Consider the following 57,671-nt stretch of genomic DNA (forward strand, 5'->3'; position numbering starts at 1 on the left):
GGAGTTTCTTGCGGAGATTTCTCCTTCGTCGAAAGGACAAATGGGGCGTGTTACTTTAAATAAAGGGGGTTTCCGTAAACTATTTTGCAACTTTTGATCTGAATTTCACCAATTGGCACGAATTATTTTTTTGCCACTGATTAAAATGATTTACACAGATTTTGTAAATCATTTTAATCCTTTAATCTGTGGCTTTCTTTGCTCATAGGTTTGTAAAGTTAGCGACTCTTTGTCAAAGTCGTAAGCCTACTTTCTTGAAATCTGCGGCAAAAAAAACGCACACAGATTAAATAGATTAAAAGAATTTGATTTCAGATTCGTGATTTAGTTGTATTTTATTTCCAGTTAACTTGTAAGGCAAAACAGATTTTATCTTTTTTGGTAATGCTAAAGGTAGAATCGGTTTCTGTTTCGCTTTCATGAATAACAACAGCATCATTTAGCGATAACTCTTTCATGAAATTCATTTCAAAACTGGCGATTTCCTGCTTTAAAATTTTGTTTGGATCAACGTGGTCTAAACACCATTCCAGATATTTTACATTGTTGGCGTGATTTACAATATCTAAATCGGATAAGTAAACGGTTTTTTCAAATACAGACTCTTTTTCCGGATTGACATTTATTTTAGAGAAACCTTCTACAGTTGCTCTGTTTTCAGGGAATAATTCAAAATGTTGGTAGGGTAACGCTAAGGCTTCGGGACGACGGGCTTTGGTATTGAATACAGCCCAGAATGTTTCACTTCCAACAATCTTTTTTCCGTTAACATACATTTCCAGAGCACGAACAGAACGTGAATTCTCAAGACTGTTTATCCATGTTTTTACCGTTACGGTATCCTGCCATTTTGGTAAAGCGGTTACTTCAACACGCATTCGACTTAATACCCAGGCTTGATCAAATTCCTGCATATCAGCGAAACTAATGCCTCCAACTTCTGAGTGTGCCGCAGCGGTTAGTTGCAGAAGGTTGCACAAATCAGTATATTTTAAATAACCGTTTGGGGTACATTGTGTAAAATTAATTTCCCATTCTTTGCTTAAAACGGAAGTGAAATTTGGAGATATAGGCATTTTTTAATTTTAGATTTATGACTTTAGATTTTAGATTGAATGTACTTGATGATTTCGCTTTTTGGAGTAGCATAATCAAACCATTTCGTACTTTCATTTCGTTTGAACCAGGTCAATTGACGTTTGGAAAAACGACGCGTGTTTTTCTTGATTTCTTCAATCGCAAAGGCAAGCGTGAATTCTTTGTCAAAATAACTAAATAATTCTCTGTAACCGACCGTTTGAAGCGCATTTAACGCTTTATTAGGATAAAGTCTTTCGGCTTCTGTAAGTAAACCTTCCTGTATCATTATATTGACACGTTGATTGATACGATCGTAAATAACAGTTCTGTCGGCTTCTAAACCAATTAAGATCGGAGTGAAGTTTCGGTTGCCTTTTTTCTGATTCAGGAAAGAAGAATAGGGTTTTCCGGTTCCTAGGCAAACCTCTGTAAAACGCATCATTCGCTGTGGGTTTTGTAGTGTTTGCGGGTTTTCGAGGTTTATTTTTTGATAATAATCAGGGTCTAACTTTTTTAGCTGTTCTTGAAGGTAGTTAATTCCGAGTTTTTCATAATTTGAATTTACTTCGGATCTGATTTCGGGATCAATTTCCGGAAATTCATCAAAACCTTTTAAAACGGCATCGACATATAAACCTGAACCACCAATTAAAATGGCGAAATCATTTTCCTGAAACAACTGCTCCAGTTTAATCAGTGCTTCTTTTTCGTAGTCACCAACTGTGTAATTTTCGAAAATTGATTTATTTTGAATGAAATGGTGTGTTGCAGCTTGTAGTTCTTCTTCGTTCGGTACCGCAGTACCAATAGTCATTTCTTTAAAAAACTGACGACTGTCGCAAGATAGAATCTCACATTTGAAATGTTGCGCCAAAGCAATGCTTAAGGCAGTTTTGCCTATAGCAGTTGGTCCGACGATGGTAATTAAATATTTCATATTTTTTGGTCCGGTGGAGAATCAAAATCCGGAGTTATAATTTATTTAGTATAAAAGAACAGCAGTTGAGATCTTTTTTTTCTTCGGCAAAGATACTAATAGAGTCGTTAACTGTTGTGTTGGAATAGTGGTATTGATTAAGTCTTTTGTAATTCGGTTCCGCATTCATGACAATATTTTGCGCTGTCAAAGTGTACTTGTGCATTGCATTTTTTACAGGTGTTTTTTGTACTGACAGCGTTGCCTCTCAGGCTGCTTTTTGCAAATTCAGCCGTAACAATTCCAGTGGGAACAGCAATAATTCCGTAACCCATAATCATAACCAGAGACGCTAAAAACTGTCCTAAAGGTGTTGCCGGTGATATGTCGCCATATCCAACCGTAGTCAAAGTTACTATTGCCCAATAGATACCTACAGGGATGCTTGTAAAGCCGCTTTCACGTCCTTCTACGACATACATTAAAGCACCGATAATTACAGCGCTAATGATGACAAAATAGATAAAAACAAGGATTTTTTCTTTACTCGCCTGCAAAGCTTCTTTTAACTGAAAAGACTGATGTGAAATTTGGGGTATATGCAGAATTTTGAATAATCTGAGAAACCTCAATATTCTTACGATCGTCAGTATATTGGTAGCAGGAAAAAAAATCGACATGTACATGGGTAAAATAGCGAGTAAGTCGATTATGCCATAAAAACTAAAAACATATCGTAATGGTTTTTGAATGGCTATGATGCGTAAAATGTATTCAATGGAAAAGAATACAGTAATAATCCATTCGCAGATAAGCAGTTGTGAGTGGTATTTACTGTTGATTCCTTCTACGGTATCCAACATAACCAAAATAACACTTAGAAGAATCAAACCGAGCAGTACCAGATCAAACATGCGTCCCCAAAAGGTGTTTGTTCCGTAGAGAATGATTTTTGTTTGCTCTCTAAAAACCTCGTATTTTGATTTAGGTGTTGTCATTTCTACGAAGATACGTAAAGTTTGTAAGTATTAGAAATATAGGATTTTTAACGTTTTGCTTCTACGAATGTCGTTTTGAATTATATTCTTCACATCACGGTTATTTTGCATCGGAATAAGAATATTCTTCAGGATTTCGATGTTTGTAATTTGATAATTCAGATCATAATAGGCATATCCCTTGTAAATTCCGTTTTCGATCAGGACAGCGCTTCGTTCGTTTACGTTTCGGCCTTTGTCAATCAAGATCATGCTTTTGTTTTCGAAGCTGTTTTCAGATATAAATTGTTGCACTCTGGCATTGTATACTTCGGGAGTTACTTCACCAAGGCAAGCGCCATCACATTCTTTTATTTTGTATTGAAAACACTCTTTTTTACTTTGATACAATCCGGTCAGTTTTTGACATAAATGGTATTTTGTCGTAAATCTGAAAAGAGCATTTTTACCTTCTTGCAAAGAGGCAAAGGAGGTGATTTCTTTTTTGCGGCCGTCCGCTTTTTCAAGTCTGAGATTGATATAACCGTTTGCATCTTTTTCGGCATATAAAGCGTACTGAAAAAGCGTTTTTCGTTGCGAGCGGTTGTATCTTGGACGGTTTATTTTTATTTCTTCGCTTTCTTTTAAAAGTGCGATTAATTCGCTTCCGGTCTCGTCGTAAGTTATGGTAAAAGCTTCCGCTTGTATTTTTTTACTTTTGGTCGTAATTCCGGTAAAATGCTGGTTGATTCGTTTTTTTATATTTTGACTTTTACCAATATAAATCAGGGTACCACTTTCGTTATGAATGTAATACACGCCGGTTTTGCTTGGCATTTGTCTTAGAAGATCCAATAATTTTGGCGCAATTCCTTTTTCGACTTCGAGTTTTATGAAATCTTTGACAATTGTTTTTTCTAAATCTTTTTCCAAGAGCATTTTGAACAATTTTACAGTTGCCATGGCATCTCCGCTGGCGCGATGTCTGTCTGCCATTGGTATTCCAAGTGCCCGAACTAACTTTCCTAGACTATAAGAAGTTTGTTCCGGTATTAGTTTTTTGGAAAGCTCAACGGTACAAAGTGTTCTGGCTTCGAAATCATATCCTAAGCGACGGAATTCTGTTCGCAGTATTCGGTAATCAAAAGAAGCGTTGTGGGCTACAATGATACAGTCAGAAGTGATTTCGATGATTCTTTTGGCAATTTCAAAAAATTTGGGAGCTGAACGCAGCATAGCATTGTTAATTCCGGTTAATTTAACCACAAAAGGCTGAATCGGAATTTCAGGATTAACGAGGCTAATGAATTGGTCAATTACCTCATGGCCATCAAATTTATAAATGGCGATTTCGGTAATTCCTTCTTCGTTAAACTGGCCTCCAGTTGTTTCTATGTCTAGTATTGCGTACAAATTTTAGTTTTCAGTGTCAGTATTCAGTTTCAAATCGGGTTATTAACGCCCTCCAAAAATGCTGCTGCCAATACGGACCATTGTACTGCCGCATTCGATAGCAAGTTGATAATCGCCCGACATTCCCATTGAAATGGTTGAAATGGAGGTAGAGATGCACCGCTGTGCATCTCTACTATGTGCATCTCTACCTCCATGTTGCTGTGCATCTCTATTGCGTAACGAATCAAAAATATATTTTAAATATATAAATTCTTTTCTTATTTGGTTTTGATTTTCTGTAAAAGTTGCCATTCCCATTAATCCAAGAATTCTAATGTGCTGCATCTCTTTGAATTCGGTTGAAGAGAGGAGTGCATTTAATTCGTTTTCATCAAGACCAAATTTGGTTTCCTCTTCGGCAATATGCATTTGTAACAGGCAATCAATGACTCTGTTGTTCTTTGCTGCCTGTTTGTTGATTTCCTGTAATAATTTTAAACTGTCAACTCCATGAATCAAACTTACAAACGGCGCCATAAATTTAACTTTATTCGTCTGCACATGTCCGATCATATGCCATTGGATGTCTTTTGGCATTTGTTCCCATTTGTCTGCCATTTCCTGGATTTTGTTTTCTCCAAAAATGCGCTGACCGGCTTCGTAAGCTTTCATTAAGTCTGAAACGGGCTTAGTTTTAGAAACAGCAACCAGCGTTACGTTTTCGGGCAATGTAGCTTTTATCGAATTTAAGTTTGATGCTATTGACATTTATTAGTTTAATTTTTTAGAAGATTGAATTTTACAAAAATTGCTTCGAAATTTTCTCCGCTTTTTTGCTTTCACTATAATCATAAAAACCTTCACCGGATTTCACACCTAATTTTCCGGCACGTACCATATTTACTAATAGCGGACAAGGAGCGTATTTTGGATTTTTGAAACCTTCGTACATTACATTTAAAATGGCAAGACAAACATCAAGACCAATAAAATCAGCTAGTTGAAGAGGTCCCATTGGGTGTCCCATTCCTAATTTCATTACCGTGTCAATTTCATAAACTCCTGCAACTTTGTTGTATAAGGTTTCGATGGCTTCGTTTAACATAGGCATTAAAATTCTATTCGCCACAAAACCCGGATAATCGTTTACTTCAACAGGCGTTTTACCTAATTTCTCAGACAAATCCATGATGGTTTTTGTTACTTCATCGCTGGTATTGTATCCGCGAATGATTTCTACCAACTTCATGATGGGCACCGGATTCATAAAGTGCATTCCGATAACACGTTCCGGATGTGCTACCACGGCTCCGATTTGTGTAATTGAAATAGACGAAGTATTGGTGGCTAAGATGGTGTTGTGTGAACAGGCTTCGTTTAATTGTTTGAAAATATTCAATTTTAATTCAACATTTTCGGTAGCCGCTTCCACTACTAAATCAACGCCGACAACACCGTCTTTGATGTCTGTATAGGTAATAATATTGGTAATCGTTTTGGCAACCTCTTCAGGAGTAATAGTCCCTTTTGCTTGCATTCTATCAAGATTGGCAGCAATAGTTGCCATTCCTTTGTCTAATGATTTTTCTGAAACATCAATTAGTTTTACAACAAAACCACTTTGTGCAAAAGTATGAGCAATTCCGTTGCCCATTGTTCCTGCACCAATTACAGCTATAGTTTTCATTTAATTTCGTATTTAAATTTTAAAAAGTTAAGGTTTAAAGCGGCTTTATTTCCAACTTTAAACCTTAAATGATTAGGTTAGTTATATTTTGTACTATTTGTCAAAGCATTCAATAATCTGATAGGCTACACGTAATGCATCGGTAGCTTGTTCCAGTGTTACTACGGGCGTGGTATCTGTACTGATCGCATTGGCGAAAGATTCCAGTTCGTCTAAAATGGCGTTGTTTTGCTCGACATCAGGATTGGTGAAATAAATTTGCTTTTTTACACCTTCGGCATTTTGCAGAATCATATCAAAATCTCCCGGAACTTCTGGAGCGTCTTTCATGCGGACTACTTCACATTTTTTCTCCAAGAAATCAACTGAAATGTAGGCATCTCTTTGAAAAAAACGTGTTTTACGCATGTTTTTCATTGAAATTCGGCTTGCTGTTAAGTTAGCAACACAGCCATTTTCAAATTCAATTCGCGCATTGGCAATATCCGGAGTTTCACTAATTACAGAAACGCCACTTGCATTGATGTTTTTTACTTTTGAATTTACAACGCTTAAAATAGCATCAATATCGTGAATCATCAAATCCAGAACCACCGGAACATCTGTACCACGCGGATTAAATTCAGCTAAACGATGTGTTTCTATAAACATCGGATTTTCGATCATATTTTTGGTTGCAATAAACGCCGGATTAAAGCGTTCCACATGACCTACTTGCCCTTTTACATTGTATTCTTTTGCTAAAGCGATAATTTCTTCCGCTTCTTCAACTGTATTGGCAATAGGTTTTTCTATAAAGATATGTTTTCCTGATTTGATAGCGACTTTGGCACATTTGTAATGCGATAATGTTGGTGTTACAATATCGATTACATCAACAGCATGGATTAATTTTGCAATAGTACTGAAGTTAGTGTAGCCAAATTCTTTTGAAATTCGTTCGGCATTCTCTTGATTTTCGTCGTAAAATCCAACTAATTCGTACTTGTCAGATTGTTGTAATAAACGTAAATGTATTTTACCCAGATGACCAGCACCTAAAACTCCCACTTTTAACATGATAATGTATTTTAAACAAAAATATAATTTATTTCGTTAAAAGTAAAAGTTAATGTATTAAAGATTTAGCGATTTATTCATTAAATGTACATTTTAGTTTTTTCTATACTTTTATAAGTTTTAAATGGTTAACAGTAAAGTCTTTAGTGTTCGCTAAAGAAATAGATTACTAAAACGAGTAAGAAGGCAGTTCCTAAAAATTGTAAGTAACGTTTTTCTACTTTAGGATTTCTTTTTTTATTGAGGATACAGGTGGCTGAATAGGTATCATGCAGATTTTTCCCGACTAAGAAAGAAAGACTTTTAAGAGGAATTAATCGATATAAACTTCGTTTTAAAAGCATCGGGAAAGTAGGGGAGTTTCCTTCGTTGTCAGTTACATAACAATCGATTAAGAATTTTGCCGGTGTAGCTTTGAAGATGGATTCAAATTCGAAAAATAATAAACAACAGCGCCTGTTAGAAAGGAGAGGTAAAAAAATAAATTGACAAGCCCAAGAGAGATGGTACTGTATTCTGGCTTTCCTGCAATTTGGTATCTGGGAATGTAAATACTCAATCCCGAGAATGTGTAGGGACGAATAGAAAAGAGCAGTAGGTCCATAATTGCAGAAAGGCTTTCAAAATCAAGAAACACAAAAATAATGGAACCAATTATACCTAATACAGACAAAAACAAAGAAAGAGCGAGTATATTTTTTTTTATAAAATATTAGTATTCATAAGGATTAGGTCTTTAATCAAAAATAGAGATTAATTGGTTGAAAAGTAGTTGATAATTGATGATTTGTTTTCTTATTTTTGCCAAAAATAAACAGACCCATTTTGAAAGACACTGCCAAACATCAAGGACTTCGTAATCAGTTAGTAAGCACTTTAGAACAGAAAGGAATAACCGATAAAGCAGTTTTGGAAGCGATTAAAAAAATTCCAAGACACCTTTTTCTTAATTCCAGTTTTGAAGATTATGCTTATCAGGACAAAGCATTTCCTATAGGGGCAGGGCAAACTATTTCACAGCCTTATACTGTTGCTTTTCAATCACAGTTATTAGAAGTTAAAAAGGAACATAAAATTCTGGAAATCGGTACAGGATCAGGATATCAAACCGCTGTTTTGTGTATGTTGGGAGCCAAAGTTTTTAGTGTAGAAAGACAAAATGAGTTGTTTAAAACGACTTCAAATTTATTTCCAAAATTGAACATTCGCCCTAAACATTTATCTTTTGGAGATGGTTATAAAGGATTGCCAAATTTTGCTCCGTTTGATAGCATTATTGTAACGGCCGGTGCTCCGTTTATTCCACAACCGCTTATGGCACAGTTGAAAATAGGAGGGAGATTGGTTATTCCGTTGGGGGAAGATGTTCAGATTATGACTTTATTGATTCGTAAAAATGAAACACAATTTGAAAAACATGAGTTTGGAGAATTTAGATTTGTACCTTTATTAGAAGATAAAAATTAAAAGAGAAGCCCGTTTAAGCGGGCTTTTATTTTGAAATCAATTCAATAGCGAGAACGAGGTTTTCTTTTTCAATTCGGAGGATATAATTAGTGAAAATTGAAGTGTCTTTTGTCTGTTGACTTTGCTCTAAAACGGACACATATTCAGTAATACTTTCTTCATTACTATCAGTACCGGCATAAACGTAATTGTGCTGCAATAAGATCCAATTGAGTGTTAAACTGGCCATTTGCAGGTTTCCGTGTTCAAAAGGACTGATACTTGCTATTTTTAAATGCATTTCAGCAGCCAGAACTAGTGGATGTAGCGTGTTTTTATGAGTATCAAGCCAACTAAAAAGTAAATTTATTTCACGTGCAGTAATTGCATCGTTTTTATATTTTCCGGAATTTTCGGGTTTGATTCCTTTGAAGAGTAGGCTGTGTATCGCAAGAAATTCCTTTTCGTTTAAAGGTGTTTTTTTCTGAATTAAAGCTTTAATGTAGGATATGGTTTCCTGGAAATTAATAGCTTCGAGTTGTTCCTGCATACTTTTACCGGCAATTGTCAATCCTTCGTTAATGATAGACTTTGTTTCTTCTAATGTTAGTGAGTTTCCGTTGAAACGGATGCTTTTAAAAATAAAATCCAATTCCAGGGTCCTTGAAATTTGTCGTGTTTCGAAAGGATTAAAGGATTGAATTTGATTTTTCAGGATTTCAATTTCATCTAAAGAGACTTGAAGGGAAGATAAAATAACAGAGTTAATTTCTTTTCTGTTATTCTGAATTTCCTGCTCGGCAAGTAATAAAGCTTTTAGAGCGAATTCTTCGTTCTCAATTTCGTAAAGTATTTTTTCTTTTAACCACGCCACCATTATGGTTTGGTAATCAATCTCCAGTAGCTCGGATAGTTTAGAAACCTGTTCTTTGGTTGGTCTTCGTGTTCCACTTTCAAATTTGCTTATCAAAGCCTGATCAATGCTCAGAATTTGAGCTACTTCACGTGTTTTTAGTCCTTTTTGTTCTCGGGCATTTTTAAGAAGTGTTTTCATTAGCAAGGTTGGTAAGTGTCTTGACAAATTTAGTCATTCGTTTAAAAGCAAAAAAGGCAATATCAGAAATATTGCCTTTTTAAGTATTGTTTTGTGTCTTTTATTTTGGAGGCAGAGAGCCGTCTTTTCTCATTTCTTTTACAGCAGCCTGCATGATTGCGTCTACAGTTTGTCCTAAGTCGGTAACATACTCCGATTTTGTAGTTCCGGTCCAGATCAGTTTGTTGTCTTTTAGGGAGAAAATATTGGTTTCAACCATATAAGAAGTAGTTTCCTGATAGTAACCCGGATCGTAGAAATTTGGAGAGTACATGCCGTACCAGTTTCCAAAACCGTACCCGTACATGCCGGTGTACATACCGTCAAAACCTCCGTAATACATTCCGGTATAAGTTCCCGGAACATAACTGGTTTCTTTTTCTTTGCTTACTAAACGCATTGTTATCACACCATCAAAATTTTCGTCTTGTAAAATTTTTAGTTGCTGTTCTTTGGTTAAATGTAAGTTGGTACCATTCATGTATTGGTACGAAGTTTTAAAGACGGGATTGCTGGCTGCAATTCTGTTTTCCGTAGTTCTTCTCGAAGCCTCATCTTTTACTAAAGCAACAACCAGAACTTTTTTAAAGTGCTCCTGAGCAACGGTAATTTTTGGGTCTCTCCAGCTGCTCACAATTACAGTATTACTGCTGCAACTTGCAAGAAATAAAATAACTAATAAAGATAAGTATTTTCTCATATTTTATAATTAAAGTTAGTGTTATCGTAAATCTAAGTATAAAATATTAAAAAACAATTCTTTATGAAGAAGTTATTTTTAGTTGTAAGCTTTTTTAATTCGGTCCAGATCGCGTTTCGTGTCTTGTTCTTTAAGAGACTCTCGCTTGTCGTAGTTTTTCTTTCCTTTACAAAGACCGATTTGTAGTTTGGCAAGTCCTTTTTCGTTAGTGAATAATTTTAAAGGAACAATCGTCAGACCTTTTGCCTGCACATTTTTATGAAGTGTTTTTAACTCTTTTTTATTTAAAAGTAATTTTCTCTCGCTTCTAGATTTATGATTGAATTGATTTCCAAACGTATATTCTTCAATGTAAGTATTAATCGCAAAAAGCTCTATACCACTGAATTCGCAAAAACTTTCGGTAATATTGGCCTTTCCTAAACGAATAGATTTGATCTCAGTGCCCGATAAAACAATTCCGGCAGTGTAAGTGTCGATTATTTCGTAATCAAACCGAGCTCTTTTATTAAGTATATTGACTGATTTTAACATAGGTTGCAAATGTAAATAAAAATGAAATACTTTAATAAAATTAAAGATAATTAATGTGTTTTTTTGATTGGTGATTTTGGTATTTTTTAAAGAGAAATTCTGTTATAAGCTTAAATTCTGAAAAAAAAGGCAGCATTGTCTGGTATTGTGCTGATTGGTTCGACAATAAAAGCTGATCGAGTGCAAGAGTTGGGATTAAGTAAAGGTGTATTTAAACCATATAAGTGATGTAAGTTCATTTTAGGGCTGCTTTGCGTTACTTGCCGAAATAAGGATCAAGTTCAAAAAGTTGTGGGTAATAAAAATTTCTCTAAATCCTTGTTTAAATTTTCTTAGAAAGAATTTTAAATCCTTTTAAATCGGTGTCTTCGTGATAATGAATCTGTTTTATCCGTGTATGAAATTAGGTGGTAACATCTTTATATTATGCAGAAATGGACGCGGATTATGCGGATTTGTAATGGTAAAAACGCTGATAAAAACGGATTTTTTATATTGAAAAGTATTATGGATCGATTAAGGGGGAGTGCTTTTATTTTTTGTATTTTTTTTCTAATCCCTAACTTTTGTAGCTGATTCATGAAAGCTTATGTATCGAATCTGGTATTGAAAAAATGGTTTGCAGAATCAGAGACAGATTTTCTGGAAACTAAAATAAAAGTAAAAACCGTTACAAAACATATTGTAACGGTTTTTAATTATTTATTTTTGTCGAAATAATCGAATATTGATTATTGAGAAAATTATTCTTTTAAAACTACCAAATGCAAAATCAATCTAAAGATCCTTTACACGGAATTACACTTAAAGCAATAGTCGAAAAATTGGTTGACTATTATGGTTTTGATACTTTAGGAGAGTTGATTCCCATTAAAAGTTTTACTTCCAATCCCAGTATAAAATCTAGCCTTACTTTTTTGAGAAAAACAGATTGGGCCCGAAAAAAAGTAGAAGAGTTGTATGTTAAATCACTCTCTAAATTTCCTGGGAATTAATTTAGTTTATAAGAAAGCATAACGCCTCCACGATACGGAAGCCATTCTCCACTTTTGTTCCAGTTTTTAGCTTTTTCGTATCTGCCAGGTCTTCCGTCATTGTAATAACCGTGATAAAATCCTTGGTGCCAACCAGCTCCGGCAAAAACATCCAGCAAGAATTTGTCGTTTATTTTGATATTGTATCCTACGGTAACCCCCATGCGATAGCCAAATCCTTTTTCGTATTTATTGGTATCCCAATAATTCCATTTTTGAATTTCGTACATATCCGGTCCGATATGGCCACCTACATAGAAACCATTGTATTTTTCTTTAAAATGATAACGAACTTCCGGTGTTAGAGTTACAAATTTCATCGGATGGTGTCCGTTGAAAGATTCCCAAAAAGAAGCCATAACGTCGACACTAAAAGTGACTTTTTCGCCTATGCTGGTCTCTATTCCAACGTTTGGAACCCCAATAAGTGCTGTTGCACCGTTAAATTTTAGATAAGTCTGACTTTGTAATTGTACAGAAAAGAAAAGAACAAAGAGAATTAAAATGTTTTTCATAAAATAGTTTTTCGCGGTATAAAATAAGCTCCAATTACTTATTTTGAATGCAAATATAACGCAACATTACGCCTGGTGTTGTGTGAAAAATACTTTTAACAAGTTTTATTTTGTATTATAAAACGGGATAAAAATTTAATTATCTAGTAGTGAGTAGATTACTTTGTCTAAAAAACGACCATCATAAAACTCGGCTTCTTTTAAATGAGCCTCTTTAACAAAACCACATTTGTGCAATACTTTTTCTGAAGCAAAATTTTCAGGATCAATAATCGCTTCGATCGAATGTAGCTTTAAATCATCAAAACCATATCTAATGAGTCTGTTTACTGCTTCGGGAATAATCCCTTTTCCATGATATTCCGGAGCCAGCATATAACCGATTTCAGCACGGTAGTTCTCAGGTTGTAATCTGTAGTAACCAATTATGCCAAGCAATTTTGAACTATCTTTTAAGGTAATCCCCCAGTTTATGCCAACATTCGTTACGATTTTGTCTTCCATCATAGCGATATGTTCAAGCGCATCTTCGGTATCTTTTACCAGTGGTCTTGGAATAAACTTCATTGTTTCGGGATTCGATCGTAGTTCAAAAACTTCGTTCGCATCATCATTATTGATTCTTCTTAAAAGCAAACGTTCCGTTTCTATGACCGGGAACGGTGTAAAATTAAATTCTAACATAGTGTTGTTGTTATAATATTTGAATACTAAATTTCGACTGGAATGTTTGGTGGGCATTTAAGATTAAAATGCCTTCTTTTTCGAATAAGTCTCCGGAGTTTTCTGTGGTGTCAGAGTAACCAAACCAAGGTTCAATGCAAATAAACGGAGCTTTTTCTTTTGTCCAGATACCTAAACTAGGGAAATCTTCGAAATTAACTTTGACATAAGGCTTAGAATTTTCAAGAATGGTCAGAGAATTTGATTCGAGGGTTTTAAAAACCAAAGCATCGTTTTCGAATAGTTTGTAACTTAAAGGAACTAAATTAGAAGTAGTTTCCAATGTTTTGGTTGTATTCGAAATCAAATCATTTTCAAGTAAATTGTATTTTAAAACCTCTTCTTTTTCAAATTCAAAAGAATATGTTTCAAAATCATTCGGTAATGCAATGGCCGGATGGGCGCCTATTGAAAAAGGAATTCGGGTAGCTCCGGTATTAATTACTTTATAGGATAGTGTTAGTTCTTTTTCTTGTAGGGTATAAATAAGTTGTAATTCGAAATTAAAAGGAAACTTTTGCAACGTTTCTGCATTTGAACTTAATGAAAAAGTAGCACTGTCTTCTGTGTGATCAACTAACTGAAATTCCATATCACGAGCAAAACCATGTCTCGGTAAGTGATATTTTTTTCCATCAATCGTGTAAGTGTTGTTCTTTAAAGTTCCTACAATAGGAAAAAGAACCGGTGAGTGTTTGCCCCAAAACGAAGGATTAGCTTCCCAGATATATTCTTTATTTTGATGGTCTTGGATAGAGAATAATTCAGCTCCGGCATGTTTGATAGAAGCTTTTAAGTAGGAATTTGAGATTGTTGTAGTCAAAATCTAATAATTGAAATAAGTTAGTTTTAATAGAATGTAAATATATTTTATAAATTTTATTTTTTCGGATTATAGACTTAAAATATTTTTTTGCTAAAATTTTGCTAAAAATGAATCATAGCCTTATTTTTTCTCTTTAAATAGCTTTTTTTTTCATTAATTTGCTAGATAAACAGCTAAAAAATATGAAAAAGCATTCCTCAAAAGCCTTGTTAACCGCGGCTTTGTTTGTTGGGATTTCTTCTGCTTGGGCGCAAACAACGCCACCTGCAACGGCAGCAAATCCAGTTAATAATTATAACTACCATGATGCGTTTGCACCGCATTTCTACACTAAAAATGGTACACCAACCCGCTCTGCAAGCGGTCAGCCAGGGGTTGAATACTGGCAAAACAGGGCAGATTATCAGTTAACGGTAAAATTAAACGGAACAACAAATGAACTTGTTGGGACAGATGAAATTACATATACGAATAATAGTCCGGATAAATTGTCATTTGTTTGGTTGAACCTGGATCAGAATTTATTCAACGAAAGTTCAAGAGGAAATGCCGTAGTGCCTTTAACAGGAAGCCGTAATGGTGCTCAGGGACAGGTTTTTGATGGCGGAAATAAAATTAAATCAGTAAAAATTATTTCAGGAGGAAAGAATAAAACGGAAACTGTTGCAAAATATATTGTAACAGACACCAGAATGCAAATTTTTCTTCCGGAAGCATTGGCTTCAAAGGGAGGTTCTATAAAGATTAAAATTGACTTCTCGTTTATTGCTCCTTTTGAAGGATCTGACAGAATGGGGGTTTTAGAAACTAAAAACGGTAAAATTTTTACCATCGCGCAATGGTACCCACGTATGTGTGTATATGATGACGTAAGAGGTTGGAATACGGCGCCTTATTTAGGAGCTTCAGAGTTTTATTTAGAGTATGGTAATTTTGATGTGAAAATTACAGCTCCTGCCAACCATTATGTTGTTGGTTCGGGTGAGTTGTTAAATGGTGCTGAAGTACTTCCTGCAGCGCAATTTAAACGTTATAAAGAGGCTTCTCAAAGTGATAAAACGGTTATGATTCGTTCAGCAGAAGAAGTGGCTGCAACAGCAAACACAAATGCAACAGGAGAAAAAACCTGGCATTATCAAATCAAAAATTCACGTGATTTTTCATGGGCATCTTCAGCGGCTTTTATCTTAGACGGAGCAAAAATAAACTTGCCAAGTGGTAAAAAATCATTGGCACTATCTGCTTATCCGGTTGAAAGTAACGGTAATGATGCTTGGGGACGTTCAACTGAATACGTAAAAGCATCGATAGAAAATTATTCTAAAAGATGGTTTGAATATCCTTACCCGGCAGCAACAAATGTTGCAGGAAATGAGGGCGGAATGGAATATCCCGGAATTGTTTTCTGCGGATGGAAATCTAAAGGAGATGATTTATGGGGAGTTACAGATCACGAATTCGGACACATTTGGTTTCCTATGATTGTAGGTTCTAATGAGCGTTTATTTGCCTGGATGGATGAAGGTTTTAATACTTTTATAAACTCAGTTAGTTCTTTTGATTTTAATAACGGAGAATACAAGCAAAAAGCGATTGACATGCACGAAGGTGCAGAAGATTTAACCAGCCCTGATTTAGAAACTATTATGAGTTCTCCTGACAATATGAAGGAGGGTAATATTGGGACATTATGTTACTTTAAACCAGCTGCAGGTCTGTCAATTTTGAGAGAGCAAGTTTTAGGTGAAGAGCGTTTTGACAAAGCATTGCGTACTTATGTAGAGCGTTGGGCTTTTAAACACCCAACTCCGGATGACTTTTTCAGAACAATTGAAAATGTTGCAGGAGAAGATTTAAGTTGGTTCTGGAGAAGCTGGTTCGTAAATAACTGGCGTTTTGACCAAGGTATTAACAGTATTAAATATGTGAAGAACGATCCTGCAAAAGGAGTGATTATTTCAGTAGAGAATTTTGATAAAATGCCGATGCCAATTGTTTTAGATGTGAAAACAAAAAGCGGGAAAGTAACAAGAGTTAAATTGCCGGTTGAAATTTGGCAACGTAATAAGGATTGGTCATTCAAACACAATTCTACTGAAGAAATTGAAAGCATTACATTAGATCCGGATCACGTTTTTCCTGATCATACAGTAAGTAATAATGTTTGGACAGCCGGAAAAGGTGTAATAGAGAAAGACATTGTGTTAGACGGATATTTAGGAACTTATACCACTAAAAATGCTCCGTTAACAATTGATTTTACAGAGAAAAACGGTACTTTAAGCGCCGAAATTACAAACTTTCCTAAGTTTTCTGTTAAAGCTGTAGCTGATGAAAAAGATACATTTGAATCAAAAAGAGCAGGATTAAAATTCAAATTTAACGAAGCTAAAACCGGATTAGATATGACTGTTTTAGGAAATGGACAAGTAATACCGTTTACTAAAAAATAGAATAGAAAACAGTAAAATGTTTATTACCCGATAGTTATTAAATGCTATCGGGTTTTTTTATGTCCAAAAATAACAAAGCATTAAAAAAATGTTAGAATTTAAATTTTTTGTTTTGTGAATAAAAAAATAGTGTACTTTTGCATCGATGAATAAAATAAGTTTAAATACAACTTCTTTGTCACGGACAAACTCACCTAGTACTTCTCCCGAAGTGCGGACACTATCTGTATAGTAGCCACTGAGTTTTTCGTCGCGTATTTATTTCTATTCATTTTTCATTTTGAAATCACATACTTTGTCCATTGGACAAACCTATCCTAAAAGCACCTATTGTTTAAAATTGCCTCATAATCAACTTTTTGATTTAGAAGGGGTTATCTTTATTTTGCTTACTTTTATTGGATTGATTTCTGGATTTCAAACTAAACAATACGTTTTAATTTTTAACTCTAACTTCAATTATTGAAATGAAGATCTCTATTGTTGTAACTCAGGAAGAACATTTTAAGTATGCGCAGGAAATTTGCGATACGATAGAATCATCAGCCTTGTTAAGAGGTACAGGGATTGCTAAAAGAACTCCTGAGTACATTCAGAAAAAAATGTCAAATGCAGATGCAATGATTGCTCTGGCGGATGGAAAGTTTGCAGGTTTTTGTTATATCGAAAGCTGGCAACACGGGAAATTCGTGGCACATTCCGGTTTAATTGTGCACCCCGATTACAGAAGTTTAGGTTTAGCCAAAAAGATAAAATCAAAGGTTTTTGATTACTCATTGGAAAGATACCCTGATGCTAAAATTTTCGGTATTACCACAGGATTGGCTGTAATGAAAATCAACTCAGATTTGGGTTATAAACCGGTTCCTTTCTCGGAACTTACAACAGATCCAAGTTTTTGGGCGGGTTGTAAAACCTGTACGAATTACGAAATTTTACAGAGTAAAGAAAACAAAATGTGTCTTTGTACCGGTATGTTGTACGATCCAAAAGAGAAACAAAAAACACCACCAAGACACCCTTTTAACGAAAAAGTTCTTAATAGACTGAGAACCATTAAACAAGCCTTATTTTTAAAAAAGTAACATTATGAAAAAAGTTGTATTAGCTTATAGCGGAGGATTAGATACCTCGTATTGTTTGAAATATTTAAAAAACGAAAAAGGATACGAAGTTCATACCGTGCTTGTAGATACAGGAGGATTTGATGCAGAAGAATTGTCAGCTATTGAAAAAAGAGCCTACGAATTAGGAAGTGCGCAACACGCCAACCTGACCATTGTAGATAAATATTATGATAAAGCTATAAAATATTTGATTTTCGGAAACGTATTAAAAAACAATACCTATCCATTATCAGTCAGTGCAGAGCGTGTTTTTCAGGCTATTGAAGCTATAAAATATGCTAAAAAAGTAGGAGCAAGTGCTATTGCACATGGAAGTACAGGCGCAGGAAATGATCAAATTCGTTTTGATTTGATTTTCCAGACCATCGCTCCGGAAATTGAAATTATAACTCCAATTAGAGATTTAAAACTTTCGAGACAAGAAGAAGTCGATTATTTGTCCAAAAATGGAGTTCATTATTCTTGGGAAAAAGCCCAATATTCGATCAATAAAGGACTTTGGGGAACAAGTGTTGGAGGAAAAGAAACACTAACTTCAAGTCAGCCATTGCCTGGTGATGCTTATCCTTCGCAATTGCAAAAAGAAGGTGAAGAAAAAGTAACGTTACATTTTGAACAAGGCGAATTAGTAGCGGTTAATGGTAAAACAGACAAACCGTCAAATAATATTGTTGCGCTGGAAAAACTGGCAAATGCCTATGCCATCGGAAGAGACATTCACGTAGGTGATACCATTATCGGAATTAAAGGAAGAGTTGGTTTTGAAGCAGCAGCACCGTTAATTATTATCAAAGCACACCATTTATTAGAGAAACATACGCTTGGGAAATGGCAGCAATACTGGAAAGAACAATTAGGAAACTGGTACGGAATGTTGTTTCACGAAGGCCAATTTCTGGATCCCGTGATGAGAAATATCGAAACTTTTTTGCAAGACACCCAAAAGACGGTCAACGGAGTAGTAACTGTTTCTTTAAAACCATATCATTTTTCGCTTGACGGAATTGAGTCTGAGAATGATTTAATGAACACCGGTTTTGGCCAGTATGGCGAAATGAATAATGCCTGGACGTCTGATGATGCAAAAGGATTTATTAAGATTTTAGGAAACGCTCAAAACATATTTTCATCTGTAAACCATCTAGATCATGATTAATGTTGGAATAATTGGTGGTTCGGGCTACACGGCCGGCGAACTCATTAGAATAGCAATGTATCACCCCAATGTAAACTTAGATTTTGTTTACAGTACAACCAATGCTGGGAAACCGCTTTCTGTGGCACACCACGATTTGATGGGCGATATCGAAATGAATTTTACAGATCAAATTAATCCGGATGTAAACGTTGTTTTTTTATGCCTTGGACATGGGAAATCTATTTCGTTTCTAAAAGAAAATAAATTCGCAAGTCACACTAAAATCATCGATTTAGGAAATGATTTTAGATTAACCAAAGAGGCTGATTTTGAAGGAAAACAATTCGTGTACGGATTGCCTGAATTGAATAAAGCAGCCATAAAAAAAGCAAATTATATTGCAAACCCAGGTTGTTTTGCAACTGCTATTCAGTTAGCCTTATTGCCTTTAGCGAAAAATAATTTATTAAAAGAAGACGTTCATATTAATGCCACAACCGGAAGTACTGGTGCCGGAGTTGGATTAGCAGATACTTCGCATTTTAGTTGGAGAAACAATAATATGTCACATTATAAAGTTTTTGAACATCAGCATTTGGGAGAAATCAATCAAAGTGTAATGCAGTTGCAATCTGATTTTTCAGACGAGTTGATTTTTATTCCGAACAGAGGGGATTTTACAAGAGGAATTTTTGCTACTTTATATACAGGTTCAGAAGAAAGTGTAGAAGATTTGGTTGCTAAATACGAAGATTTCTATAAAAATGAGCCATTTGTAACGGTTACAACAACCAATATCAATATGAAACAGGTAGTACAAACCAATAAATGTATCATTAGTATATTGAAAAAAGGAAGTCGGGTTTTAATCACCTCTATTATTGATAACTTAACCAAAGGAGCTTCCGGGCAAGCGATTCAAAACATGAATTTGATGTTTGGACTAGAAGAAACCACAGGTTTACATTTGAAACCAAGCGGATTTTAGAAAAAATTTGTTTCAAGTTTTAAGTTTCAAGTTTCACGCCCAGCACGTAACTTGAAACCTGAAACCTGAAACTTTAAACAAAAAAGAGATGAACTTATTTAACGTTTACCCCCTATATAATATTACTCCTGTAAAAGCAATAGATTGTACCATTACAGATGAAAACGGCATAGAATACTTAGATTTATACAGTGGTCATGGTGTGATTTCTATTGGACACACACAACCTGATTATGTTGCGAAATTGAAAAATCAATTGGATCATTTGGGATTTTATTCCAATGCCATTCAGAATCCTTTGCAAGTTGAACTGGCTCAAAAACTCGGAAAACTTTCAGGATTAGAAGATTATGAGTTATTTTTATGCAGTTCCGGAGCCGAGGCGAATGAAAATGCTTTGAAATTAGCTTCGTTCCACAATGGAAAATCCAGAGTTGTAGCTTTTCATAATTCATTCCACGGAAGAACTTCTGCAGCTGTTGCGGTTACAGACAATAAAAAGATTGTAGCGCCAATAAATGCGCAGCAGGAAGTTACTTTTCTTCCTTTAAATCAAATTGAATTAGTAGAAGCAGAACTTCAAAAAGGGGATGTTTCGAGTGTAATTATCGAAGGAATTCAAGGAGTTGGAGGTTTAGACGAAGGAACAACAACTTTTTTTCAGGCCTTAGAAAAAGCGTGTAAAAAACACGATGTTGTTTTGATTTTAGACGAAGTACAATCCGGATATGGAAGAAGCGGAAAGTTTTTTGCTTTTCAACATCATGGAATTAATGCGGATATTATCTCGGTAGCAAAAGGAATGGGGAATGGTTTTCCGGTTGGAGCTATTCTAATTTCGCCAAAATTTGAAGCAAGTTTTGGTCTGTTAGGAACTACTTTCGGCGGAAGCCACCTGTCTTGTGCGGCTGGAATTGCCGTTTTGGATGTAATTGAAAAATTGGATTTACAGAAGAATGTAAACGAAGTTTCGGCTTATTTTTCAGAACAAATCAAACAAGTTCCGGGTATCAAACAAATAAAAGGAAAAGGATTAATGCTCGGAATTGAATTTGATTTTGACGTTGCTGCATTAAGAAAGAAATTAATTATCGAGAAACATATTTTTACCGGAAGCGCAAATAATAAGAATTTGTTGAGAATTCTGCCTCCGTTAACCGTTAAAAAAGCAGATATAGATACTTTTATTGTAGCTTTAAAAGAAAGTTTAGAAGAACTTAAAAATTAATTTTTTAATATATAAACAAACCTGACGGGTTTCCAAAATCCGTCAGGTTTAAATAAGTTCCTATTTAACGAAACAAAAACCAACCAACTATAAAATTATGAACCATCAATTAGCAATCGAAAAGCGGAATTTGGTTTTACTGTCAATGGCAAAGCTTGTTGAGCAGGAAAGAAACCAAATTATTCTAACCAATCAGGCTGATTTACTGGCGTACGACGGTTCCGATCTTGCCATGGAAGAGCGCCTGAAAGTAGATGATAAAAAGATTGATGAAATGATTTTATCGTTGAACCAATTAGCTGCACAGGAAGACCCGGTTGGAGTAGAACGATTTCATTTTGAGCATGATAACGGAATCAAGGTGATTAATAAAACGGCAGCTTTTGGTACAATATTAATTATTTACGAATCTCGTCCGGATGTAACCATAGAAGCGGGTGGAATCGCTTTCAAATCCGGAAATAAAATTTTATTAAAAGGCGGAAAAGAAGCATTGCAGTCTAATCTGAAAATTGTGAGTTTATGGCATCAGGCTTTAGAGGAAAATCAAGTTTCGAAAGATTGGGTAGAATATTTGAATTTTAATAGAACTGAAACACAAGCTTTTTTAGAAAAACCGACACAGAAAGTAGACTTAATTGTCCCTCGTGGTGGAGAAAAGTTAATTGAGTTTGTAAAAGCACATGCGACTTGCCCTGTAATTGTAAGCGGACGTGGTAACAACTTCGTTTACGTTCACAAAGAAGCGGATACCGATATGGCGCTGAAGGTAATTATGAATGCCAAAACGTCTAAAATTTCGGCTTGTAATGCGCTTGATAAGGTGCTGATAGATTCCAGATTGCCGAATTTTGAAGGTTTTGTTGCTTTGTTAATCGAGGATTTGATCGAATCTAATGTGGAAATTATTGCAGATAAAACGTTAGCTACGTTTAAAAATACAACCCTTCTAAAAGAGGAGAATATTTGGTACGAAGAGTTTTTAGATTATAAAATTGTACTCGGAACCATCGATTCAGAAGACCATGCCATCGAAAAAATAAATAAATATTGCGGTGGACATTCCGCTTCAATTATAACCAGAAATGTTGCTGTCGCTCAGGAATTCATGGAGAATGTAGATGCAGCCGCCGTTTATCAAAATGCCTCAACTCGTTTTACAGACGGTGGGCAGCTAGGTTTAGGTGGGGAATTAGCCATAAGCACAGATAAATTGCATCAAAGAGGACCAATTGGCTTACAGCATCTTGTAACCAATAAGTGGTATATTTATGGTGAAGGACAGGTTAGGTGATTTTAGATTTTAGATTGTTGATTTTAGATTGTTGATTTTGAATTGCCGACTTTAGAATTGGAATTTGGAATTTAAAAAATTGGAATTTTATTTTAAAATTTTGTGCCCTTTATGATTAAAAGATTTTTGATTTTTCAAAACTCAGCATCTTAGCAACTCAGCATATTAGAGACTTTAAAAAAATGAAGAAAAAAAGAATTTTATTGAAAATTGGAAGCAATACGCTGACAAAAGAAACCAATCATATTTCGAGAGGAAAAATTGAAGATATTGGAATGCAGATTGCGGCTTTAAACAAAGAGTATGAGTTTGTAATTGTAAGCTCCGGAGCTATTGCAGCAGCGAAACAGTTTGTAAAACTCGAAAGTAAAGGCAAAGAAATTATTGTAAAACAAGCTCTGGCTTCGATTGGACAGCCTCATTTAATGCGGATTTTTCATGAGAATTTCAGCGATTTGGGTTTGTTGACTTCGCAATGTCTGCTTTCGTATTCTGATTTTGAGAAGGAACAGTCCAAAGTAAATATTGTCAATACAATAAATGTTTTAGTCGAGAACAATTATATTCCGATTATCAATGAGAATGATACTGTTGCGACAGACGAGATTCAGTTTGGAGATAATGATAAACTGGCCGCTTTGACAGCAGTACTTCTAAATGTTGACATTCTGATTATTGCAACCAATACAAGCGGAATTTATACGAAGGATTCTATTCATAATGAGATTCCGGAAACAATAAAATTAGTAGAAGATTTAAAGCTTTTAGAAAAAGAAATTGGAGAATCAAAGTCCTCACATGGAACGGGAGGGATGCAATCTAAAATTGAAGCAGCCGGAATTGCAAAGGCGGCCAATATCGAAACCTGGATCATTAACGGATTAGAAGATAATTTTATTTTGAAAGCCTTAAAAAATGAAATTCCGTTTACTAAGATAGTTTAGAAATGTTTAACGGTTTAATCGTTAATTTGGGTAATGGATTAAAACGGAAGTATTCAATGCTGTTTTTTAGAATGTATAGATGTTAAATTTGTTTAATTGAGAAATCGGTTAAACAGTTCAACAATTAACCGATTAAATAAAAAAATATGAATTATATTTCAATTCAAGATAGTAGCTCATTATCAAAATGGGTAAGAAGTGCTTTAAAAATTAAAAAAAGCCCGCTTAAAAATCAAAGCTTAGGGAAGAATAAAACGTTAGGAATGTTATTCTTTAATCCGAGTTTAAGAACGCGTTTGAGTACCCAAAAAGCAGCTTTAAATTTGGGAATGAATGTGATGGTAATGAATTTTACCAATGAAGGCTGGACTTTAGAGTTTGAAGATGGAGCCGTAATGAATTCAGGTGCTTCTGAGCATATCAAAGAAGCAGCAGAAGTTGTTTCTCAATATTGTGATATTATTGCGATTCGTGCTTTTGCTGGATTAGAGAGCAAAGAAAAAGACTATTCGGAAACCGTTATTTCAGGTTTTATAAAACATGCAACGGTGCCAATAGTAAATATGGAAAGTGCCGTTCGTCACCCCTTGCAATCTCTAGCAGACGCCATTACGATGGAAGAGTACAAAACCGAGCATAAACCTAAAGTAGTACTATCCTGGGCACCACACCCTAAAGCTTTACCACAAGCAGTGGCCAATTCATTTGTAGAAATGATGCAATTGCAAAAGGAAATGGATTTTGTAATTACACATCCGGAAGGTTATGAATTAAGCCCCGAAATTACAAAAGACTGCACAATTGAATACGACCAAAATAAGGCTTTCGAAAATGCTGATTTTGTCTACGTAAAAAACTGGAGTAATTTTAACGATTACGGAAAAGTGACCAACATAGATCCATCCTGGACTGTTACAACTGAAAAAATGGCATTGACCAACAACGGAAAATTCATGCATTGTCTTCCGGTACGTCGTAATGTAATTGTAAGTGATGAAGTAATAGATAGTGAAAATTCAATCGTAATTCAACAAGCTAATAATAGAACGTACGCAGCACAGTTGGTATTGCAGAAGATATTGAAGAAATTGTAATTTTAAAGTTGCTAAGGTTCTAAGTGTCTAAGATACTAAGAGCTTAGTGACTCAGAACCTTAGCTCCTTAGAAACTAAAAATGAAAAAAGTTACCGTAATAAAAATAGGTGGAAACATAATTGATAACCCAACCGAGTTAGAACAATTTTTGACTGATTTTTCTAAAATTGAAGGATACAAGGTAGTTGTTCACGGAGGCGGAAAATCAGCTACAAAAATGGCACAAAGTATCGGTTTAGTCCCTCAAATGATTGAAGGGCGTCGCATCACTGATGCTCCGATGCTCGATGTTGCAGTTATGATTTATGCCGGACAGATTAATAAATATATTGTAGCACAATTACAGGCAAAAGACAACAATGCAATCGGTTTTTCAGGCGCTGACGGAAATTTAATTCAGTCCGAAAAACGAAATCATCCAACAATTGATTATGGTTTTGTGGGCGATGTGAAACAGGTAAATACAACATTGTTGGCTACACTATTGCAAATTGGAATCGTACCGGTTTTTTGTGCTATTACGCACGATAAAAAGGGTCAATTACTAAATACAAATGCCGATACAATTGCAAGTGAATTAGCTATTGCCTTAGCTGAAGTTTTCGATGTAACACTTACGTATTGTTTCGAAAAACAAGGAGTATTGTCAGATTCTGAAGATGATACGTCTGTAATTACAGAAATAGATGAAGCTTTATATGCAAAGCTAAAAGCAGAAGAAGTAATCCATTCCGGAATGATTCCTAAATTGGATAATTGTTTTAATAGTTTATCAAGAGGTGTTCAAAAAATTAAAATTGGACATCACAGCATGTTGCAGAGCCCGGATGTTCTGCACACCACGATTATATTGTAAAGAAAAAGTTGCGAAGTTTCTTAGAAACTAAGATTTTTGCATCTTATAACTTCAGAACCATAGTACCTCAGTACCTAAACAAAAATGAAAAATATAGAAACGCTGACCCAAGAAGCCATTGTTTTATTGAAAAACCTGATTGAAACCCCTTCCTTTTCAAGTGAAGAAGATCAAACCGCTCTTTTAATTGAAAATTGGTTCAATCAAAATGAAATCCCTTTTAAGAGAGAAAACAACAATGTGTGGGCTTTCAATAAAAATTTTGATAAAAATAAACCAACACTTTTATTAAACTCTCATCACGATACCGTAAAACCGAATCAAGCGTACACCAACGATCCGTTTAAAGCGATTGAAAAAGACGGTAAATTATTCGGATTAGGAAGCAATGATGCCGGAGGTTGTCTGGTTTCTTTACTGGCGACTTTTGTGCATTTTTATGCTGTCGAAAATTTATCACACAATATTGTAATTGTCGCTTCTGCAGAAGAAGAGAGTAGCGGTAAAAATGGCTTAAACAGTGTTTTAAAACATTTACCGGAATTGGACTGTGCGATTGTTGGTGAACCTACTTTAATGCAGTTGGCCGTTGCTGAAAAAGGCTTATTGGTCCTGGATGTTAAAGTAAAAGGTACCGCAAGTCACGCTGCACATCAGAATGATGATAATGCGATCTATAAATCAATTCCGGTAATGGAGTGGTTTAAAAACTATAAATTCGACAAGATATCTGAGGTTTTAGGTCCTGTAAAAATGACCGTAACCCAGATTAGTGCCGGAAAACAGCATAATGTGGTGCCATCAGAATGTGATTTGGTAGTAGATATTCGTGTAACCGACTGTTATTCGAATACCGAAATCCTTGACGTTGTTAAAGCAAATGTAAACGCCGAAGTTACACCAAGATCCATGCATTTAAACGCTTCGTCTATTCCGGTAACACATGGTTTAGTTCAGGCAGGAATCGCCTTAGGAAGAACGACCTACGGTTCGCCAACCCTTTCAGACCAGTCGGTTTTAAGTTGTCAATCGTTAAAATTAGGTCCTGGCGAAACCCTGCGGTCACATTCAGCCGATGAATTTATTTTTATCAATGAAATTGTAGAAGGAGTCGATTTGTATATTAAAATACTAAGTGATTTTTTTAGATTGTAAAAATACTAAGTAAGACAAGAGACTATCCTGAACAAAATCGGAAGATAATTTTGATCTAGTTTAGAAAAATAACGTGGAGACATTGAGTGTTTTATCATCAAGGAACTTTTAGTAAATAAAGAATAATTATGCAAAAGCCTATTTTATTATATCAAACAGCAGACACCAATATAAATGTTGAAGTGACTTATATTGATGAGAATTTTTGGTTGACGCAAAAAGCTATTGCTGAATTATTTACTGTTGATGTTAGGACTGTTAATGAGCATCTTCAAAATATATTTAATTCGGAAGAGTTAGAAAAAATCGCAACTAACCGGAAAATCCGGATTGTTCAAAAAGAAGGAAATCGTCAGGTAAGTCGTGAGATTGATTTTTATAATCTAGACGCTATAATTGCTGTCGGTTACCGTGTCAATTCAAAACAAGCAACTCAGTTCCGAATTTGGGCGACCAAAACTTTAAAAGAGTTTATTATAAAAGGTTTTGTATTGAATGATGAAATGTTGAAAAACGGTTCATCATTTGGTAAAGACTATTTTGAAGAATTACTAGGGAAAATAAGAGAAATAAGATCTTCCGAAAGAAGATTTTATCAAAAGATAACAGACATTTATGCGCTTTCTGCGGATTATGAAAAAGGCGCATCAGAAACCAGAGCTTTTTTCGCATCCGTACAGAATAAATTGCATTGGGCAATCTCAGGAAAAACGGCTGCTGAGATTATTTATACAGAGGCAGATGCGGCAAAATTGCATATGGGGTTGTCTACGTGGAAAGATGCTCCCGATGGGAAAATTCAAAAAGCAGATGTTGTAATTGCTAAAAATTATTTAAGTGAAAATCACATTCAGGAATTGAACAGAATCGTGTCGGCTTATTTAGATTTAGCAGAAAATAATGCGAAAAGACAGTTGTTGATGAAAATGGAAGATTGGAGTACTTTTTTAAATAATTTTCTTCAGCTGTCTAATTATCCGATTTTATTAGACAATGGTAAAATCTCGTTATTGGAAGCAAAAATAAAAGCAGAATCTGAATTTGATAAATTTAGAATAATTCAGGATCGGGATTATATTTCTGATTTTGACAGAGAAGTTTTAAAAATAAAGAAGTCAAATAAGTAAGCAAACATAAACCTAACAGGTTTTTAAAATCGGTTAGGTTTTCTTAAAAATATATAGTCTATGAAACTTTGGGAAAAAGGAATACCAACCGACAAACAAATTGAGCAATTTACGGTTGGAAATGATAGAGAACTGGATTTGGTTCTTGCCAAATATGATGCATTAGGTTCTATCGCACATGCCAAAATGCTTGGGCAAATCGGATTGCTAACTTCAGAAGAAACAACTTCTTTGGTGGATGCCTTAAGTGAAATTATAGCTGATATCGCAAAAGGGAATTTCGTGATTGAAGATAGTTTTGAAGACGTTCATTCCAAAATAGAATACCTGCTAACCGTAAAATTGGGCGATGCAGGAAAAAAAATTCACACCGCACGTTCTCGTAACGATCAGGTTTTGGTTGATGTGCATTTGTATTTAAAGGACGAAGTAAAAGCCTTAAAAGAACAGGTGAAAACACTTTTCGATTTGTTGATGGAATCTGCAGAGAAACATCAAAATGTATTATTACCCGGTTATACACACTTGCAAATTGCAATGCCTTCTTCTTTTGGGATGTGGTTTTCCGCTTACGCGGAAAGCTTGATCGACGATATAACGATGTTGAATGCTGCCGGAAAAATTGTCGACCAAAACCCGTTAGGCTCTGCGGCAGGTTATGGAAGTTCATTTCCAATTAACCGAACCTTTACAACACAGGAATTGGGCTTTGAAACGTTAAAATTCAATGCCGTTGCAGCACAAATGAGCCGTGGAAAAGCAGAGAAAACAGTAGCTTTTGCAATGAGCAGTGTAGCGGCAACATTATCGAAGTTTGCGATGGATGTTTGTTTGTACATGAGTCAGAATTTTGATTTTATTGGTTTGCCGTCCCATCTTACAACAGGTTCGAGTATTATGCCGCACAAGAAAAATCCGGATGTATTTGAATTAATAAGAGGGAAATGCAATAAAATTCAAGCGTTGCCATACGAAATTACTTTGATCACAAACAATCTTCCAAGCGGTTATCACAGAGATTTGCAATTGCTAAAAGAAGGCTTGTTCCCTGCACTTCAAAACTTAAAAGCCTGTCTGGATATCGCGATTTTCTCTATAAAAGATATTACCGTAAAAGACCATATTTTAGAAGATAAAAAATACGATTATTTGTTTACGGTTGATACTTTAAACGAAATGGTTGTAGCCGGAATGCCTTTCAGAGATGCTTACAAAGCAGTTGCAGAACAATTGGAGGCCGGAACCTACAAATCTCCAAAAGAAACCAAACACACACACGAAGGAAGTATCAATAATTTGTGCTTAGAAGCTATAAAAGCGAAAATGAAAGCCGCTTATTAAAGTCTCGGTTTGATACTGTTCAGAATACAGGAAAGGCTATTGATTTATTTCGATAGCCTTTTTTTTATTGGTTTTGTCTGGATTAATAAAATAATGGAAGATGAATTAATTAAATACTGATGTAGAAGAACACGTTTTGCATGATAAATATAGATTAAGATTTTGCAATTTTGAATTGAATCACGTTGTGTAAACATCTTACGAAAATGAGATAAAGTGTTAGAATTTAAAATTGCTATTATTACAAATAAATCTATCATTTCTATAGAGGAAATGTTAATAATTTATTTTTTTATGTTTTATAAATGTAAAATACTCGTTTTCTACTAGTTGAGTTGATGGTTGAAAAAGTCAAAAAGATTTTGTTAAAATAACTTTATAATTGGGGCGCTTTACCTGTATATTCGTGCAAAATTTTAAAAATTATTACAATGTTAAACATGACCAAAAAGATTGCTTTTGTACTATTATTTATTTCCGGAGCTGTTTTCACCGGATGCTCAAGTGACGAGAAAGAAAACGAAAATGTAGTTGTTGATACTGCTACATTAAAAACGTTTAAGGATGTAACTTTTTCTTTAGATACTGAAGAAGGTTTTGACGCAGGACGTTTCTTCTCTACTGAAACAGGGAAATCATACAAAAAAGCACAGATTGATGCAGCTACGTTACCGAAAATTGATATTGCTTTTTACGGAGGAAGTTTTTCTTTAAATTTCTTTACAACTCCTAACGATGCAGAATATGGTATCGCTAAAGCAACTACTACTGATTTTATTAATTATGTAACTACTCAATATACAGTAGATCAATTTAATAAATTAGAAAAAGGAGAAGACTTAAATGGTTTAACTATTGTTAATGATAAAGAATCGTTTCCAGATAGTAAATTGCCTCTTGTTGTTTTATTTAAAAATGCAGCAGGTAAAAAAGGAGTTATCTATGTGAAATCAGTTCACAGAGTTGGTTCTAACCCTAGAATTGTTGCGGATATTAAAATCCAAAAATAATTTAGTGTAAAAACTAAATTGAAGAAAAGCGCTATGGTTTCATAGCGCTTTTTTTGTAAAACCTTTTCTCTGCGACAGAAAGTTCGTCATAAATACATACATTTGGTAATCAGTTATTTTAAATTATACGTATGACGCAATTAGAAGAACAAGCAACTCAGCAACTTTTCGAGAAAAACTTTATTACGGAAGAACAACACAACCAGATAAAAGAGTACCGTAGTTTGGGTATTTTTTCGTTGCATGCTGAATTAAAAGTATTTTTATATATATCAGTTTTGCTTTTTACATCCGGAATCGGAATCCTGATTTATAAAAATATTGATACTATTGGCCATATTGCGATTTTGACACTATTGTTGATTGCTATTGGTGTTTGTTTCTATTTTTGTTTTAAAAATTCAAAAGGATTCCAAAAATCCGAAACAAGTTTTGAAAACCCTGTTTTGGAATATTTGGTGCTCGCAGCCAATATACTGACGTGTATTTTTATTGGTTATTTGCAATTTCAATACAAACCTTTCGGTACCTATTATGGTTTGGCGACGCTGGTTCCCACAATTGTAAGTTTCTTTTGTGCCTATTATTTTGATAATAGAAGTGTTCTGACTATTGCCATTACAGGTTTGGCAGCTTATGTAGGGTTTTCTGTAACGCCGCAGGATTTGCTTACAAGCGATTTTTATTCCCATCAAGGGTTAAGTTATTCTGCCATTGTATTAGGAGGTTTATTGATTTTATGGACGATTTATAGCTCCAGAATTCAATTAAAAACACATTTTAATTTGATCTATCTAACTTTTGCTTTGCATATGATTAGTATCGCTTTAATCAGTAATCTATTGGATGTTTTTGATTGGATTTGGTTCATATTTGCCTTTGTACTTGGCGCATCTTGTTTTTATTTTTATAAAGTAAGTCATGAGGTTAAAGCGATTTCATTGTTTGTTTTTACGATTATCTATGCTTATATCGGAATCAATATAGTATTGTTCCGTTTTTTAGAACATATTGATTTTTCGGAGATTTGGGAAATATTTGTTTTAGCTATCCCGGCCTATTTCATTGGATCAATAGTTTTGTTCATTAAATTAATTAAAAACTTCAATAAAGAAATTGCGCTATGATTGTACTGGACAAAAATAAATTAGACAATTCGGCTTTAACAGAAGAGGCAGAGGCATTAAAAAATGCAGGTTTTATTGGTAAAGAACAGCTCAATTTTATAGAAAAAGAACTTCCTATACTCAACAGTCACAAAAATATTCTGGTACGTATCGGTTTCTTTTTATTGGGATCGTTTTTATATGCGTCGTTATGCGGAGCAGTTTCGCTTTTTGGACTTTCAGGTATAGACAGCTATTGGAAAGTTCTTCCGTTTGTTTTTGTTGCAATAGGTTTTGTAGGATCGGAACTTTTAGCCAAACAAGGCTATCATAATCACGGACTCGATGATGCCTTTATTTTAGGAACTCTTTTAAATACAGGTCTCGCAATTGGGGTTTTAAGTGAAGGGGAAAATGTACTATCGATTACAATTGCTGTTACTGTAGTTTCATTTATACTGTATTTACGTTATTTGCATCTATTGTCAGTATTGGTTTTTTACTTGGCATTAACAGTAACATTGGGATATGCAATATTTGAATTTCTGGAATTCGGACAGGCTATTTTACCTTTTTTTATGCTATTGTATGGTGCAGGAACGTATTATTTTTGCAGAAAATTGCTTAAAGATTTAAGTGAACCCTTTTATTACTCGGGAATTGTTTTAATAAAGAGTATCAGCTTGATTCTTTTTTATCTTTCCGGAAATTATATGGTGGTAAGGGAGCTATCTGGAATGCTCTCAGGAATTTATTATGATGTAAGCCCCGAAATACCGTTAGCATTTTTCTTTTGGATTTTTACATTCGCTGTTCCTGTTCTTTATTTGTTTTTCGCTTTAAAGAATAAAGACAGAATTATGCTGTGGATCAGTTTTATCGCCATTGCTTTTTCTTTTTACAGCTTTCGATTTTATCACTCGGTTTTACCAGTAGAGGTAGCGCTGACACTTGGAGGATTGCTTTTATTCGCAATAGCATTTTTCTCCATAAAGAAATTAAAAACTAAAGAAACAGGATTGACTTTTAAACCCGACAGGATTTCCAATTCAAACGACTTTTTAAATGCAGAAGCCTTGATTATTGCTTCAACATTTGGAATGAAACCGGAAGTAAAACCAGCTGATTCGCCAATGGAATTTGGAGGAGGTGGCTTTAGTGGCGGGGGATCTGAGGGGAGTTTCTGATTTAGGTGAAATGTTTTTTGTGAAACATGAAACGTGAAACATGAAACATGAAACGTGAAACATGAAACATGAAATGTTTTCCAATAGATAATATAAAAAACAAAACCCTGAATTAGAGGAATTCAGGGTTTTGTTTTTGTCATTTCGAAGAATGAGAAATCACACTAGAAATTCACGCACAGTTTGCGGAATATTGGATGTGATTTCTCATTCTTCGAAATGACAATCCATAAGGTCTTTTTCGTGTTTTACGTTTCACAAAAAGCATTTCACAAGAAAATTACACTTTCGTTTTCAAAGCCTCAGCATCAATATCGCTGTGAGAAACATTATAAACCGCTTTTCCGTTTTTAATCAATAACAATTGAGGAGATTCATGGTGTACATTAAATTTGTTGGCAATTTCATTAGATACATCACGATGTTCGATTAAATCCAGGAAAAAGGCATCAACCGTTTCGTTTAAATCGTATTCTTTTTCAAATTGTTTTAAAGCCATTCTACTAATACTGCATCTCGTACTGTGCTTAAAAATTACGATAGGCTTAACATTTGAAATGTTAGCAATATCATCCAACTGTGTTAAATTTGTAAGAGGAATCCAGTTTATATTGCTTTTTTGTGAATCCGAATGGTCAGAATTTCCGAAGATAGAATTTAAAAAACCCATGTTTTGACTGTTTTTATGACTTTTTGACATTTAGTTCAAGCAAAACCTTGATTTTTAATGACTTTTTGTCGCTGTTTTTATTGTGGAATATAATTTGAATATTGAATTGCAAAGTTACTTATTACAAATATAAATCAATCATAAATCATACAAATATGAACATAAATAAGTTTACGACTAAATCTCAGGAAGCCATTCAGTTGTCGCAGCAGCTGGCTCAAAGATATGGTCAACAACAAATAGAAAACGAACACATTTTTAAGGCTATTTTTGAAGTGGATGAAAATGTGGCGCCTTTTATATTGAAAAAACTCAATGTAAATGTGCCTTTGTTTTTACAAATTTTAGATTCAACATTACAAAGCTTTCCAAAAGTTTCGGGAGGCAATATTATGCTTTCGCGAGACGCAAATAAAGCATTGAATGAAGCAGAAATTATTGCACAAAAAATGGACGATGAATATGTTTCAATCGAGCATTTAATTTTGGCAATTTTTGATTCAAAAAGCAAAGTAGCACAGATTTTAAAAGATCAGGGTGTTACCGGAAAAGCTTTGAAAGCTACAATAGCGGAGCTTAGAAAAGGAGAAAGAGTAACTTCGGCTTCTGCTGAGGAAACCTATAATTCATTAAATAAATACGCTAAAAATCTGAATGAGTTAGCACGTACGGGAAAATTGGATCCTGTTATCGGGCGTGACGAAGAAATCCGACGTGTGTTGCAGATTTTAACCCGTAGAACTAAAAACAATCCTATGTTAGTGGGAGAACCAGGTGTTGGTAAAACGGCTATTGCTGAAGGTTTGGCGCACCGAATTGTGGATGGTGATGTACCTGAAAATCTAAAAGATAAAGTTGTTTTCTCTTTAGATATGGGAGCATTGATCGCCGGAGCCAAGTACAAAGGTGAATTTGAGGAAAGACTAAAATCGGTAGTAAAAGAAGTGACAGCCGCAGAAGGTGATATCGTTTTATTTATCGATGAAATTCACACACTTGTTGGCGCAGGTGGAGGTGAAGGTGCTATGGATGCGGCTAATATCTTAAAACCGGCTTTGGCCCGTGGAGAGTTAAGGGCGATCGGAGCCACAACTTTAGATGAATATCAGAAATATTTTGAAAAAGACAAAGCGTTGGAACGTCGTTTCCAGAAGATTTTAATTGACGAACCGGATACAGAGAGTGCTATTTCTATTTTGCGTGGAATTAAAGAAAAATACGAAACACATCATAAAGTTCAGATTAAAGATGAAGCTATTATTGCAGCGGTAGAACTATCACAACGTTATATCACAAATCGATTTTTACCGGACAAAGCCATTGATTTAATGGATGAGGCTGCGTCGAAATTGCGTATGGAAATCAATTCAAAACCAGAAGAATTAGATGTTTTGGATCGAAAAATTATGCAACTGGAAATTGAAATCGAAGCCATCAAGCGTGAAAAAGAAGAAAGTAAGCTTAAAATTTTAGGAATGGATCTGGCCAACCTAAAAGAAGAGCGAAATGAAATCTATACCAAATGGAAGTCTGAAAAAGATGTCGTTGACGGTGTTCAGGCTGTGAAATTAGAAATAGAAGATTTTAAACATGACGCGGAACGTGCAGAACGTGAAGGGGATTATGGAAAAGTAGCTGAAATTCGTTACGGAAAAATCAAAGAAGCTCAAGAGCGTCTGGACGTTTTACTAAAACAATTGCAGGAATACCAATCCGGTAATTCCTTAATAAAAGAAGAAGTTACCCGTGAAGATATTGCTGAAGTCGTAGCAAAATGGACAGGTATTCCGGTGATGAAAATGCTTCAGACAGAAAGAGAAAAACTTTTGCATTTGGAGGATGAATTGCACAAACGCGTTGTAGGTCAGGAAGAAGCGATTGAAGCAGTAAGTGATGCTGTTCGCAGAAGCCGTGCCGGATTGCAGGATATGAAAAAACCGGTTGGTACATTTTTGTTCTTAGGGACAACGGGTGTTGGTAAGACGGAGTTGGCAAAAGCTTTGGCAGAATACCTTTTTGATGATGAAAATGCCATGACCCGTATTGATATGAGTGAATATCAGGAACGTCATAGCGTGAGTCGATTGGTTGGTGCGCCTCCGGGCTATGTTGGTTACGATGAAGGGGGACAATTAACAGAAGCTGTTCGTAGAAAACCTTATTCTGTAATTCTACTGGATGAGATCGAAAAAGCCCATCCGGATACGTTTAATATTTTATTGCAGGTTTTAGATGAAGGCCGTTTGACGGATAATAAAGGTCGTCTGGCTGATTTTAAAAATACAATTATCATCATGACCTCCAATATGGGAAGTCAGATTATTCAGGAGAAATTTGATAATTTGAAAGGGGGTATTGAAGCTGCAACTGAAGCTGCAAAAGTGGAAGTTTTGGCTTTATTGAAACAAACCGTTCGTCCTGAATTTATAAATCGTATCGATGAAATCGTGTTGTTTACGCCTTTAACTATCGAAAATATTTCGAGAATTGTAAGCTTGCAACTTAAGAGTGTTACCAAAATGCTGGCGTTACAAGGCATCACTATGGATGCTACGCCGGAAGCGATTGCTTATCTGTCAGACAAAGGGTATGATACACAATTTGGAGCAAGACCGGTAAAACGAGTTATTCAGAGAGAAGTGTTAAATCAATTGTCGAAAGAAATTCTGGCTAACAATATAACGACCGATAGTATCATTTTGATTGATGCTTTCGATGGAAAATTGGTTTTTAGAAACCAAACTCATAAAGTCGATTAATTCTTTTAGTTAATTATTAATTGGGAAGACACCAGTCGCAAGACTGGTGTTTTTTTGTTTAAATAAATTGGAGAAACCGTAAATAATGAAACTTTATTGTAGGGTAGTATAACAGTATGTATTGTTTAATTTCTGAAATTTACTAAGAACATAAAACAATAAGATCATGAACAATATATTCAGAGGGTTAATTGCGGGTTATGGAGCTAAAAAATTAGGATGCGGGTGTTTTAGCACGGTATTTATTTTCATCATTCTATGGTTGCTTCTAGGGCAATGCAGTTAATTTTTTAGCAAAAGATTCGATAAAAAAGTAGTAGATTCGCAGAGGTAAAAAAACAAATAACGTAGCTTCTATGAGGTTTTGTAAACCAATGAATTACGTAATTCTTAAAATAAATAAATTAATAAATGGCATCAGGTTTTTTCGTACTATTAGATGATATCGCAGCAATCATGGATGATGTTGCAGTAATGAGCAAGGTTGCAGCAAAAAAAACAGCAGGTATTTTGGGGGATGATTTAGCAGTTAATGCTGAAAAAGCTTCAGGGTTTGCCTCTTCAAGAGAACTTCCTGTTTTATGGGCAATCAGTAAAGGATCACTACTTAATAAAATTATTATTTTGCCAATCGCATTCTTGTTGAGTGCTTTTTTTCCTATTGCCATTATTGTGATTTTAGTACTTGGAGGACTTTTCCTGGCATATGAAGGTGCTGAGAAAATATACGAGTTCTTTTTTCCTCACCAACACGCTTCGGAAGGAATTACAGAAGAAACCTTTACAGAAGAAGAAATTTTAGCACTTGAAAAAGACAAAATAAAGTCCGCTATTGTAACCGATTTTATTCTTTCGGTAGAGATTGTAATCATTGCATTGGGAACTGTAATTGGTCAGCCGATTTCATCACAGATTGCAGTAGTTTCAATAATTGCATTGATTGCTACTATTGGTGTTTATGGTATCGTTGCTATAATTGTCAGAATGGATGAAGTAGGTTTTAAAATGATCCAACACAGTAAAAAAGAAAAAAGTATATTAAAAACGATCGGTAATTTATTGGTTCAGGCACTTCCAAAAGTGATTAAGGCTTTAACTGTGATCGGAACAATTGCTTTGATTCTGGTAGCCGGAGGTTTATTCGTTCACAATATTGAGTTTTTCCATCATTTACTACCTCAATTTCCTTCGATTTTGAAAGAGTTTATTGTAGGACTTGTAGTTGGATTTATAGTTTTAGCGATTGTGAATCTTCTGAAAAAACTTTTTGGAAAGAAAGCGCATTAATAGAAACATTGTATTTTTTCAAATAAATAGAACATCAGTTGCAAAGCTGGTGTTTTTTTTATGTTTTTATTTTGAAGTTAATCCCTTTGTTTATAGGTGTTTGGTGTTTTGTTTTAATATTTTAACATTTAATCTAAGCAACCTTATTATTTATTCGCCCTCTTCATATTAAAATAACAAATAAATATTTTATATGAAAAATTTTAGATTTAAATCAGGTTTAGTAGCTTTGTTCTTGTTAATTGGATTATCTTCATGTAGTAATGATGATGATAAGAAAGAAGCAACACCAGATCCGGTAGTTGTTGTAACTAAAAATGCTTTTGCAACTAAATTGGAAGGTCCGGCAACTGGAAAAGTGAATGCAGAACTTAGCTATGACGTAACATTTATGCCAGAGACTGCTTGTGGAGAATTTAATAAATTTACAGAAGCTACAATTGGTACCGACAAAGGGTTACAAGTTGAAGTAAAATATGCATCTCCTGTGTGTGTACAAATAGTTCCGGATGCTAAGAAGGCAGTGTATAAATTTAAATCTGCTGCAAAAGGAACTTTTAAAATTAAATTCAAAAAATCAGAAACTGAATTTATTGTACATGAAGTGGTAATTGATTAATACGCTTTTGGTAATTAGTAAAAATAGCTTGCCCTTAAATTTCATTCATTTAAACATCAATCTTAGGATTGGTGTTTTTTTTGTTTTAGAAGTAATGAAGTACGAAAAAGAGAATCAAATCCAAAATTTGTAGAATAGTAGAAAATTAGATGCTAAAATTTAGTCTGTTAAAAAAAATATACGCCACGTTTGTCCTTTCGACGAAGGAGAAATCTCCGCGAGAAACTCCGTAAAAACGAGCTCAGCAAACAAAGATTTATATTTCGTCGAAATTTTCATTTTACAGATCAATTTCAATCAGATGAAATTCAGCCTGAATTTAGGAGGATTATAGTTCGCGACTATAAGATTCTCTATAAAGAAGAAGAGGGGATTGTTTATATTGTCAAAATTTTTTCAACGAAAAAAAATCCAAGCAAAGAATTGTAAAAGGAGTTCCTATGGGCGTACTGTGTGGACACAAGTATAAAAATAACACGAATTTCACGAATTTGCTCAAATTTTAATAAGATAACCTAGGTTTATGAAATTAATTTCGGAAACAAATTAGTGGCAATTCGTGAAATTCGTGTTCAAGTTTATTATATAGTTGTGTCCAAACGGTAGTCCTATGAGCTCTTTTTTTATAGTAGTTACTAATTGAGATCTGTTTGCCATTCCTTCAAAAATTACTATTTTTGCACTCTAAATTTTATGTCATGCCGAAAAGAAAATATAAAATAGCCGTTATTCAGTTAAACCTGAACGATGTTGCCGAGAATAATCTTAAAAAATGCATCAGCTGGGTAAAAGACGCAGCCAATAAAGGTGCTGAAGTTATATTACTGCCTGAATTATATAGCAGTCATTATTTTTGCCAAAGCGAAGATGTTGATAATTTTGCATTAGCAGAACCGCTTTACAGTACTTCATTTATTGCTTTTAGCGCATTAGCGAAAGAGTTGGGAGTTGTTATTATTGTTCCTTTCTTCGAAAAAAGAATGGCTGGAATCTATCATAACAGTGCTTATATTATTGATACTGATGGAACAGAAGCTGGTTTGTATCGTAAAATGCACATTCCGGATGATCCTCATTTTTATGAGAAATTTTATTTTACTCCGGGAGATTTAGGTTTTCAGGCTATTCAAACTAAAAAAGGAAAAGTTGGAACACTGATTTGTTGGGATCAATGGTATCCGGAAGCAGCTCGTATTACAGCTTTGAAAGGGGCAGAAGTATTGTTTTACCCAACAGCAATCGGTTGGCATCCAAAAGAAAAAGAGCAATATGGAGAGAATCAATATGGGGCGTGGATGAACGTAATGAAAGGTCATGCTGTTGCAAACGGCGTTTTCGTTGCTGCCGCAAACAGAATTGGTTTAGAACAATATATTGATGGTACTGACGGAATTCAATTTTGGGGAGCTTCTTTTATAGCGGGACCTCAGGGAGAAATTTTGGCACAGGCATCACACGATCAGGAAGAAATTCTAATTGCCGAAGTTGATTTGGATTTACAGGAAAATGTACGTCAGAACTGGCCATTTTTCAGAGACAGAAGAATTGATGCTTTTGGAGATATTACAAAAAGAGCAATTGATTAATTCAATTTTTTAGATAAAAAGAAGCCGTTTCAAATACTTGAAACGGCTTCTTTTATTTATTGTTGAATGCTAGAATTTACTTCAAACTTGGCTGGAAAATTTTAATAGTTCCGTCACCTTCACTGCTTACTACAACTAAACTTCTTTTTGTCGGACTTTTTGACGCCGGAATAAAAAGAATTCCTTCAGGAGCATCACCCGTTTTTACAGTCTGTAAATATTGTGGTGAAGTCGGATTGGTTACATCATAAGTCATAAAGGCATCTGATCTTTCTAATCCTACAAAAAGTATGTTTTGAGTGCCTATTTTAGCCACTACTACTGCTTCCGGTTCTGAACCTTTATCATCACTACGTTTGTCATCATAAGTACCTAGTTCGTTGGTCTTTTTGTCCACATCATTTTTGCTGTCGTAAACAATTTTTCCGGTATTTCCGTTCCAGATCGAGAAAGAACGCGCACCAAAACTAACCATTTCGTCCAGATCACCATCACCGTCCGTATCGCCCATGTCAGCGACAAGATTTAGTCTTCCTAAATTGGTTTCCAGTTTCAAAGTAGCAGCATCAGGAAAAACGGTTGCGTCCAGTTTCATGTCTTTCATTCTTTTGATGTCGCTGTACGCTGCATATTCTCTGGCATCACCTTCATTAGCAGTAACAAAATAAGGTACATTGTTTGAAGAGAAATGGCTAATAGCATCCGGCATAAACATCCCCTTTACTTTCCAAGGATTAAAAGCAATTTTATCATCTTTATCACTTACGTCAATTGCATTTTCGGCAGTATTGTAATTTTTCAAACCTAAAGGATAAATTGCGGTAATGTTTTTAGAGACTAAATCCACTTTTGCAACACCGTTGTTTTCTTGAAGCGTTACCCAAGCCGTTTTAGAATCATCAGAGATAGTTACATATTCAGGTTCGATATCTTGTGCAAAAGATTTAGCGAAGGTTGAAATTCTGAAACCGTCTTTTTTCAAGGCTGCGGCCTGACTGCTAAACGAACTGAAATCTAAAGTAGTAACCGCATAATTGTTTGTTACTTCGATAATCGAAATCGTTCCGTTTGGATCTTGAGAATAATCTGTATTCGGTTCCCCTTCATTAGCGGTCATTATATATTTTCCATCCGGAGAAAACGTAATCATATCCGGTAAAGCACCAACGGTAATTTGTTTAATCAGGCTGTAGTCGGCTGTATTAAAGATAACCACTTTTCCATTTCCTTGTTTGTTGATTGTAGATTCTAAAGCAACAGCTAATTTTCCGTCAAAAACAGCAACACTGTTGGAGGCACCTTGATAAGGAGTTAAGTCAATTTTGCCAATTTTGGTTGGTTTTGTAGGGTCTGATATGTCAATTACATCAATTTGATTCGTTCCGCTATTGTTAACTGTAAAAAGTCTTTTTGTTTTTTCATCATAAGCTGAAATTTCTGCTGCACCTTCGCCACCTATAGTAATGCTTCCGATTTCTTTGAAGGTTCCGGGATCTTCGTTTACAACAGCTTCGGGTTTTTCATTGTTTGAGTTTTCGTCATTATTACAGCTTGCCATTAGAAACAAAGCGGTTAATAAAGAGATACTTAGTTTTTTCATTGTGTTTGTTTTTAGTTTTTTCAAATGTAAATAGCAGAAGCTGGCTTTGTATTAAGGCTGTATTATTTAATCTTTAACTTAATTTTAGGAATTGTTTTGGACTGATTTTGATTTGATTTTCGCTCAGTTGTTTTATAATCCTTATGAATCATTATCTTTGTACTCTTTCAAATTTAGAAATGCTTTATGTCAACAAATAATAGAAGATTCCCAGCAGAATGGGAAAAACAGCAGGGAATTGTATTGTGTTTTCCGCATAATGGCAATGACTGGCCAGGGAAATACGAAGCCATTCAATGGGCTTTTGTAGAATTTATAAAAAAAGTAGCCACTTTTGAAACTGTTTTTTTGGTTGTAGCCGATGAAAAGTTAAAAGAGAAAGTAGCCGGAATGTTAGAAGACGCAAGAGTGAATATGGGTAATATTTCTTTTATCATTCATAAAACCAACAGAAGCTGGATGCGCGATTCAGGGCCGATTATTGTAAAAAACGGTTCAAAAAGAGAAGCGCTGAATTTTAATTTTAATGGTTGGGCAAAATATAAAAATCATCAGTTAGATAAACATGTTCCTTCTAAAGTAGCTGATTTTATTGAGGTGCCGGTAACGCAGGTAATGTATAAAGGTAAACCGGTAATTGTAGAGGGTGGTGCTATTGATGTAAATGGAAGAGGAACTTTATTGACTTCTGAGGAATGTCTGATGCACCAGTCAATTCAGGTTAGAAATCCCGGATTTACCAAAGAAGATTACGAAGCTGTTTTTAAAGAATATCTGGGTGTTACCAACGTAATCTGGTTAGGAGACGGAATAGAAGGAGATGATACGCACGGACACATTGATGATTTATGTCGATTTGTAAATGAAGACACAATTGTTACTATTGTTGAAACCGATAAAACCGATTCTAATTACAAGGCTTTGCAGGATAATTTAAAACGTTTACAAAATGCGAAGTTAGAAAACGGAAAATCTCCAGTAATTGTAGCTTTGCCAATGCCAAAACGTGTTGATTTTGGGGATTTAAGATTACCGGCGAGTTATGCTAATTTCTTGATTTTGAATAATTGTGTCTTGGTTCCAACTTTTAATGATAGCAACGATCGTGTGGCTCTGAATATTCTATCGGAGTGTTTCCCTGATCGTGAAGTGATCGGAATTAGCTGTATCGATTTTATTTGGGGATTTGGAACGCTGCACTGTTTAAGTCAGCAGATTCCGGCTTAAATAAGTCTTTTAAAATAGAGTGCCGTAAGTTGGCATTTGGTAAAAAGTATCCGTACACAGCTGTACGGATATTTTTTTTTGCTTTTATTTATTCAAATGGATAAGTAATTACTTGGTATGATGTATTTTTATTTGTAAAATATTGAATTTCAGTGTTGTATTGATTTGTGAAAAATGTTTTAGATAGTAGATTTGTTTTAACTTTGAAGTTAAATTCTAAAGACAATTATTTCATTGCTATTGTTTTTAGGACAAAAAAAGTCCCTAATCTAAATATACTTAAAGATGAAAAAAACAGTATTTTTCTTTTTTGTTCTTATTTCTTGTGGTGTTTTTTCGCAGCAACACGATCATGGTGCGCAGGACGAGCCTTCAACACACGGCATGGCTATCTTTGGAAGAAATAAAATTTATGCGTACCATTTACCAATGTTTCGATCTCCGCATGATTATCAGATTGTTCTGGAATTGGTTTTTGATGAAAGAATTAGACAGCAATTTATAAGGGATCAACAGGAACATCCTGAACATGCTACTTACACAATTGAACCGGAAAAGTTTATTCTACCGGAAATGATTGCAAATCCTCGTCCGTTTAGAGCAAGTATTTACAGAGGGCATTTTGAACGCGGAGGCATTAAAATTGCCGAATCGGTTGCGGTAAGAATTCAGGAGGTTATTTATTTTAAGAAGTTGAGTCCAAATACGATTAAGCCAAAAACTACAGATTTTATTTTGTTTGGTAATAATAGGGAGCAGTTTGCCGTTCATAGTATTGCGAAAGCTCCGGATTTCGATCAAATTCTGCAAATAAAAACAGGAGAACGGTTAGATACGTATAAAATTTTCACTTTTGATGAAACGGTTAATGCGCCCATTGGTGTTAGCGGAAACACGATTGAAGTTAATTTTGATGGTAGAAAACTTAAAGTTGATTTGTTAAGGCAGCTTTATTTGGAGTTTGAGGATTTAAAAAACTGATAATGTTTATTTACAGCTCACATTAAAATCGATGAAAATAGAGAATATACAAAAGGTACTTACTTTTTTAGAAGACAATTATCATCGGCAAATCGAACCTGAAGAATTAGAAGCAGTTTCGAATTATTCTTATAGAAACATACAGCGTATTTTTAGTGCGATACTATTGGAAACAATAGGTAATTTTTGTACCCGGTTAAAGCTGGAAAACGCTTATAAACAGTTGATTTATACCAATAATACCATTGTAGCTATTGCGTATGATGTTGGGTATAGCAACAATCAGTCTTTTGCGAAAGCATTTAAAAATAAATTTGAAATTACGCCTTTACAAGCCCGCCAGAACAGAAAACCTCTTTTTGAGGAATATATAAAAGGGAAAGAAAATGACCTTTCGTTTATTGATTTTGAATACGAGTACAAAGAGAAAATACAAGTTTATTCTAAAACGCTTATCAGTAATAATTACAATAATGTAGCGATAAATGAGCTTTGGGATGCGATTATTGAAGAGAATAAAACGATCCCACCTTACAATTGTTTTGGCGTGATTGTGGACCAGCCTATAATTTCGGATAAAGAGAAATCAAGGTATGAGGCCTGTATTGGCAACTGTGTTAGTCCAAAATTATATCTTTCGAAAGCTATTTTTGGAGGGTGGTATGCGAAGTATATTCATCTTGGTGATTTTGATAAAATTGAAGAAACCTACCGAAAAATATATTACCGATGGCTTTATGAGAGTGACTATGAATTGGGAACTTCTCCTATTATAGAACAATACATTGATGATGAAAAATCACCAGACCAACTAAGAACAGCAATATACGTTCCCGTAAAACGAAAGTTGTCAAAATAAGACAATCTTGATACTCAGACATATTCTAGTTTTGCCTATCTAAAAAAATATACATCATGATTAAATTTCAATTCTTAATTTTATTTACCTCGATGGCTGCTCCAATCTTTAATTCTTGTGCCGGCGACGAAGGTACTGCAGAGGTAATCGGTAAACCTGATCCTACACAAATAGTGTATAAAATGCCCGAAGAATCAGAACCACATGAAGGGACGTGGTTGCAATGGCCACATCAATACCAACACGGTGTTACCTACAGAAACGAACTGGACGAAACTTGGGTAGCAATGACAAAAGCGCTACAATCTACCGAAAAAGTGCATATCATTGCTTACAATACCGCTGAACAAACGAGAATTACTAATTTATTAAAAGCAGCAAACGTTTCTTTAACTAATGTTGATTTTAAAATTCATCGCACAGACGATGTTTGGGTTAGAGATAACGGACCAATTTACGTACGTGACGCTCAGGGAAAACTAGTGATCGAAGACTGGGGGTTTAATGGCTGGGGAGGCAAATACGATTCAGCGAATTGTGATGCAATACCTAGTGCGATCGGAGCTGACACCGGAGTAACCGTATTGAACTTAAATAATGTAATGGTAAACGAAGGGGGTTCGGTAGAATTAGACGGTCATGGAGTATTAATGGCAACTAAAAGTTCTATAATCAGTCAAAAACCTAGAAATTCGGTTAGAAATAAAGGAATGAGTCAAGCTCAGGCGGAATCAAATTTCACGAAATACCTTGGAGCTACAAAATTCATTTGGCTTGAAGGAGGTTTTAGCGAAGAGGATGTTACAGATATGCATATCGATGGGATCATGAAATTTGCAGCTGGTAACAAAATGATCACAATGAGTAATTCTGATTTATCAGGTTGGGGACTTATAGATTCGGATATTGCGATTTTAAATGCAGCCTCAAACACCAAAAACGAAGTGTATACAAAAGTAATTTTGCCACTTACACAGAAAAATGTAGTTACAAAAACAGGGAAAGCACTTGGTTACAAAGGGAATTATATTAATTTCTATATTGCAAATGGTAAAGTTTTGGTTCCAAATTACAACGATCCAAATGATAGTGTTGCAAATAAAATTATAGCAGGCCTATATCCGGGAAGAGAAGTTGTCGGTATAGATGTCAGAAACTTATATGCAAATGGCGGAATGGTACATTGTGTTACCCAACAGCAACCTAAGCAATAGCATTATTAAATTTTAAAATGTAAAAAACTTGTTAGTGAAGACTAGCAAGTTTTTTTATGTCTTCAAATTAATATAATTCGTTTTGCGGTGTGGTTGATCTCTCGCAGAGTCGCGAAGACGCAAAGTTTTTAAGATTTTTTCACGCAGATTTTGCAGATTTTTATTCCTTGCTTTCCGCGAAAATCCGCTAAATCCGCAAAATCTGCGTGCTATTTTATTTAAGTATATCCAGAAGACTAACAAGTTTTTTTTATCGTCAAATTAATATAATTCATTTCGCAGCGTGATTGATTTCTCGCAAAGTCGCAGAATCGCAAAGTTTTAAGATTTTTTTTCACGCAGATTTCACAGATTTTTGATCATTGCTTTCCGCGAAAACCCGTTAAATCCGCAAAATCTGCGTGCTATTTTATTTAAGTATATCCAGTCCTTTCAACAAAACACAAATTAGCTTCGATTAAACCTTACTTACACGTTTTTCCCTATTTTGTAGGGTATAGAGCTTAACGTAATAAAGTAAAAACTTTGCGTCTTTGCGACTTTGCGAGAGAAACAACGTAAACAAAAAAAAACTTGTTAGTGAAATACTAACAAGTTTTTTTATATTATTCAGGCAATTCATTTGCTCTTCATTGTCTCACAAAAGGAGGTAATAATTGGCTGGCAACTTCACCAAAACCAATACGAACTTCATTAGTCTCGCAGAAACCTCTGATGATTACGGTATCATTATCTTCGATAAATTTACGTTCGCTTCCATCCTTTAATTTTAATGGATTTTTTCCTCCCCAGGTTAGTTCTAACATCGAACCAAAGCTGTCCGGTGTTGGTCCTGAGATAGTTCCTGAACCCATCATATCGCCAGAATTTACACGACATCCATTAGAAGTATGGTGTGCTAATTGCTGACACATTGACCAGTATAAATATTTAAAATTTGATTTAGAAACAACCGTTTCTTCCTGATCTAAAGGCTGAATAGAAACTTCTAAATGAATATCGAAAGCTTTTTTTCCTTTCGTTTGTAAATAAGGAAGCGGAGCCGGATCTTGTTTAGGTCCTTTTGTTCTAAAAGGCTCTAATGCATCCATAGTTACGATCCAAGGCGAAATAGAAGTCGCGAAGTTTTTTGCAAGGAAAGGCCCAAGTGGCACATATTCCCATTTCTGAATATCACGTGCACTCCAGTCGTTTAGTAAAACCATTCCGAAAATATAATCTTCGGCTTCGTAAGTTGGGATATTTTCGCCCATTACGTTTACGTCTGTGGTAATAAAAGCAGTTTCCAATTCAAAATCAACTAATCGGGAAGCACCAAAAACGGGTGTTTTTTCTCCATTAGGTAATGTTTGTCCCATTGGTCTGTGAACCGGAATTCCAGACGGAACAATCGTAGAACTTCTTCCATGATAGCCTACCGGAATGTGTAACCAGTTTGGTAATAAAGCATTTTCGGGATCACGGAACATTTTCCCTACGTTTGTAGCGTGTTCTTTACTCGAGTAAAAATCTGTATAATCACCAATTAAAACCGGTAATTGCATTTCAACATCGTCGATCTTGAAAATAACGATATCACGATCTTTTGTCGAATCTCTAAGTTGTGGGTTGGTTGCATCAAAAATATCTGCGATGCGGTTGCGGACCAGGCGCCATGTTTTTTTTCCGTCAGAAATAAAATCATTTAGCGTGTCCTGCATAAACATATCATCAGTTAAATCTATTCCGGAGAAATAGTTTAATTGTTGTAAAGCTCCTAGATCTATAGCGTAATCGCCAATTCTGGTTCCTACTGTAACGACATTTTCTTTGGTAAGAAATACACCGAAAGGAATATTCTGAATAGGGAAGTCGCTATTTTCAGGCACTTCTAACCATGATTTTCTTTTGGTATCGTTGGCGGTTATCGGCATGTGAATGTTAATTATTTGTTGAAAAATTACTTGTCAAATATATCATAATCTAACTGTATGACAAACGTTTTTTTGTATTTTTGCATCAAATTAACGAAAAACGAAAAAATGCAACGCGACGAACAAATTTTTGACCTTATACTAGAGGAACAGGACAGACAAATTCACGGATTAGAACTTATTGCTTCAGAGAACTTTGTAAGTGATGAAGTAATTGAAGCAGCCGGGTCTGTTTTAACGAATAAATACGCTGAGGGATATCCTGGCAAAAGATACTACGGAGGATGCGAAGTAGTAGACGTAATCGAGCAAATCGCTATTGACAGAGCCAAAGAATTATTTGGTGCTGAATATGCAAACGTACAACCTCACTCAGGTTCTCAAGCAAATACAGCAGTTTACCATGCTTGTTTGAACCCTGGAGACAAGATTTTAGGTTTCGATTTGTCACACGGTGGTCACTTGACTCACGGTTCACCGGTAAACTTTTCAGGACGTTTGTATCGTCCGGTTTTTTATGGTGTAGATGCTGAAACAGGTCGTTTAGATTACGATAAAATTCAGGAAATTGCTACTAAAGAACAACCAAAATTAATCATTGCAGGAGCTTCGGCTTACTCACGTGATATGGATTTTGCACGTTTCAGACAAATCGCAGATAGTGTAGGAGCAATCTTATTTGCTGATATTTCTCACCCTGCAGGTCTTATTGCAAAAGGATTATTAAATGATCCAATTCCACATTGCCATATTGTTTCTACAACAACACATAAAACATTACGCGGACCTCGTGGAGGTTTGATCTTAATGGGGAAAGATTTTGAAAACCCACAAGGTTTAAAAACTCCAAAAGGAGAAATCAGAATGATGTCTTCTTTAATAGATTTAGCTGTTTTCCCAGGAAATCAAGGTGGTCCATTAATGCATATTATTGCTGCTAAAGCTGTTGCTTTTGGAGAAGCTTTAAAAGACGAATTCTTTACTTACGCTATGCAATTGCAAAAAAATGCAAACGCTATGGCGGATGCTTTTGTGAAAAGAGGGTATAACATTATTTCTGGAGGAACTGACAACCATATGATGTTAATTGACTTAAGAAACAAAAACATTTCAGGAAAAGAAGCTGAAAACGCATTAGTAAAAGCAGAAATTACAGTAAATAAAAACATGGTTCCTTTTGATGACAAATCACCATTTGTAACTTCAGGAATTCGTGTTGGAACAGCTGCAATCACAACTCGTGGTTTAGTTGAAGCAGATATGGAAACTATCGTAGCTTTAATTGACAGAGTACTTGTGGATCACACTAACGAAGCAGTGATCGAAGAAGTAGCAAATGAAGTAAATGAAATGATGAGCGAAAGACCAATTTTCGTTTACTAAGAAATAAGTTTCAAGTTTAAAATTTCAAGTTTAAAGTTTTGTGTTGGTTTAAAACAGCACAAAGCTTTAAACTTTTTTTAGTTTTTATTTCAACTAAAAAATGAGACAAAGAAAACCTGAAACAAAAGAAAACCTGAAACAAAAAAAGAATATGGGTGTATTAAGATTACAACTGCCAACTGACCCTAGATGGGTTAATATAGTAGAGAAAAACATCGAGGAAATCCTGACAGATCACGCTTGGTGTGAACAAAAAGCGGCTACAAATGCCATAACGATTATCACAAATAATTCTGAGCATCAGGATTTAGTGAAAGATTTATTGGCTTTAGCGAAAGAAGAAATCGATCACTTTGAGCAGGTGCATAATATCATCATCAAAAGAGGCCTTAAACTAGGACGCGAGCGCAAAGACGATTATGTAAATGAATTGTATTTGTACATGAAGAAAAGCGGTGATGGCAGCAGAGTTTCCGGTTTAGTGGAAAGATTATTGTTTTCGGCAATGATTGAAGCCAGAAGTTGCGAGCGTTTTAAAGTTTTATCTGAAAACATTCAAGACGAAGAGCTGGCTGTTTTTTACAGAGAATTAATGGAAAGTGAAGCCGGTCATTACACAACATTCATCACCTATGCCCGAAAATACGGAGTAGGAATCGATGTTGAAAAACGTTGGAGAGAATGGTTGGCCTACGAAGAGTCAATTATCTCAAATTACGGAAAAGGAGAGACTATTCACGGGTAGTTTTTTTTAGTTTACAGTCTCAGTCTCAGTCTACAGTCTCAGTTTACAGTCTCAGTTTGTAGTTACAGTTTGCCGTTCCAATTTTCCGTTCCAACAAAAATCTAAAATCTAAAATCTAAAATCTAAAATCTAAAATCTAAAATCTAAAATCTAAAATCTAAAATCTAAAATCTAAAATCTAAAATCTAAAATCTAAAATCTAAAATCCTTACATTTGAGAGTAACAGAAATTTAGCACCATGAGAATAGAAACTGATTTAAAATTGGGGTTTAAAGATGTGATGATCAGACCCAAAAGATCAACGTTAAAGAGCAGATCGGAAGTCTCTTTAGAACGAAATTTTAAATTTTTGCACAGTAGCAGTACCTGGACAGGAATTCCGATTATGGCTGCCAATATGGATACGGTCGGAACTTTTGAAATGGCTGAAGTTTTGGCTAAAGAAAAAATGTTTACGGCAATTCATAAACATTATTCGCTTCAGGAATGGACTGATTTTTTAGAGAAAGTTACTCCCGATTTTTACAATTATATCGCTATAAGTACGGGGACGGGAAAAGAAGATTCTTTAAAAATCAGAGAGATTATAACTGCCAATCCAGTGTTGCGGTTTATTTGTATTGATGTTGCCAACGGGTATTCGGAACACTTTGTTCAGTTTTTAAAACAAACACGAAAGGAATATCCTGATAAAGTTATTATTGCCGGTAATGTGGTAACCGGTGAAATGGTGGAAGAACTGTTATTAGCCGGCGCAGATATTGTAAAAGTAGGCATAGGTGCAGGATCCGTTTGTACAACGCGTGTAAAAACCGGTGTTGGGTATCCGCAACTTTCGGCTATTATAGAATGTGCTGATGCTGCTCATGGTTTAGGTGGGCACATTATTAGCGATGGGGGCTGTAAAATACCGGGAGATGTTGCCAAAGCTTTTGGCGCAGGTTCCGATTTTGTAATGTTAGGCGGTATGCTTGCCGGACATACAGAGAGTGGTGGAGAGCTTATCGAAATTAATGGTAAGGAATTCAGACAATTTTACGGAATGAGTTCGAAGACCGCCATGGATAAATACGTAGGCGGTGTCGCTGAATACAGAGCAAGTGAAGGAAAAACGGTTCAGGTTCCTTTTAAAGGAAAAGTTATAAATACAATTTTAGATATTTTAGGAGGAATACGAAGCACTTGTACTTATGTAGGCGCTTCAAGATTAAAAGAGCTTACCAAACGAACTACTTTTATTAGGGTAAACGAACAGGAAAATCAAGTTTTTACGAATTAATTTAAAGCAGTATACTTAAATATGATTACAATTTCAGAAGCAGGCAGAAATGATATTAAAATAATTCAGGATATAACCTATAAAACATGGCCTATAACTTATGGTGAAATTTTGACTGAAGAACAACTAAAATATATGCTGGATTTGTTTTACTCGGACGAAGCTTTAACCGCTCAGTTGGATAAAAAAGAACAGTTGTTTTATTTGATTTCTGACGAAAATTCGGTTTTAGGATTTATCGGAATTGAGCACAATTATAAAAAAGAAGCTATTACAAAAATTCATAAAATATATCTTTTGCCGGAAACACAAGGTAAAGGAATTGGAAAATCAGTTATGGAAAGTATTGGCAATTTTGCTTTAGAGCATAATTCCGCTTCATTGTATTTAAATGTAAACCGATTTAATAAAGCTTTACATTTTTATGAGAAAACAGGTTTTAAAATTATCGATGAAGTTAATATCGAAATTGGAAACGGTTATTTAATGGAGGATTATGTGATGGAGAAACGATTGTAAATCGAAATCAAAGCAATGTGAGATAATCTTTTAATGGTTTGAATTTTGAGTTTAACTTTCTGTCAAAGTATTCATTTAATGACAGATCTAATTTTAGGAATCACTATCAGTATCGTTGCAGGCGTAATTTCATCTTACCTGTTTTTAATGTATTTTTTAAAAAGAAAAAGAGTAAAGATTGAAATATCACCTCATGTAAGTAAGGTAATATTTGAAGGAGAAGTAAATTATTTTTTCAAATTTGTCAATAAAACAAACTCAGAAATATTTGATATTAGAATTGAACCGACATTTTATAAACAAGTAGGAGGTGTTGGAGGCATGAATATTCAAGGAAAGGATATCGTTTTAAAGGATAATTTCATCTCCTATATTCCCTGTAAAAAGAAATCTGATACAAATAGTTTACATGCCATGCGAGTCAGAACCAGTGAAGATATCGAATCAAATTGGAGTGATACGTCTTCTTACATTAGACTTACTGTAATTGCTAAACATTCACTGTCGGGTTTTACAAATATTTTTGTTCAGGACTTCTATTGTAAAGATGTTATTACAACGAAAAGGTTTAAATCGGGAGATGATTTAGGGGTTGCTTAATTATTTAACACTAATATTTAACACTAATATTTAACACTAATTATTTGTCTACAAGGTAATTATTGCGTAAAATTGTATATCCAATTAACTTAAAATTGTATGCCATGAAAAGAGATGTTATAGTAGGATAATCCTAAAGAAAATATAGAAATCACGAGCCAGTTTATACTGGCTTTTTTTATGGTAATAACTCAAAGTAAGAGATCAAGTCCAAAAGTTGCGGAGAAGTAAAAATCTCGCAGAGTCGCAAAATCGTAAAGTTTTAATAAAAAAATTAGAAAAAAAACTTTGAGACTCCATGACATTTCGAGAAGCCCAAAGTGAGAAAGTGAAAAATAGAAAAGCTTAAAAATAAGAAGAAGAAACTTTGCGGCTTTGCGTCTCTGCGAGATCGTCAAAGCGAGAAGTTGGGAAATTTAAAAAGCTGTGATCAAAAAGTATAAAATCTACTAATTCTAACAAGAGGAAAGTTCTAAAAATTATTCTGCAACTTTTGGATTTGATTCAAAATAAGATTGTCTTTAAATAATAAATTGTTGACCATAGCGACCGCTTTAAAAACAAAACAGGATCTAATCACTTGTTTATTAACATTGATTAGATCCTGTTTGATTAAGAAAAAAATCTATTCTTTTAGATCGTATTCTTTATCAATCTGTTTAACGATTGTTTCTCCTAAAAGGATTAAATTGTTGTAACGCTCATAAATCTGATCCCACGGAACAAGATTTTTTGTCAACTGTTTACCTTTTGGAGTATTAAGTAGTTTCCAATTGTCGGCAGTGCTTTCCGGATTGGTTAAATTATCCTCTAAATAAGATTGTAATTTTTTTTGTCGCGCTAGCCATCCTGATTCAGAAGAATTAACTTCAGAGAGGTTTTTCTGATAGAATCTCAGAATGTTTAGGGAAAGAGAATCATTTTCGATATTTCCGATTCTGCCCGATGACACAAAACCGTTAAATCTGTAAATATTAGGTCTTAAATAGGCATTTAAATTGATAAATGATAATTCTTTTTTAAATTGATTTTCGTCGTAAGATTTATTTTGATCTAATTGGTTAAGGTGCTGGTATATTTGACCAAATTCCTGATACTGTTTGATTAAAGATTTAGTACTATTAATATCATTTTGGATATCTGATTTAAGTCCAATCAGGAATTTTTTAACGTCTTGCTGGTCGTGTTGGTGCTCGCTCCATCCGTGCAACCAGATCGATAGCGAAACGGCAAAAACAATGATAAAAATCTCTAAACTAATTTCTTTTATTTTTTCTGCAAGATTGTGCTTCTTGTTTGTTACAATTCGATGTACTTTTTTAGTGTGTTTAATGATTTCCTGGTCTGCCATTTTTTGTATTAGTTAGTTACGTTTTTACAAAAATATAGTAATTGACTAAAATATCTTAAAATATTTGAGTTTTATCGGTTAAAATTTAAATATTTAGGATGAAAGAATATAATAAGGTTGAAGTTAATATCTAACTCACAATAACATCATGTTTAAATAATAAGCCTTTCACTTCATTCAAAGAAAAAACAGCCTTTTTGAGCTTTGTTTTAGAAGGGTCAATCGTATAATTGAAACTGGTTTTAAAATCGGCCTTGTTGGCGATGGCTTTGTCAAACTCAGAGCGGTAGAGATCACAATAATCAAAAAGAACACTTGTCAGATCTGTGGCCATAAAATCTACGGCGATCAGGCTGCAATTGTTAAAGGTTGTTCCTTTTATTTTTAAGGTATAAAATTTAGAGAAATCTAAAATGCAATTGTAAAAATGAACCTCGAAGATCAACTTGTCGCACATCGCAAAATTCACTTCTTTTATTTCACAATGATTGAAAGTAACTGTCCGGAATGCCACATAATTGATTTTTGTGTTATTAAAAATGCAATCATTAAAAACACAATCAATAAAGGTAACGGCTAGAAAAGTACAGGCAGAAAAATTACAATTCGAAAAAACACAACATTCAAAATCCTTAAAATTAAGATCCTCTTTACCATAAACGATGGTATTGTATTCTTTATCAAGGAAATATTCAGATTCTTTTTTCAATGTTTTTCAATCGTTGTTTCAGAGCGAAAAGATACTAATTTAAGCAAGATACTATACATTTTTTGTCTGACTTTTTGCTTCTTTTATTTTGTAAAACCAATTTTATTATTAAGAATAGTTGTGTAAAATATTGAAAATAAGGGTTATATTTACAAGAGAGTTTGTTATTATCCAAAAACACTGAACTTAGAAATGGTAAAGTTTTTAAAAAATAATTATTCTAAATGTTTAATGACAATCTTAGTACTATTGTTTTTTCTTCCATTTATGCTTCATGCTCAAAATGATTCCGACAATCCGCAATTATGCCCGCCTAAAACCGTATTTGAACTTTTTAAGAAGAAAGATTCTCTTTTGGTTCTAAAGCCCATAAAAAACAGTTTTTTTCTGGTAATTCCTGTTATCGGAGCGCAGCCTGCCACGGGCTTTGTTTTTGGCGGAGTGGCACAATATACTTTTAAAGGAAAAGAGGCCACAGACAAATACTCTATTGCTAATTTAGGAGTAACCTATACTACCAAGAAACAATGGCTTATAAATGTCAAGAACAATATTTTACTAAAAAACAATAAGATATTTTTGAGTGGCGATTATCGAATGTATATTTTTTCGCAACCCAATTATGGTCTCGGAACCAATATTATTCCGCATCACAGCAGGCGAGGTAATTTCAGTATCGATTCTATTGCTCAGCCTATGGATTATAATTATTTTAAATTCCACCAAACCGCATCCTGGGAAGTAAAAAAGAATTTTTATGTGGGTGGTGGGATCAATATCGATTGGTATTCGTCTATAAAAGACGAAGATCTAGATGTGGCGAATCAGGTTTTTACCTACCATTATAACTACAGTCAGAAATACGGATTTAATGATCTCGAGTATTATTTAACCGGAATGAGTCTTAATTTGGTCTACGATTCCCGGGACAATCAGGTTAATACAGCTCGCGGCTGGTTTGCCAATATCAACTATAGATTTAATCCGGTATTCTTCAAAAATCAGCGATACAGCAATGTTCTTTATACCGAATACAGACATTTTATTCCTCTTTCCAGTAAAAATGAGCGTTATATTCTGGCATTTTGGACGTATGGACAATTTGTAACAAGAGGAAAAGTACCGTATCTAAATCTGCCTGCTATTGGCTGGGATCAGCGAAGCAGGAGTGGAGAGGGGTATACACAAGGATTGTTTAGGGGATCAAATTTGGTGTATCTTTCAGCAGAATTCAGATTTCCGATAAGTTGCAATCAAATGTTTAGCGGAACGGTGTTTACCAATTTTACTACTGCCAGTAATTCAGAAACCAATACACCTCTTTTTAGTTATGTTCAGCCTGCAATTGGAGCAGGTTTACGTATTTTAATCGACAAAAAAACCCGTACCAATTTAGTTGTGGATTATGCGGTTGGGAACAACTCAAACGCGTTTTATCTCAATGCCGGTGAGACTTTTTAAGAGTTTGTTTTTCTAATGATTTAAGGCATATTGCTATTTCTGTTTTGCGGTACAATGCTGCCGGAATAAGAATTAGAAAAGAGGTTGTTTCACTACATTTGGGAGACAGCCTCTTTTTTATTCCTCATATTTTCTTGTTGATGTACTACTTTTATAAAATTCAATGCTTATTTTTGTTCGATATACTACTTTCTAAAGATGAAATTACTAATAGTCGAAGATGAACCAAACCTTTTATCCATTTTACGAAAAGGATTTGCTGAGAACAATAATGAAGTAAGTGTAGCACTCGATGGCAAAACAGCTTTAGAGATGCTTCATAATTATACTTTTGATGTAGTTGTATTAGATGTAATGTTGCCGGATATTAACGGAATTGAGATTTGCAGAAGATTGCGAGCCAGTAAAAATTTCGTACCTATTCTGCTTCTTACAGCACTTGGAACTTCTGAGAATATTGTAACCGGTCTTAATGCCGGGGCTGATGATTATCTGGTAAAACCTTTTAAGTTTGGTGAACTTGATGCGAGAGTAAATGCTTTAAACAGAAGAGCCAATCAGGAAACAGATAAAATAGATACCATTACGATTAGTGATTTAGAAATAAACGGACGAGCCAAAACGGTTAAAAGAGATGGCGAATCTATTGTTTTGACAGCCAAAGAATTTAAATTATTGTACTATTTGGCAAAAAATACAGGCAGAATTGTATCCCGCGATCAAATTTTAGACAATGTATGGGACATTAATTTTGATATGAACACCAATGTTGTGGACGTTTATATCAATTATTTAAGAAAAAAAATAGATAAACCTTTTGCAACCAAACTGATTCATACCATGAAAGGTTTAGGTTATGTCATACAGCCTTAAAATGGATATAAGAAAAAAAATTACGGTTACCTATGTGGCTCTTTCTTCTTTTAGTACGTTGCTATTATGTATCGTTGTTTTTGTTTTATTTCGTGAAAACAACCGATACCATTTTTTAAAACGACTGGAAGACAGGGCTAAAATTGTAGCGTCAATTCATTTTCAGAAAGATCCTGAAAAAATAAAATACTACAGTAATCTTAAAAAAAATGGACTGGAAGAACTTATCGAAGAAGAAGAGTTTGTCCTTAAAATAAACAGCGCCAACAGTTTTGATTACAATACCAATCTTAATCTACCCAATAACTTTTATACCAATATATTAAAAACGGGAAAAGACTATTTTGAAATTAATAGCAAGTACTATTTAGGGCAAGTTTTTACAGAACACAACCAAAAGTATATAGTAATTGTCGGTGCAAGAGACCGAAAAGGAAGAACAACTGCTATTTATATTGTCAAAATTATGCTTTTTGGTGGTATCGGTTTTATATTTCTGGCGTTCTTTTTAGGACGGTTTCTAGCAAAACGTGTTATAAATCCGGTAGCAAGAATTACCAAAGAAGTAAACCGAATAAGTGCTTCTAATCTGCACAACCGATTGCCTGAAGTTAAAAACTCGGATGAAATTTCAGATTTAACGGAGACTTTTAATGATATGTTGGACCGTTTGGAAACCTCATTTGAGATTCAGGCCAACTTTATCAATAATGCCTCTCATGAGTTAAAAACACCCATTACTACAATCATCGCAGAGTCTGAGATCATGCTTCTTAAGGAAAGAGAAGTATCCGAATACATTCAGTCTTTAGAAAATATTTACAGTCAGGCATCAAGATTAGGAAATCTAACAGAAAGTTTGCTAAAACTGACGCAAACAGGTTACGACGGAAAAAAACAAGTTCTGGACATTGCCCGAATTGATGAATTATTGATGGATGTAAAATCGGATTTGGATAAAATTTATCCGGACAACCGTGTAAGTATCAAGCTTAATTTTGCGCCTAAAGATTCCAATTTATTGTTGATTCCTTGTAATAAACCACTTTTAGAACTGGCGATCAATAATATTATTACCAACGGCGTAAAATATTCAGACAATAATGAGGTCTTTGTGTCGCTTTCCGCGAATAAGGAATGGATTAAAATTGCGATAAATGATATCGGAATCGGAATCCCTCCGGAGGATATTCCGCATTTGTATGAACCTTTCTTCAGAGGTAAAATCGCCGCTAAATATATAGGATATGGTTTGGGGCTTCCTTTGGCTTCTAAGATTATCCGAATGCATGATGGTGAAATACAAGTACAATCAGAGCAGGACAAAGGTACCATTGTGACGATCGTCTTTAGGAAAGATAATAATAAAAAAGCCAATATTAAAAAATCTAATATTGAATCTTAGAGAAATCTAATTTTATACTAAGACCCTTCTAATTCTCAGGCAGTTATTTTGTACGTATAAAACTAAACAATTATACTTATGAAAAATTTCCTTATACCCACTACATTAAAAGAAGATACCATAAGCGCTGTTAAATCGGCTGTTAATCAGGCAAAGAACACGAGTTGTGAGATTGTTTTAATGATGGTTGCAGATGCTCCCGACTCTTTTTCTTCGTCGCATTTCTTGCGTGAGATGAGAACTGGTCTTACTTTAAGCCAGGAAGAAGTTCTGGAAACCTGCCGCTATATTGTAGAGCATACTGCTAATTGCAAAATAAAAATACATAACCAATTCGGACTTTCGTCACCAATATTTAAAGGTATTATTGATGCTTTTGATGTGAAGTTGGTTATCCTGACACCTTCTTACAAGCAGGAAACAAAGCGTATTCACCAATACTCCGTAAAATTAGCCGGAAATCAAAGATGCCCTATACTGCATTTAGGTACAGAAGCAATCAAAGAAGACTTCAATAAAGCACTTTATATCGAAAACAGCAATGTTAACATGCACGTAAAAGATGTTCAGCAGTTTTTGAGTCAAAATTTCTCTTA

General features: G+C 34.7%; 53 protein-coding genes (1 of these 53 running past the window's edge). 35 read left to right on the top strand and 18 right to left on the bottom strand.

Translation table 11 applies throughout. From position 1 onward, the window contains the following. Positions 1–335: 335 nt before the first annotated feature. From AB674_RS10305 to AB674_RS10335, 7 genes are all read right to left on the bottom strand, one after another. A complete protein-coding gene (locus AB674_RS10305) occupies positions 336–1,076 on the bottom strand; it encodes an acyl-[acyl-carrier-protein] thioesterase (RefSeq protein ID WP_047776324.1) in 741 nt (246 codons plus the stop codon). 23 nt (positions 1,077–1,099) lie between these two features. Then, positions 1,100–2,017: a tRNA (adenosine(37)-N6)-dimethylallyltransferase MiaA gene (gene miaA / locus AB674_RS10310; RefSeq protein ID WP_047776326.1), complete on the bottom strand. Its 918-nt coding sequence runs from the start codon at positions 2,015–2,017 to the stop codon at positions 1,100–1,102. A gap of 137 nt (positions 2,018–2,154) precedes the next feature. Further along, positions 2,155–2,994, bottom strand: coding sequence for an ion transporter (locus tag AB674_RS10315; protein WP_047776327.1), 840 nt, complete (start codon positions 2,992–2,994; stop codon positions 2,155–2,157). Positions 2,995–3,024: 30 nt separating this feature from the next. Then, positions 3,025–4,386 carry an exonuclease domain-containing protein gene (locus AB674_RS10320; protein ID WP_047776329.1) on the bottom strand — a complete coding sequence of 454 codons (1,362 nt, stop codon included), beginning with the start codon at positions 4,384–4,386 and terminating at the stop codon, positions 3,025–3,027. 42 nt (positions 4,387–4,428) lie between these two features. Then, positions 4,429–5,136, bottom strand: coding sequence for a YggS family pyridoxal phosphate-dependent enzyme (locus tag AB674_RS10325; protein WP_047776331.1), 708 nt, complete (start codon positions 5,134–5,136; stop codon positions 4,429–4,431). A 31-nt stretch (positions 5,137–5,167) separates the two neighbouring features. Beyond that, positions 5,168–6,055 (bottom strand): 3-hydroxyacyl-CoA dehydrogenase family protein, encoded by an 888-nt coding sequence (locus AB674_RS10330; RefSeq protein WP_047776336.1) that lies wholly within the window; start codon positions 6,053–6,055, stop codon positions 5,168–5,170. Positions 6,056–6,148: 93 nt separating this feature from the next. Then, positions 6,149–7,114, bottom strand: a complete 966-nt coding sequence (locus AB674_RS10335) for a Gfo/Idh/MocA family protein (RefSeq protein ID WP_047776338.1) — start codon at positions 7,112–7,114, stop codon at positions 6,149–6,151. 825 nt (positions 7,115–7,939) lie between these two features. Here AB674_RS10335 and AB674_RS10340 point away from each other — a divergent pair. Further along, on the top strand, positions 7,940–8,581 hold the full coding sequence (locus AB674_RS10340) for a protein-L-isoaspartate(D-aspartate) O-methyltransferase (RefSeq protein WP_047776342.1): 642 nt from the start codon (positions 7,940–7,942) through the stop codon (positions 8,579–8,581). Positions 8,582–8,606: 25 nt separating this feature from the next. Here AB674_RS10340 and AB674_RS10345 read toward each other — a convergent pair whose 3' ends face one another. The 3 genes from AB674_RS10345 to smpB all read right to left on the bottom strand — a co-directional run bounded on the left by AB674_RS10345 (position 8,607) and on the right by smpB (position 10,887). Next, a complete protein-coding gene (locus tag AB674_RS10345) occupies positions 8,607–9,614 on the bottom strand; it encodes a helix-turn-helix domain-containing protein (RefSeq protein WP_047776343.1) in 1,008 nt (335 codons plus the stop codon). Positions 9,615–9,714: 100 nt separating this feature from the next. Continuing rightward, positions 9,715–10,353: a hypothetical protein gene (locus AB674_RS10350; RefSeq protein WP_047776345.1), complete on the bottom strand. Its 639-nt coding sequence runs from the start codon at positions 10,351–10,353 to the stop codon at positions 9,715–9,717. 78 nt (positions 10,354–10,431) lie between these two features. Then, positions 10,432–10,887 (bottom strand): SsrA-binding protein SmpB, encoded by a 456-nt coding sequence (smpB, locus tag AB674_RS10355; protein WP_047776350.1) that lies wholly within the window; start codon positions 10,885–10,887, stop codon positions 10,432–10,434. A 579-nt stretch (positions 10,888–11,466) separates the two neighbouring features. Here smpB and AB674_RS22825 point away from each other — a divergent pair. Next, the gene (locus AB674_RS22825) at positions 11,467–11,607 is read left to right on the top strand and encodes a hypothetical protein (RefSeq protein WP_165579370.1); all 141 of its coding nucleotides are present in this window, start codon (positions 11,467–11,469) and stop codon (positions 11,605–11,607) included. 44 nt (positions 11,608–11,651) lie between these two features. Beyond that, positions 11,652–11,882, top strand: a complete 231-nt coding sequence (locus AB674_RS10360) for a VF530 family DNA-binding protein (protein ID WP_047776351.1) — start codon at positions 11,652–11,654, stop codon at positions 11,880–11,882. On the opposite strand, the gene AB674_RS10365 is transcribed toward AB674_RS10360, so the two are convergent. The 3 genes from AB674_RS10365 to AB674_RS10375 all read right to left on the bottom strand — a co-directional run bounded on the left by AB674_RS10365 (position 11,879) and on the right by AB674_RS10375 (position 13,982). Beyond that, positions 11,879–12,436 carry a DUF3575 domain-containing protein gene (locus tag AB674_RS10365; RefSeq protein ID WP_047776352.1) on the bottom strand — a complete coding sequence of 186 codons (558 nt, stop codon included), beginning with the start codon at positions 12,434–12,436 and terminating at the stop codon, positions 11,879–11,881. The genes AB674_RS10360 and AB674_RS10365 overlap by 4 nt on opposite strands. Positions 12,437–12,571: 135 nt before the next feature. Beyond that, positions 12,572–13,120 carry a GNAT family N-acetyltransferase gene (locus AB674_RS10370; RefSeq protein ID WP_047776354.1) on the bottom strand — a complete coding sequence of 183 codons (549 nt, stop codon included), beginning with the start codon at positions 13,118–13,120 and terminating at the stop codon, positions 12,572–12,574. Positions 13,121–13,130: 10 nt separating this feature from the next. Beyond that, positions 13,131–13,982: an aldose 1-epimerase family protein gene (locus AB674_RS10375; protein ID WP_047776356.1), complete on the bottom strand. Its 852-nt coding sequence runs from the start codon at positions 13,980–13,982 to the stop codon at positions 13,131–13,133. Positions 13,983–14,167: 185 nt separating this feature from the next. On the opposite strand from AB674_RS10375, the gene AB674_RS10380 reads away from it, so the two are divergent. The 15 genes from AB674_RS10380 (at position 14,168) to AB674_RS10450 (ending at position 32,034) form a co-directional block, all read left to right on the top strand. Continuing rightward, the gene (locus AB674_RS10380) at positions 14,168–16,438 is read left to right on the top strand and encodes a M1 family metallopeptidase (protein WP_047776358.1); all 2,271 of its coding nucleotides are present in this window, start codon (positions 14,168–14,170) and stop codon (positions 16,436–16,438) included. Between the two features lie 467 nt (positions 16,439–16,905). Further along, positions 16,906–17,523 carry a GNAT family N-acetyltransferase gene (locus AB674_RS10385; protein ID WP_047776360.1) on the top strand — a complete coding sequence of 206 codons (618 nt, stop codon included), beginning with the start codon at positions 16,906–16,908 and terminating at the stop codon, positions 17,521–17,523. Positions 17,524–17,527: 4 nt separating this feature from the next. After that, positions 17,528–18,721 carry an argininosuccinate synthase gene (locus tag AB674_RS10390; RefSeq protein WP_047776362.1) on the top strand — a complete coding sequence of 398 codons (1,194 nt, stop codon included), beginning with the start codon at positions 17,528–17,530 and terminating at the stop codon, positions 18,719–18,721. Then, positions 18,714–19,691, top strand: a complete 978-nt coding sequence (gene argC / locus AB674_RS10395) for an N-acetyl-gamma-glutamyl-phosphate reductase (protein ID WP_047776364.1) — start codon at positions 18,714–18,716, stop codon at positions 19,689–19,691. The genes AB674_RS10390 and argC overlap by 8 nt, the downstream gene beginning before the upstream one ends. A gap of 88 nt (positions 19,692–19,779) precedes the next feature. Then, positions 19,780–20,919, top strand: coding sequence for an aspartate aminotransferase family protein (locus AB674_RS10400; RefSeq protein ID WP_047776365.1), 1,140 nt, complete (start codon positions 19,780–19,782; stop codon positions 20,917–20,919). Between the two features lie 97 nt (positions 20,920–21,016). Further along, the gene (locus AB674_RS10405) at positions 21,017–22,213 is read left to right on the top strand and encodes a glutamate-5-semialdehyde dehydrogenase (protein WP_047776367.1); all 1,197 of its coding nucleotides are present in this window, start codon (positions 21,017–21,019) and stop codon (positions 22,211–22,213) included. Between the two features lie 182 nt (positions 22,214–22,395). Beyond that, positions 22,396–23,157 (top strand): glutamate 5-kinase, encoded by a 762-nt coding sequence (proB, locus tag AB674_RS10410; protein ID WP_047776369.1) that lies wholly within the window; start codon positions 22,396–22,398, stop codon positions 23,155–23,157. Between the two features lie 146 nt (positions 23,158–23,303). Next, positions 23,304–24,251, top strand: coding sequence for an N-acetylornithine carbamoyltransferase (locus AB674_RS10415; protein ID WP_047776375.1), 948 nt, complete (start codon positions 23,304–23,306; stop codon positions 24,249–24,251). A gap of 80 nt (positions 24,252–24,331) precedes the next feature. Continuing rightward, positions 24,332–25,108 (top strand): acetylglutamate kinase, encoded by a 777-nt coding sequence (gene argB, locus AB674_RS10420; RefSeq protein WP_047776377.1) that lies wholly within the window; start codon positions 24,332–24,334, stop codon positions 25,106–25,108. Positions 25,109–25,192: 84 nt separating this feature from the next. Continuing rightward, the gene (locus AB674_RS10425; RefSeq protein WP_047776378.1) at positions 25,193–26,263 is read left to right on the top strand and encodes a M20 family metallo-hydrolase; all 1,071 of its coding nucleotides are present in this window, start codon (positions 25,193–25,195) and stop codon (positions 26,261–26,263) included. Positions 26,264–26,391: 128 nt separating this feature from the next. Next, positions 26,392–27,390, top strand: coding sequence for a virulence RhuM family protein (locus AB674_RS10430; RefSeq protein WP_047776379.1), 999 nt, complete (start codon positions 26,392–26,394; stop codon positions 27,388–27,390). Positions 27,391–27,450: 60 nt separating this feature from the next. Next, positions 27,451–28,731, top strand: coding sequence for an argininosuccinate lyase (gene argH / locus AB674_RS10435; protein WP_047776381.1), 1,281 nt, complete (start codon positions 27,451–27,453; stop codon positions 28,729–28,731). A 440-nt stretch (positions 28,732–29,171) separates the two neighbouring features. After that, positions 29,172–29,741, top strand: a complete 570-nt coding sequence (locus tag AB674_RS10440; RefSeq protein ID WP_047776382.1) for a hypothetical protein — start codon at positions 29,172–29,174, stop codon at positions 29,739–29,741. A gap of 131 nt (positions 29,742–29,872) precedes the next feature. Next, positions 29,873–30,868, top strand: coding sequence for a DUF2157 domain-containing protein (locus AB674_RS10445; protein WP_047776384.1), 996 nt, complete (start codon positions 29,873–29,875; stop codon positions 30,866–30,868). Then, a complete protein-coding gene (locus AB674_RS10450) occupies positions 30,865–32,034 on the top strand; it encodes a hypothetical protein (protein ID WP_047776385.1) in 1,170 nt (389 codons plus the stop codon). Before AB674_RS10445 ends, AB674_RS10450 begins: the two co-directional genes overlap by 4 nt. Positions 32,035–32,314: 280 nt before the next feature. On the opposite strand, the gene ytxJ is transcribed toward AB674_RS10450, so the two are convergent. Beyond that, on the bottom strand, positions 32,315–32,704 hold the full coding sequence (gene ytxJ / locus AB674_RS10455) for a bacillithiol system redox-active protein YtxJ (protein ID WP_047776578.1): 390 nt from the start codon (positions 32,702–32,704) through the stop codon (positions 32,315–32,317). A 155-nt stretch (positions 32,705–32,859) separates the two neighbouring features. Here ytxJ and clpB point away from each other — a divergent pair, with 155 nt between their 5' ends. The 4 genes from clpB to AB674_RS10475 all read left to right on the top strand — a co-directional run bounded on the left by clpB (position 32,860) and on the right by AB674_RS10475 (position 38,955). Beyond that, positions 32,860–35,463 carry an ATP-dependent chaperone ClpB gene (gene clpB, locus AB674_RS10460; RefSeq protein ID WP_047776387.1) on the top strand — a complete coding sequence of 868 codons (2,604 nt, stop codon included), beginning with the start codon at positions 32,860–32,862 and terminating at the stop codon, positions 35,461–35,463. Positions 35,464–35,874: 411 nt separating this feature from the next. Beyond that, on the top strand, positions 35,875–36,750 hold the full coding sequence (locus AB674_RS10465) for a DUF808 domain-containing protein (protein WP_047776389.1): 876 nt from the start codon (positions 35,875–35,877) through the stop codon (positions 36,748–36,750). Positions 36,751–36,943: 193 nt separating this feature from the next. Further along, positions 36,944–37,369 carry a hypothetical protein gene (locus AB674_RS10470; RefSeq protein ID WP_047776390.1) on the top strand — a complete coding sequence of 142 codons (426 nt, stop codon included), beginning with the start codon at positions 36,944–36,946 and terminating at the stop codon, positions 37,367–37,369. A 698-nt stretch (positions 37,370–38,067) separates the two neighbouring features. Next, complete coding sequence (locus tag AB674_RS10475) at positions 38,068–38,955, top strand: carbon-nitrogen hydrolase (protein ID WP_047776391.1); 888 nt, start codon at positions 38,068–38,070, stop codon at positions 38,953–38,955. Between the two features lie 76 nt (positions 38,956–39,031). Here AB674_RS10475 and AB674_RS10480 read toward each other — a convergent pair whose 3' ends face one another. Then, positions 39,032–40,555: a choice-of-anchor I family protein gene (locus AB674_RS10480; RefSeq protein ID WP_047776393.1), complete on the bottom strand. Its 1,524-nt coding sequence runs from the start codon at positions 40,553–40,555 to the stop codon at positions 39,032–39,034. A gap of 186 nt (positions 40,556–40,741) precedes the next feature. Here AB674_RS10480 and AB674_RS10485 point away from each other — a divergent pair, with 186 nt between their 5' ends. The 4 genes from AB674_RS10485 (at position 40,742) to AB674_RS10500 (ending at position 44,836) form a co-directional block, all read left to right on the top strand. Next, complete coding sequence (locus AB674_RS10485) at positions 40,742–41,782, top strand: agmatine/peptidylarginine deiminase (protein ID WP_047776398.1); 1,041 nt, start codon at positions 40,742–40,744, stop codon at positions 41,780–41,782. Positions 41,783–42,067: 285 nt separating this feature from the next. Beyond that, positions 42,068–42,763, top strand: a complete 696-nt coding sequence (locus tag AB674_RS10490) for a hypothetical protein (RefSeq protein ID WP_047776400.1) — start codon at positions 42,068–42,070, stop codon at positions 42,761–42,763. Positions 42,764–42,794: 31 nt separating this feature from the next. Further along, positions 42,795–43,622, top strand: coding sequence for a GyrI-like domain-containing protein (locus AB674_RS10495; protein WP_047776402.1), 828 nt, complete (start codon positions 42,795–42,797; stop codon positions 43,620–43,622). Between the two features lie 56 nt (positions 43,623–43,678). Beyond that, a complete protein-coding gene (locus tag AB674_RS10500) occupies positions 43,679–44,836 on the top strand; it encodes an agmatine/peptidylarginine deiminase (RefSeq protein ID WP_053004238.1) in 1,158 nt (385 codons plus the stop codon). A gap of 629 nt (positions 44,837–45,465) precedes the next feature. Here the strand turns inward: AB674_RS10500 and fahA are convergent. Further along, a complete protein-coding gene (fahA, locus tag AB674_RS10505) occupies positions 45,466–46,749 on the bottom strand; it encodes a fumarylacetoacetase (protein ID WP_047776404.1) in 1,284 nt (427 codons plus the stop codon). Between the two features lie 108 nt (positions 46,750–46,857). Between fahA and glyA the strand changes: the two genes are divergently transcribed. The 5 genes from glyA (at position 46,858) to AB674_RS10530 (ending at position 51,276) form a co-directional block, all read left to right on the top strand. Beyond that, positions 46,858–48,132, top strand: coding sequence for a serine hydroxymethyltransferase (gene glyA, locus AB674_RS10510; protein ID WP_047776584.1), 1,275 nt, complete (start codon positions 46,858–46,860; stop codon positions 48,130–48,132). Between the two features lie 100 nt (positions 48,133–48,232). Continuing rightward, complete coding sequence (locus AB674_RS10515; protein ID WP_316931885.1) at positions 48,233–48,877, top strand: tRNA-(ms[2]io[6]A)-hydroxylase; 645 nt, start codon at positions 48,233–48,235, stop codon at positions 48,875–48,877. A 239-nt stretch (positions 48,878–49,116) separates the two neighbouring features. Continuing rightward, positions 49,117–50,157, top strand: a complete 1,041-nt coding sequence (locus tag AB674_RS10520) for a GMP reductase (protein ID WP_047776405.1) — start codon at positions 49,117–49,119, stop codon at positions 50,155–50,157. A 21-nt stretch (positions 50,158–50,178) separates the two neighbouring features. Then, positions 50,179–50,676, top strand: a complete 498-nt coding sequence (locus AB674_RS10525; RefSeq protein WP_047776407.1) for a GNAT family N-acetyltransferase — start codon at positions 50,179–50,181, stop codon at positions 50,674–50,676. 78 nt (positions 50,677–50,754) lie between these two features. Further along, complete coding sequence (locus AB674_RS10530) at positions 50,755–51,276, top strand: hypothetical protein (RefSeq protein WP_047776408.1); 522 nt, start codon at positions 50,755–50,757, stop codon at positions 51,274–51,276. Positions 51,277–51,901: 625 nt separating this feature from the next. Here the strand turns inward: AB674_RS10530 and AB674_RS10535 are convergent. Both AB674_RS10535 and AB674_RS10540 read right to left on the bottom strand, forming a co-directional pair. After that, positions 51,902–52,627, bottom strand: coding sequence for a DUF6090 family protein (locus tag AB674_RS10535; protein WP_047776409.1), 726 nt, complete (start codon positions 52,625–52,627; stop codon positions 51,902–51,904). A gap of 130 nt (positions 52,628–52,757) precedes the next feature. Beyond that, complete coding sequence (locus AB674_RS10540; protein ID WP_047776410.1) at positions 52,758–53,336, bottom strand: pentapeptide repeat-containing protein; 579 nt, start codon at positions 53,334–53,336, stop codon at positions 52,758–52,760. Between the two features lie 231 nt (positions 53,337–53,567). Here AB674_RS10540 and AB674_RS10545 point away from each other — a divergent pair, with 231 nt between their 5' ends. From AB674_RS10545 to AB674_RS10560, 4 genes are all read left to right on the top strand, one after another. Beyond that, positions 53,568–54,797, top strand: coding sequence for a BamA/TamA family outer membrane protein (locus AB674_RS10545; protein WP_240478081.1), 1,230 nt, complete (start codon positions 53,568–53,570; stop codon positions 54,795–54,797). 198 nt (positions 54,798–54,995) lie between these two features. After that, entirely contained in the window at positions 54,996–55,670 is a 675-nt protein-coding gene (locus AB674_RS10550; RefSeq protein ID WP_047776412.1) for a response regulator transcription factor, read from the top strand. A gap of 1 nt (position 55,671) precedes the next feature. Beyond that, the gene (locus AB674_RS10555; RefSeq protein ID WP_047776587.1) at positions 55,672–57,075 is read left to right on the top strand and encodes a sensor histidine kinase; all 1,404 of its coding nucleotides are present in this window, start codon (positions 55,672–55,674) and stop codon (positions 57,073–57,075) included. 78 nt (positions 57,076–57,153) lie between these two features. Continuing rightward, a protein-coding gene (locus AB674_RS10560; protein WP_047776414.1) for a hypothetical protein crosses the window boundary here: on the top strand, positions 57,154–57,671 show its 5' portion. 205 nt of this gene lie beyond the right edge of the window; 518 of the gene's 723 nt are visible here — the first part of the coding sequence; it begins with the start codon at positions 57,154–57,156; its stop codon lies off the right edge, out of view.

The organism is Flavobacterium sp. ABG (assembly GCF_001027725.1).
In the GTDB taxonomy this organism is placed as follows: domain Bacteria; phylum Bacteroidota; class Bacteroidia; order Flavobacteriales; family Flavobacteriaceae; genus Flavobacterium; species Flavobacterium cupriresistens.

Excerpts from the sequence above, each read along its gene's own strand:
- AB674_RS10305 (WP_047776324.1), bottom strand. The coding sequence starts at position 1,076 with ATGCCTATATCTCCAAATTTCACTTCCGTTTTAAGCAAAGAATGGGAA.
- miaA (WP_047776326.1), bottom strand. The coding sequence starts at position 2,017 with ATGAAATATTTAATTACCATCGTCGGACCAACTGCTATAGGCAAAACT.
- AB674_RS10315 (WP_047776327.1), bottom strand. The coding sequence starts at position 2,994 with ATGACAACACCTAAATCAAAATACGAGGTTTTTAGAGAGCAAACAAAA.
- AB674_RS10325 (WP_047776331.1), bottom strand. The coding sequence starts at position 5,136 with ATGTCAATAGCATCAAACTTAAATTCGATAAAAGCTACATTGCCCGAA.
- AB674_RS10330 (WP_047776336.1), bottom strand. The coding sequence starts at position 6,055 with ATGAAAACTATAGCTGTAATTGGTGCAGGAACAATGGGCAACGGAATT.
- AB674_RS10335 (WP_047776338.1), bottom strand. The coding sequence starts at position 7,114 with ATGTTAAAAGTGGGAGTTTTAGGTGCTGGTCATCTGGGTAAAATACAT.
- AB674_RS10345 (WP_047776343.1), bottom strand. The coding sequence starts at position 9,614 with ATGAAAACACTTCTTAAAAATGCCCGAGAACAAAAAGGACTAAAAACA.
- AB674_RS10350 (WP_047776345.1), bottom strand. The coding sequence starts at position 10,353 with ATGAGAAAATACTTATCTTTATTAGTTATTTTATTTCTTGCAAGTTGC.
- smpB (WP_047776350.1), bottom strand. The coding sequence starts at position 10,887 with ATGTTAAAATCAGTCAATATACTTAATAAAAGAGCTCGGTTTGATTAC.
- AB674_RS22825 (WP_165579370.1), top strand. The coding sequence starts at position 11,467 with ATGAAAGCTTATGTATCGAATCTGGTATTGAAAAAATGGTTTGCAGAA.
- AB674_RS10360 (WP_047776351.1), top strand. The coding sequence starts at position 11,652 with ATGCAAAATCAATCTAAAGATCCTTTACACGGAATTACACTTAAAGCA.
- AB674_RS10365 (WP_047776352.1), bottom strand. The coding sequence starts at position 12,436 with ATGAAAAACATTTTAATTCTCTTTGTTCTTTTCTTTTCTGTACAATTA.
- AB674_RS10370 (WP_047776354.1), bottom strand. The coding sequence starts at position 13,120 with ATGTTAGAATTTAATTTTACACCGTTCCCGGTCATAGAAACGGAACGT.
- AB674_RS10380 (WP_047776358.1), top strand. The coding sequence starts at position 14,168 with ATGAAAAAGCATTCCTCAAAAGCCTTGTTAACCGCGGCTTTGTTTGTT.
- AB674_RS10385 (WP_047776360.1), top strand. The coding sequence starts at position 16,906 with ATGAAGATCTCTATTGTTGTAACTCAGGAAGAACATTTTAAGTATGCG.
- AB674_RS10390 (WP_047776362.1), top strand. The coding sequence starts at position 17,528 with ATGAAAAAAGTTGTATTAGCTTATAGCGGAGGATTAGATACCTCGTAT.
- argC (WP_047776364.1), top strand. The coding sequence starts at position 18,714 with ATGATTAATGTTGGAATAATTGGTGGTTCGGGCTACACGGCCGGCGAA.
- AB674_RS10400 (WP_047776365.1), top strand. The coding sequence starts at position 19,780 with ATGAACTTATTTAACGTTTACCCCCTATATAATATTACTCCTGTAAAA.
- AB674_RS10405 (WP_047776367.1), top strand. The coding sequence starts at position 21,017 with ATGAACCATCAATTAGCAATCGAAAAGCGGAATTTGGTTTTACTGTCA.
- proB (WP_047776369.1), top strand. The coding sequence starts at position 22,396 with ATGAAGAAAAAAAGAATTTTATTGAAAATTGGAAGCAATACGCTGACA.
- AB674_RS10415 (WP_047776375.1), top strand. The coding sequence starts at position 23,304 with ATGAATTATATTTCAATTCAAGATAGTAGCTCATTATCAAAATGGGTA.
- argB (WP_047776377.1), top strand. The coding sequence starts at position 24,332 with ATGAAAAAAGTTACCGTAATAAAAATAGGTGGAAACATAATTGATAAC.
- AB674_RS10425 (WP_047776378.1), top strand. The coding sequence starts at position 25,193 with ATGAAAAATATAGAAACGCTGACCCAAGAAGCCATTGTTTTATTGAAA.
- AB674_RS10430 (WP_047776379.1), top strand. The coding sequence starts at position 26,392 with ATGCAAAAGCCTATTTTATTATATCAAACAGCAGACACCAATATAAAT.
- argH (WP_047776381.1), top strand. The coding sequence starts at position 27,451 with ATGAAACTTTGGGAAAAAGGAATACCAACCGACAAACAAATTGAGCAA.
- AB674_RS10440 (WP_047776382.1), top strand. The coding sequence starts at position 29,172 with ATGACCAAAAAGATTGCTTTTGTACTATTATTTATTTCCGGAGCTGTT.
- AB674_RS10445 (WP_047776384.1), top strand. The coding sequence starts at position 29,873 with ATGACGCAATTAGAAGAACAAGCAACTCAGCAACTTTTCGAGAAAAAC.
- AB674_RS10450 (WP_047776385.1), top strand. The coding sequence starts at position 30,865 with ATGATTGTACTGGACAAAAATAAATTAGACAATTCGGCTTTAACAGAA.
- ytxJ (WP_047776578.1), bottom strand. The coding sequence starts at position 32,704 with ATGGGTTTTTTAAATTCTATCTTCGGAAATTCTGACCATTCGGATTCA.
- clpB (WP_047776387.1), top strand. The coding sequence starts at position 32,860 with ATGAACATAAATAAGTTTACGACTAAATCTCAGGAAGCCATTCAGTTG.
- AB674_RS10465 (WP_047776389.1), top strand. The coding sequence starts at position 35,875 with ATGGCATCAGGTTTTTTCGTACTATTAGATGATATCGCAGCAATCATG.
- AB674_RS10470 (WP_047776390.1), top strand. The coding sequence starts at position 36,944 with ATGAAAAATTTTAGATTTAAATCAGGTTTAGTAGCTTTGTTCTTGTTA.
- AB674_RS10475 (WP_047776391.1), top strand. The coding sequence starts at position 38,068 with ATGCCGAAAAGAAAATATAAAATAGCCGTTATTCAGTTAAACCTGAAC.
- AB674_RS10480 (WP_047776393.1), bottom strand. The coding sequence starts at position 40,555 with ATGAAAAAACTAAGTATCTCTTTATTAACCGCTTTGTTTCTAATGGCA.
- AB674_RS10485 (WP_047776398.1), top strand. The coding sequence starts at position 40,742 with ATGTCAACAAATAATAGAAGATTCCCAGCAGAATGGGAAAAACAGCAG.
- AB674_RS10490 (WP_047776400.1), top strand. The coding sequence starts at position 42,068 with ATGAAAAAAACAGTATTTTTCTTTTTTGTTCTTATTTCTTGTGGTGTT.
- AB674_RS10495 (WP_047776402.1), top strand. The coding sequence starts at position 42,795 with ATGAAAATAGAGAATATACAAAAGGTACTTACTTTTTTAGAAGACAAT.
- AB674_RS10500 (WP_053004238.1), top strand. The coding sequence starts at position 43,679 with ATGATTAAATTTCAATTCTTAATTTTATTTACCTCGATGGCTGCTCCA.
- fahA (WP_047776404.1), bottom strand. The coding sequence starts at position 46,749 with ATGCCGATAACCGCCAACGATACCAAAAGAAAATCATGGTTAGAAGTG.
- glyA (WP_047776584.1), top strand. The coding sequence starts at position 46,858 with ATGCAACGCGACGAACAAATTTTTGACCTTATACTAGAGGAACAGGAC.
- AB674_RS10515 (WP_316931885.1), top strand. The coding sequence starts at position 48,233 with ATGAGACAAAGAAAACCTGAAACAAAAGAAAACCTGAAACAAAAAAAG.
- AB674_RS10520 (WP_047776405.1), top strand. The coding sequence starts at position 49,117 with ATGAGAATAGAAACTGATTTAAAATTGGGGTTTAAAGATGTGATGATC.
- AB674_RS10525 (WP_047776407.1), top strand. The coding sequence starts at position 50,179 with ATGATTACAATTTCAGAAGCAGGCAGAAATGATATTAAAATAATTCAG.
- AB674_RS10530 (WP_047776408.1), top strand. The coding sequence starts at position 50,755 with ATGACAGATCTAATTTTAGGAATCACTATCAGTATCGTTGCAGGCGTA.
- AB674_RS10535 (WP_047776409.1), bottom strand. The coding sequence starts at position 52,627 with ATGGCAGACCAGGAAATCATTAAACACACTAAAAAAGTACATCGAATT.
- AB674_RS10545 (WP_240478081.1), top strand. The coding sequence starts at position 53,568 with ATGACAATCTTAGTACTATTGTTTTTTCTTCCATTTATGCTTCATGCT.
- AB674_RS10550 (WP_047776412.1), top strand. The coding sequence starts at position 54,996 with ATGAAATTACTAATAGTCGAAGATGAACCAAACCTTTTATCCATTTTA.
- AB674_RS10555 (WP_047776587.1), top strand. The coding sequence starts at position 55,672 with ATGGATATAAGAAAAAAAATTACGGTTACCTATGTGGCTCTTTCTTCT.